54 protein-coding genes (1 of these 54 only partly in view) are annotated in these 57,320 nt (G+C 71.1%); 26 read left to right on the forward strand and 28 right to left on the reverse strand.

Going from position 1 to position 57,320, the window contains the following annotated elements; genetic code table 11:
- The first annotated feature begins 85 nt into the window (after positions 1–85).
- Together BMW88_RS20205 and BMW88_RS20210 are read left to right on the forward strand one after the other, a co-directional pair.
- Complete coding sequence (locus BMW88_RS20205) at positions 86–877, forward strand: hypothetical protein (protein ID WP_089952840.1); 792 nt, start codon at positions 86–88, stop codon at positions 875–877.
- A 624-nt stretch (positions 878–1,501) separates the two neighbouring features.
- Positions 1,502–1,693 (forward strand): hypothetical protein, encoded by a 192-nt coding sequence (locus BMW88_RS20210; protein ID WP_089952842.1) that lies wholly within the window; start codon positions 1,502–1,504, stop codon positions 1,691–1,693.
- A gap of 81 nt (positions 1,694–1,774) precedes the next feature.
- Here BMW88_RS20210 and BMW88_RS20215 read toward each other — a convergent pair whose 3' ends face one another.
- From BMW88_RS20215 to BMW88_RS20275, 13 genes are all read right to left on the reverse strand, one after another.
- Positions 1,775–2,740: a hypothetical protein gene (locus BMW88_RS20215; protein WP_245777926.1), complete on the reverse strand. Its 966-nt coding sequence runs from the start codon at positions 2,738–2,740 to the stop codon at positions 1,775–1,777.
- Between the two features lie 373 nt (positions 2,741–3,113).
- Positions 3,114–3,806 carry a Crp/Fnr family transcriptional regulator gene (locus BMW88_RS20220; RefSeq protein WP_089952843.1) on the reverse strand — a complete coding sequence of 231 codons (693 nt, stop codon included), beginning with the start codon at positions 3,804–3,806 and terminating at the stop codon, positions 3,114–3,116.
- 13 nt (positions 3,807–3,819) lie between these two features.
- Positions 3,820–4,359 (reverse strand): hypothetical protein, encoded by a 540-nt coding sequence (locus BMW88_RS20225; protein WP_089952845.1) that lies wholly within the window; start codon positions 4,357–4,359, stop codon positions 3,820–3,822.
- On the reverse strand, positions 4,346–5,443 hold the full coding sequence (locus BMW88_RS20230) for an SPFH domain-containing protein (protein ID WP_089952848.1): 1,098 nt from the start codon (positions 5,441–5,443) through the stop codon (positions 4,346–4,348). The genes BMW88_RS20225 and BMW88_RS20230 overlap by 14 nt, the downstream gene beginning before the upstream one ends.
- Positions 5,440–7,701 carry a hypothetical protein gene (locus tag BMW88_RS20235; protein WP_089952850.1) on the reverse strand — a complete coding sequence of 754 codons (2,262 nt, stop codon included), beginning with the start codon at positions 7,699–7,701 and terminating at the stop codon, positions 5,440–5,442. The genes BMW88_RS20230 and BMW88_RS20235 overlap by 4 nt, the downstream gene beginning before the upstream one ends.
- Positions 7,694–8,416: a hypothetical protein gene (locus BMW88_RS20240; protein ID WP_089952852.1), complete on the reverse strand. Its 723-nt coding sequence runs from the start codon at positions 8,414–8,416 to the stop codon at positions 7,694–7,696. The genes BMW88_RS20235 and BMW88_RS20240 overlap by 8 nt, the downstream gene beginning before the upstream one ends.
- Before the next feature lie 11 nt (positions 8,417–8,427).
- Entirely contained in the window at positions 8,428–9,132 is a 705-nt protein-coding gene (locus BMW88_RS20245) for a protein DA1 (RefSeq protein WP_089952854.1), read from the reverse strand.
- On the reverse strand, positions 9,129–10,088 hold the full coding sequence (locus BMW88_RS20250) for a protein kinase family protein (RefSeq protein WP_143116165.1): 960 nt from the start codon (positions 10,086–10,088) through the stop codon (positions 9,129–9,131). Before BMW88_RS20250 ends, BMW88_RS20245 begins: the two co-directional genes overlap by 4 nt.
- On the reverse strand, positions 10,085–11,059 hold the full coding sequence (locus tag BMW88_RS20255; protein ID WP_089952858.1) for a protein phosphatase 2C domain-containing protein: 975 nt from the start codon (positions 11,057–11,059) through the stop codon (positions 10,085–10,087). The genes BMW88_RS20250 and BMW88_RS20255 overlap by 4 nt, the downstream gene beginning before the upstream one ends.
- Positions 11,059–11,772 (reverse strand): vWA domain-containing protein, encoded by a 714-nt coding sequence (locus BMW88_RS20260; protein WP_089952860.1) that lies wholly within the window; start codon positions 11,770–11,772, stop codon positions 11,059–11,061. The genes BMW88_RS20255 and BMW88_RS20260 overlap by 1 nt, the downstream gene beginning before the upstream one ends.
- Positions 11,773–11,787: 15 nt before the next feature.
- Positions 11,788–13,254 (reverse strand): DUF4407 domain-containing protein, encoded by a 1,467-nt coding sequence (locus BMW88_RS20265; protein ID WP_089952861.1) that lies wholly within the window; start codon positions 13,252–13,254, stop codon positions 11,788–11,790.
- Positions 13,251–14,645, reverse strand: coding sequence for a hypothetical protein (locus tag BMW88_RS20270; RefSeq protein WP_089952863.1), 1,395 nt, complete (start codon positions 14,643–14,645; stop codon positions 13,251–13,253). The genes BMW88_RS20265 and BMW88_RS20270 overlap by 4 nt, the downstream gene beginning before the upstream one ends.
- A 491-nt stretch (positions 14,646–15,136) precedes the next feature.
- Complete coding sequence (locus tag BMW88_RS20275; RefSeq protein WP_245777927.1) at positions 15,137–15,619, reverse strand: MarR family winged helix-turn-helix transcriptional regulator; 483 nt, start codon at positions 15,617–15,619, stop codon at positions 15,137–15,139.
- A gap of 78 nt (positions 15,620–15,697) precedes the next feature.
- Here BMW88_RS20275 and BMW88_RS20280 point away from each other — a divergent pair, with 78 nt between their 5' ends.
- Complete coding sequence (locus BMW88_RS20280) at positions 15,698–17,149, forward strand: LLM class flavin-dependent oxidoreductase (protein ID WP_089952865.1); 1,452 nt, start codon at positions 15,698–15,700, stop codon at positions 17,147–17,149.
- 46 nt (positions 17,150–17,195) lie between these two features.
- Here the strand turns inward: BMW88_RS20280 and BMW88_RS20285 are convergent, their stop codons facing one another.
- The 3 genes from BMW88_RS20285 to BMW88_RS20290 form a co-directional block, all read right to left on the reverse strand.
- Positions 17,196–19,283, reverse strand: a complete 2,088-nt coding sequence (locus BMW88_RS20285; protein WP_089952867.1) for a M6 family metalloprotease domain-containing protein — start codon at positions 19,281–19,283, stop codon at positions 17,196–17,198.
- Positions 19,284–19,448: 165 nt separating this feature from the next.
- Positions 19,449–19,589 (reverse strand): hypothetical protein, encoded by a 141-nt coding sequence (locus tag BMW88_RS41955; RefSeq protein WP_177221205.1) that lies wholly within the window; start codon positions 19,587–19,589, stop codon positions 19,449–19,451.
- A gap of 10 nt (positions 19,590–19,599) precedes the next feature.
- Entirely contained in the window at positions 19,600–22,446 is a 2,847-nt protein-coding gene (locus tag BMW88_RS20290; protein ID WP_143116166.1) for an SdrD B-like domain-containing protein, read from the reverse strand.
- 164 nt (positions 22,447–22,610) lie between these two features.
- Here BMW88_RS20290 and BMW88_RS20295 point away from each other — a divergent pair, with 164 nt between their 5' ends.
- The 4 genes from BMW88_RS20295 to BMW88_RS20310 are packed head-to-tail and all read left to right on the forward strand — an operon-like array spanning position 22,611 to position 26,324.
- Positions 22,611–23,924, forward strand: a complete 1,314-nt coding sequence (locus BMW88_RS20295) for a DUF2252 domain-containing protein (RefSeq protein WP_089952872.1) — start codon at positions 22,611–22,613, stop codon at positions 23,922–23,924.
- Positions 23,925–23,939: 15 nt separating this feature from the next.
- A complete protein-coding gene (locus BMW88_RS20300) occupies positions 23,940–25,079 on the forward strand; it encodes a glycosyltransferase (RefSeq protein WP_245777928.1) in 1,140 nt (379 codons plus the stop codon).
- Complete coding sequence (locus BMW88_RS20305) at positions 25,076–25,681, forward strand: TetR/AcrR family transcriptional regulator (protein ID WP_089952876.1); 606 nt, start codon at positions 25,076–25,078, stop codon at positions 25,679–25,681. The genes BMW88_RS20300 and BMW88_RS20305 overlap by 4 nt, the downstream gene beginning before the upstream one ends.
- 40 nt (positions 25,682–25,721) lie before the next feature.
- A complete protein-coding gene (locus BMW88_RS20310) occupies positions 25,722–26,324 on the forward strand; it encodes a DsbA family protein (protein WP_089952877.1) in 603 nt (200 codons plus the stop codon).
- Between the two features lie 5 nt (positions 26,325–26,329).
- On the opposite strand, the gene BMW88_RS20315 is transcribed toward BMW88_RS20310, so the two are convergent.
- Positions 26,330–27,211 (reverse strand): GGDEF domain-containing protein, encoded by an 882-nt coding sequence (locus BMW88_RS20315; protein ID WP_177221206.1) that lies wholly within the window; start codon positions 27,209–27,211, stop codon positions 26,330–26,332.
- 247 nt (positions 27,212–27,458) lie between these two features.
- On the opposite strand from BMW88_RS20315, the gene BMW88_RS20320 reads away from it, so the two are divergent.
- The 4 genes from BMW88_RS20320 (at position 27,459) to BMW88_RS20335 (ending at position 31,369) form a co-directional block, all read left to right on the forward strand.
- The gene (locus BMW88_RS20320) at positions 27,459–28,166 is read left to right on the forward strand and encodes a hypothetical protein (protein WP_089952882.1); all 708 of its coding nucleotides are present in this window, start codon (positions 27,459–27,461) and stop codon (positions 28,164–28,166) included.
- A gap of 64 nt (positions 28,167–28,230) precedes the next feature.
- The gene (locus BMW88_RS20325; RefSeq protein WP_089952884.1) at positions 28,231–28,788 is read left to right on the forward strand and encodes a hypothetical protein; all 558 of its coding nucleotides are present in this window, start codon (positions 28,231–28,233) and stop codon (positions 28,786–28,788) included.
- Positions 28,775–29,992, forward strand: coding sequence for an MAB_1171c family putative transporter (locus tag BMW88_RS20330; protein ID WP_089952886.1), 1,218 nt, complete (start codon positions 28,775–28,777; stop codon positions 29,990–29,992). Before BMW88_RS20325 ends, BMW88_RS20330 begins: the two co-directional genes overlap by 14 nt.
- Positions 29,993–31,369 carry an NAD(P)/FAD-dependent oxidoreductase gene (locus BMW88_RS20335; protein ID WP_089952888.1) on the forward strand — a complete coding sequence of 459 codons (1,377 nt, stop codon included), beginning with the start codon at positions 29,993–29,995 and terminating at the stop codon, positions 31,367–31,369.
- Here BMW88_RS20335 and BMW88_RS20340 read toward each other — a convergent pair.
- Positions 31,353–31,826, reverse strand: a complete 474-nt coding sequence (locus BMW88_RS20340) for a VOC family protein (protein ID WP_089952889.1) — start codon at positions 31,824–31,826, stop codon at positions 31,353–31,355. The two genes, BMW88_RS20335 and BMW88_RS20340, sit on opposite strands and share 17 nt — an antisense overlap.
- Before the next feature lie 80 nt (positions 31,827–31,906).
- Here BMW88_RS20340 and BMW88_RS20345 point away from each other — a divergent pair, with 80 nt between their 5' ends.
- Positions 31,907–32,860: a helix-turn-helix transcriptional regulator gene (locus BMW88_RS20345; protein WP_089952891.1), complete on the forward strand. Its 954-nt coding sequence runs from the start codon at positions 31,907–31,909 to the stop codon at positions 32,858–32,860.
- A gap of 324 nt (positions 32,861–33,184) precedes the next feature.
- Here the strand turns inward: BMW88_RS20345 and BMW88_RS20350 are convergent, their stop codons facing one another.
- The gene (locus BMW88_RS20350) at positions 33,185–33,664 is read right to left on the reverse strand and encodes a DUF4262 domain-containing protein (protein ID WP_089952893.1); all 480 of its coding nucleotides are present in this window, start codon (positions 33,662–33,664) and stop codon (positions 33,185–33,187) included.
- Between the two features lie 180 nt (positions 33,665–33,844).
- On the opposite strand from BMW88_RS20350, the gene BMW88_RS20355 reads away from it, so the two are divergent.
- The 12 genes from BMW88_RS20355 (at position 33,845) to BMW88_RS20410 (ending at position 48,268) form a co-directional block, all read left to right on the forward strand.
- The gene (locus BMW88_RS20355) at positions 33,845–36,919 is read left to right on the forward strand and encodes a TIR domain-containing protein (RefSeq protein ID WP_089952895.1); all 3,075 of its coding nucleotides are present in this window, start codon (positions 33,845–33,847) and stop codon (positions 36,917–36,919) included.
- A 181-nt stretch (positions 36,920–37,100) separates the two neighbouring features.
- Entirely contained in the window at positions 37,101–37,520 is a 420-nt protein-coding gene (locus BMW88_RS20360; RefSeq protein ID WP_281249426.1) for a sigma-70 family RNA polymerase sigma factor, read from the forward strand.
- On the forward strand, positions 37,513–38,553 hold the full coding sequence (locus BMW88_RS20365; RefSeq protein WP_089952899.1) for a tetratricopeptide repeat protein: 1,041 nt from the start codon (positions 37,513–37,515) through the stop codon (positions 38,551–38,553). Before BMW88_RS20360 ends, BMW88_RS20365 begins: the two co-directional genes overlap by 8 nt.
- 59 nt (positions 38,554–38,612) lie before the next feature.
- Entirely contained in the window at positions 38,613–39,416 is an 804-nt protein-coding gene (locus BMW88_RS20370; protein ID WP_089952900.1) for an SAM-dependent methyltransferase, read from the forward strand.
- 16 nt (positions 39,417–39,432) lie between these two features.
- Positions 39,433–39,861, forward strand: a complete 429-nt coding sequence (locus tag BMW88_RS20375) for a very short patch repair endonuclease (RefSeq protein WP_245777929.1) — start codon at positions 39,433–39,435, stop codon at positions 39,859–39,861.
- A 94-nt stretch (positions 39,862–39,955) separates the two neighbouring features.
- On the forward strand, positions 39,956–40,462 hold the full coding sequence (locus tag BMW88_RS20380; protein ID WP_089952902.1) for a SigE family RNA polymerase sigma factor: 507 nt from the start codon (positions 39,956–39,958) through the stop codon (positions 40,460–40,462).
- Entirely contained in the window at positions 40,459–41,382 is a 924-nt protein-coding gene (locus BMW88_RS20385; protein WP_177221208.1) for an LCP family protein, read from the forward strand. Before BMW88_RS20380 ends, BMW88_RS20385 begins: the two co-directional genes overlap by 4 nt.
- Before the next feature lie 86 nt (positions 41,383–41,468).
- Positions 41,469–44,228: a helix-turn-helix transcriptional regulator gene (locus BMW88_RS20390; protein WP_089952906.1), complete on the forward strand. Its 2,760-nt coding sequence runs from the start codon at positions 41,469–41,471 to the stop codon at positions 44,226–44,228.
- Positions 44,229–44,364: 136 nt separating this feature from the next.
- Entirely contained in the window at positions 44,365–45,285 is a 921-nt protein-coding gene (locus tag BMW88_RS20395) for a hypothetical protein (RefSeq protein ID WP_089952908.1), read from the forward strand.
- 60 nt (positions 45,286–45,345) lie between these two features.
- Positions 45,346–45,867, forward strand: a complete 522-nt coding sequence (locus tag BMW88_RS20400; protein WP_089952910.1) for a TetR/AcrR family transcriptional regulator — start codon at positions 45,346–45,348, stop codon at positions 45,865–45,867.
- Positions 45,868–45,991: 124 nt separating this feature from the next.
- Positions 45,992–47,077 carry a glycosyltransferase gene (locus BMW88_RS20405; RefSeq protein WP_089952912.1) on the forward strand — a complete coding sequence of 362 codons (1,086 nt, stop codon included), beginning with the start codon at positions 45,992–45,994 and terminating at the stop codon, positions 47,075–47,077.
- A 45-nt stretch (positions 47,078–47,122) separates the two neighbouring features.
- Positions 47,123–48,268, forward strand: coding sequence for a glycosyltransferase (locus BMW88_RS20410; protein ID WP_089952914.1), 1,146 nt, complete (start codon positions 47,123–47,125; stop codon positions 48,266–48,268).
- 69 nt (positions 48,269–48,337) lie between these two features.
- Here the strand turns inward: BMW88_RS20410 and BMW88_RS20415 are convergent, their stop codons facing one another.
- From BMW88_RS20415 to BMW88_RS20440, 6 genes are all read right to left on the reverse strand, one after another.
- Positions 48,338–48,712: an STAS domain-containing protein gene (locus BMW88_RS20415; protein ID WP_177221209.1), complete on the reverse strand. Its 375-nt coding sequence runs from the start codon at positions 48,710–48,712 to the stop codon at positions 48,338–48,340.
- A 75-nt stretch (positions 48,713–48,787) separates the two neighbouring features.
- Positions 48,788–49,183, reverse strand: a complete 396-nt coding sequence (locus BMW88_RS20420; RefSeq protein ID WP_245777930.1) for a response regulator — start codon at positions 49,181–49,183, stop codon at positions 48,788–48,790.
- Positions 49,180–50,205 (reverse strand): PAS domain-containing sensor histidine kinase, encoded by a 1,026-nt coding sequence (locus tag BMW88_RS20425; protein ID WP_089952918.1) that lies wholly within the window; start codon positions 50,203–50,205, stop codon positions 49,180–49,182. The genes BMW88_RS20420 and BMW88_RS20425 overlap by 4 nt, the downstream gene beginning before the upstream one ends.
- 16 nt (positions 50,206–50,221) lie before the next feature.
- Positions 50,222–50,593 carry an ATP-binding protein gene (locus BMW88_RS20430; RefSeq protein WP_089952920.1) on the reverse strand — a complete coding sequence of 124 codons (372 nt, stop codon included), beginning with the start codon at positions 50,591–50,593 and terminating at the stop codon, positions 50,222–50,224.
- Between the two features lie 70 nt (positions 50,594–50,663).
- Positions 50,664–51,284 (reverse strand): response regulator transcription factor, encoded by a 621-nt coding sequence (locus BMW88_RS20435; protein WP_089952922.1) that lies wholly within the window; start codon positions 51,282–51,284, stop codon positions 50,664–50,666.
- A 4-nt stretch (positions 51,285–51,288) separates the two neighbouring features.
- On the reverse strand, positions 51,289–52,284 hold the full coding sequence (locus tag BMW88_RS20440) for an FAD-binding oxidoreductase (RefSeq protein ID WP_089952924.1): 996 nt from the start codon (positions 52,282–52,284) through the stop codon (positions 51,289–51,291).
- A gap of 70 nt (positions 52,285–52,354) precedes the next feature.
- On the opposite strand from BMW88_RS20440, the gene BMW88_RS20445 reads away from it, so the two are divergent.
- Together BMW88_RS20445 and tuf are read left to right on the forward strand one after the other, a co-directional pair.
- Positions 52,355–53,224: a LysR family transcriptional regulator gene (locus BMW88_RS20445; protein WP_089952927.1), complete on the forward strand. Its 870-nt coding sequence runs from the start codon at positions 52,355–52,357 to the stop codon at positions 53,222–53,224.
- 203 nt (positions 53,225–53,427) lie between these two features.
- The gene (gene tuf / locus BMW88_RS20450; protein ID WP_089952928.1) at positions 53,428–54,612 is read left to right on the forward strand and encodes an elongation factor Tu; all 1,185 of its coding nucleotides are present in this window, start codon (positions 53,428–53,430) and stop codon (positions 54,610–54,612) included.
- A 91-nt stretch (positions 54,613–54,703) separates the two neighbouring features.
- Here the strand turns inward: tuf and BMW88_RS20455 are convergent, their stop codons facing one another.
- The 3 genes in view from BMW88_RS20455 to BMW88_RS20465 are tightly spaced (at most 27 nt apart) and all read right to left on the reverse strand, a layout consistent with a single transcriptional unit that may run on beyond the window.
- The gene (locus tag BMW88_RS20455; protein ID WP_089952930.1) at positions 54,704–55,369 is read right to left on the reverse strand and encodes a DUF6766 family protein; all 666 of its coding nucleotides are present in this window, start codon (positions 55,367–55,369) and stop codon (positions 54,704–54,706) included.
- Between the two features lie 27 nt (positions 55,370–55,396).
- Positions 55,397–56,347 (reverse strand): TIGR03557 family F420-dependent LLM class oxidoreductase, encoded by a 951-nt coding sequence (locus tag BMW88_RS20460; protein ID WP_089952931.1) that lies wholly within the window; start codon positions 56,345–56,347, stop codon positions 55,397–55,399.
- A protein-coding gene (locus tag BMW88_RS20465; RefSeq protein ID WP_089952933.1) for a thiamine pyrophosphate-requiring protein crosses the window boundary here: on the reverse strand, positions 56,344–57,320 show its 3' portion. 781 nt of this gene lie beyond the right edge of the window; the window shows 977 of its 1,758 coding nt (coding positions 782–1,758); its start codon lies off the right edge, out of view; the stop codon is at positions 56,344–56,346. The genes BMW88_RS20460 and BMW88_RS20465 overlap by 4 nt, the downstream gene beginning before the upstream one ends.

Here is a 57,320-nt window from a genome sequence, read left to right on the forward strand (position 1 = left end):
GTTCTCTCGGAGCTGGCAGGATGTGGCGCAGGGAGTCGCGCCTGTCGGACGCGCGTTCCCTTTACCGGCCCGAGGATTGGACGCAATGGGACGCTCGTCGGTGTTCACCTTCCAGTACATCGCGATCGACACGGAGGCTGGTGTCACGCCGGAGGAGTTCGAGACCTTCGTGCGTGCTGAAGGCGTTCACCTGCCCTTGTACCCGGGGTGGCGGTGGACTCTGCTGCGCGGGTTGCGCGGCGAGCGGACCGGGCAGTACCTGATGTTGTACGAGATCGAGAGCGCCGAGCAGCGCGACCGCTACGTCACGGCCCGGGGTGAGCAGACCGAGCTGGCCCGGCAGTTCTGGGCGCAGCACCCCGAGGCGGAGGCCGTGCTGGCGCGATGGCGGCGGCTGGGCACGTTCGGTGAGCTGCCGACGTTGTTCACCGACTACCGGCTGCTGGCCGACAATCCGCGGAGCACGGTCACGCCCGGCCCCCGCTACCGCAACCGCCCCGGGGAGGAGCCCGTCGCCCGGGTCATCGGTATCCACAACCTGGCGTTGCGCGCCGGTGTGACCGAGGAGATGTTCGACCGCTTCATCGCCGAGAACCACCACCGGATCGACGACTACCCGGACTGGCGGTTCCACGTGCTCAAGGGCGAGCGGGGCAACCGCCTCGACCAGTACGTGATGATGATGGAGATCGCGAGCCTGGACGCGCTGGACGTCTTCTACCCCGAGCCCGACATCGCGACCGGCGAGGCCGCGGAGTTCGCGGCCGCCCACCGCGACACCAAGCAGATGTACGAGGAGTGGAAGCAGCTGGCCTCGTTCTCGGGCTCGCCGCAGATCTACACGGACTACCTCGCCGTCGCGGAGAACCCGGCGTAGCCCCGCACGACCGGGGCGGGCCCGGGATCAGGTGGTGGGTGCGGAGCCGGTCGCGCATGGCGGTGGTGATCTCGGCGCGGGGTTTCGTCGATGATCTCGTGGCGGGCGTGCCGGCAGGTGACGACGGTGCAGCCGGTCCGAGCCCGCCGTGACTCACGGCCAGGAGCGGCGCGCAACAGCGAGGATTGCGTTGACGACCTCGTCCAACGGCCTGGTGCCATCGACGATCGTCGCGCCGATCCCCGGTAGGCGGACTCGACGCCCTCGTTGTGCGCAAGTGCCGCCGCCAGTTCCTCTGGGTGCTTGCCGAACGCGTTCGTCGTGCGGGTCAGGAGGCCCTGGTCGTCCTGCCGCCGCGAGGACGGGGGCGATGGCGTGCTCGTGCTCGCCCCACCGACGTGCGGAAGACCCTGTTCGCCGATCACCTGCCGGACGCGCTCGTCGAGGCGTTGGCCCGGCACAACCGCGTCCACCCGCCACAGGAGCGAATACGGCTGCGGCTCGCCCTGCACGCAGGTGAGATCAACTACGACCAGCACGGCGTGACGAGGTCCCTCGCTCACCCACGCGTTCCGGCTGCTCGACGCCGACGTCTTCCGCGACGCCCTCAAGTGCTCGACGGCCGTGCTCGCGGTCATCAGCTCGGACTGGTTCTTCGACGAGGTCATCCGGCACAGCGAACTGAGCCGCGCCAGGACCTACCGGCAGGCGGGCGTGGCGAACAAGGAGACCACGACCCTGGGGTGGGTGCGCCTGCTCAGGCCACCCGCCGGACGCCACCCGCGGCTGCGGCCGCCGAGGAGCAGCCAGAACTGACGACGACCGCTTCCACAGCACGACAAGAGCGCCTGGTCATGGATGACCAGGCGCTCTTCGTCCGCCGGTGACAGGTCCGGCTCACGGCTCGTCGTCGTACTGCCACTGCAAGCCGTAGCTCAGGCCCTGTTGCAGGTCGTGGAACTCCAGGGAGACGTCTCCCAGCCGGTCCACGGTCAACTGGTCGTCGCCGGGTACGAAGTCCTCGTAGGCTTTCGACGGCAATCCGCTGATCCGCCACACCTTTGCTGGAGCGTTGTGCGTGCCGTACCGCACGCGCACCGAAAACTCCTCACATCGGCGCAACGGCGTGAAGACGTAGTAGGGCCGCATCCACTGCCTCGGGTACGAGATGAACTGGATGCTGTAGTTGTGCGTTTGTCCCAGCGTGAGCGGGGAAGGCAGCCGCACGACGAACCTCGAGTGGGACGAGGAAACGCGTTCCTCCGCCACGATTTCGCCGCCGTAGACCATCTCGGCCCGGATCGCGTACTCGTCCCCGGCCCTGGGATCCCTCGGCGCGCTCATGGAGAGGATCAGCTCGTCGAGATCGTCCACCGCGGCGACGATGCGCCTTTCCTCGGTGAGCGTGGGCAGCTCCAAGTCCATCCGCAGGAACCCCCTGAGCGACTCCACGTACCAGCCGTCCGGCGAGTAGGAACCGGACTTCCGGTCTCTCATGCCCGCGTCGTAGAGCAGTTCCGCGAGCATCTTGAACGCGTTGTCCACGCGCCGCCGCGCGGTGCGCGGATCGCGGTCGTAGGTGTTGGCCAGCCAGGCGATGCGCTGGTCGAGGAACTCGCCGGCCGCGTCCTGGTGCAACCCGAGCGCGACCGTCGCGGCCAGGTGCAGGTCGCTCGGCAGCTTCGCGCTCAGCTTCGTCAACTGGAGGATGATCTTCCGCCTGATCAGGGCGGGGTGGTCGAGGTCGGTCACACCGCACGCTGTGCACAGCGCCAGACCAACGCGCTCGTGCAGGTCGTCCGCCCTCAGTCCGCGTCCACGGCGAATTTCCTTGAGCTCGTTGACCATCTGCTGGCCGTCCACCAACCACCACCGCCTCTCTCACCGCGGGAACCGCGGTTTCTCCTCACAGTGCCGACAACCTTGGCGTGTCAGAAGAACAACGCCAACAGCGACATCACGATCTCGACAACGACATGGCTTTCCATTTCGCACAACCTCTCCGCGAAGAACCGCAGCGTCGATCCGCCGGAGAACTCCGCCCGTCTCCAGAACAGGTGACCTACAGCGCGGCACCGATGAAGAGGCCGAGCAGGACGCCGACGACGAACGCCGAAGCGCTCATCTTGAACAAGGTCCTCACCGACATCCAAAGAGTCATCGCTTCCCCCCTCAGTGCTCGCACCACGAGAATGCCCCGGCCTGCCGGCCGGGGCATCGACGCGTGGCGTGCTCGCTACCTGCCATCTGGCGGGTAGCCGGCGAGGGCGCGCAGCACGTCGGGACGACCGATCACCACTCTCGCCCTGGTGCTGGTGACGATGCCGCGGTCGCGCAGCACGGCGAACGCCCTGGCGACGGACCGCGCGGACGCGTCCACCTGACCGGCCACGTCCTGCTGGCTGAGCCTGATGCGCAACGCGATCCCGTTCGCGACGGGCACTCCGTGCAGCTCCACCAGCCGCAGCAGGCAGGCGGCGACTCGCCGGGTCACGTCGAGCGGGGCGAAGAGCATCCTCGTCTCGCCCAGCTCGACGAGTCGCGCGGACAACTGCTTGATCATCGCCATCGAGATCGCCGGCTGGTCGCGCAACAGGTCGACGAACCGTTCCCGGCGCAGTTGCACGACGCGCACGGGTTCCAGCGCGCGAACACTCGCCGTGCGGTCCGTGCCGTGCACCGCGGCCAGATCACCGACGACCTCGCCGGGACCGCGGAACGCGAGCAGCAGGTCACGCCCGCCTTCGGTGGAGGCCGACACGCGCACCCACCCGCTCAGCAGCACGAAGACGTGGTCGGTCGGATCACCCTGGCGCAGAAGCACTTCGTTCGACGGGAACTCGCGGCGCGCACCGGCCTCCACCACGATTCTGTGGTCGACCTCGGACAAGTGGTCGAAGATCGACCCCGGCACCCATGACCGGCTCATCAGGCCCCCTGACCTACTGCTGGTCGAGCCACGAACCCGCGTCGCTCGTCCATTGGGACACAGGTGTCACGCATCCATCAAGTCCCGGCGCGCAGGTGTTCGTGTTCCACAGCAAGAAGAGCACGAACACGACCGCGATCACGAAGAGCCTCGGCTTCCGCTGGAGCCAGCCGAGCACCTGCACCAGGACGGCGGCCGAGGACTTCACCGCCGTGTTCGCGGCGTACACGGCGTCGCCGTAGAGGTAGATGACCGATGGCAGGGACAGCCGAAGCCTCGTCAACGTCCAGGTGACCGCGAGCTCCGGCAGCAACACGAGCACCATCGCGAAGTCCGCCAGCAGGTCGACCACGGGGCGCACCACGCCTTGCAGCAGCGGAAAACCCCTGCGCACCAGCAAACTCGTCGCGACGTAGAGCAGCGACGCGATCAGGAGGAACTCGCCGGTCCGTGCGAGCCAGGCGTCCACCCCCGCGTCCAGCAACGCCCTGTCGAGCAGTTCGACGAGCCAGCCGAGGAGGGGCAGCTCGACCAGCGGGCTAGTCGTCGTCATCGTCATCTCCGTAGTACGGAGGCGGGTCGAGGAGGATCTCCGCGGTGATCGGTGCCGACGCGGTGCTGTCCGGAACCGCAGCCGGGCGGGGCGGGGGCGGAGGGGCGGCGATCGGAATGCCGCCGGAGGGCAGGCCGACCGACGCCCTCGACAGCTGGCTCGCGATGACGGTGGACGCCTGGCTCATGATGCCCTGCACGTCGCTGTGGTTGACCAACCGGTTCTCCAGCAGGGAGCTGAGCAGCTCCTTCGCCGTCTCGAAGTCCATCTGGTCGCGCTGCATGAGCAAGGCGAGCACGTTGTTGACCTCTCCCGGGCTGCTGGCGAGCTGCAGCGCGATGAGCACCTCCTGCCCACCTTCGAGCGCTTGACCGTAGAAGTCCATCCGCCGTTTGGTCAGGCGCAGCTGGTGTTCGGCCTCAGCCCTTTCACGCGCGTGCCGGTTCGTTTCCTGTGCCTCTTCGAGCGCGGCGTTGCGGTGGATGGTCGTGTTCTGGCGCTCCCACTCCTTGGCGTTCCACTCGTGCTGTTTGCGCTTGCGCAGCTCTTCGAGCGCGGGCCCGTCCAGCGACAGCGACACCGAGCAGTGGACCAGGAGCACCCCCTGGGGCAGCGGCAGCGGGCCCTGGTCGGAGAAGTAGCGGATCATCGCCCGCTCGGCCGCGGGACGTTCCTCGATCGCGTACGAGGTGCTGATCTCGCGCAACGTCTGCTTCAGGTACGGCGCGAGCACCTGCCCGGCGTCGGACAGGCTCGTGCGCACCGCCTCGCAGGGGTCACCGACCCGCCACCGCGCCGAGACCTCGGCGTGGAACGGGAAGGCGTCCTCCTGGGCGGGCAGGTCCAGGGCGAGGGTGAACGGGTGGACCGCGGTGTCGACCAGGTACACCGTGCGCGGCTTGTTGATCGCGATCTCACCCGCGGTCAGCGGCCGGTCGGACTGGTAGAGCCCGCCTTTGCGGTCCAGGTACACGGTGGCGCGCTCGCCTCCGGGCATCGGGCGGTCCCGGAACAGGTCGGACCTGCTCGGCTCCAGCTTGGTGATGAGCGAGGCGGCGGCGGGGCGCTGGTGTGGCTGGTTCACGGTTGGTAGTCCTCACGGTCGAGTACGGCGACCAGCTCGGCGACGGCGTCGACGGGACCGCGACGGCCCTCCGCCCAGCGGGTCAGGTTGTGTCGCAGGGTTCTCCGCCTGCTGGGGTTCCTGCTGGCGTCGGCGAGCAACGCCCCCAACGGCTCGCGTTGCGCCGCATCGCGTTGCGCGATGAGCACCCAGCGCCGGATGACCTCGTAGGTCTCCGGCATGAAGAACGGGGCCTCCATCGCACGGGCGAGCAGCGTCACGACGGCGTCGCGGTGCTCGCCCTCGGCGACCCACAACAAGCCGGGCCACGGTTCCGCGCTGCCCTCGACGCCGGCTTCGAGGAACGAGCACAGCTGCAGCACGCAGGTGAGCCCGACCGCGCGCACACCGATCGGCCGGGCCCGCGTCCAGCGCTCCAACGCCTCCAGCACCAGCCCGAGCCGATCCGGGTCGAGGGCCAGGTTCGTGATCGAGTCGGAGATCGCGATGACCATCGCGTCCTCGTCGGTGTCGGCCGCCTTGCGCAGCAGCTTGAGCACCCGCGCCGGTTCCACGATCGGCAACGTGCCCAGGATGGCGACCGCGGCGATCCGGCGACCGGTGGCCGTCTTGCCGCGCAGCCACGACGTGACCATCCGGTTGATCAACGGCTGGAGCTCCGGCTGCATCGTCGGCAACCGCAGCGCGCCGATCACCGCCTGGCGCTCCCAGTCGTGCCGCACGTCTGCCCACGGTTCGAGCACGTGCCGGCGCACGTGGTCGAACTCCGCGAGGCTCAGCAGGCCGGCGGCGACCCCCGCACGGGCCCGCACCTGCCGATCCGGTGAGCTGCCGAGGTCGCGCAGCCAGGTGCGCACCACCTGGTGCGCCTCGGGGTACTCGCACCAGACGTGCTCCAGCACCCGGCGGGGCCTGCGCCGGTCCCGGTACCGCACGACCTGCACCGTCAGGCTGCCGAAATCGCTGTCCTCCACCGATGTGGTGAGCTCGGCGTGCACCCGCTCGACGAGGCTGAGCCTGCGCACCGCGAAGACCTCGCGCACGCGCGCTCGGCGATCGGGGATCTCGGCTGCCTGGATGGCTTTCGCCAGCTCGGTCGCGGCCTCGGACACGACCTGCACCGGCATGCCGTCGAACACCGCCAACGCGATCGCGAAGGCCCGCTGCTCGTTGTCTCCGAGGCCGTCGAACCACTCGCGGAACCCCGAGTCGGCTGTGCGCGTGTAGCTCTGCCGCAGGTCCTCGATGTCCCGCTGTCCCAGGACGATCTGCGACAGGCCCCGGCCGAACTCGGCGAGGTCCTGTGCGCGCGGGGTGGTGGCGACGACCTCGTCCACCAGCTCACCGAACTCGGGGTGGTCGTCGAGCTGCTGATCCGTCCTCCCGGCGAGCTTCAGCTGCACCTGGAAGTGGCTCGCCACCACCGCCTTGCCGTCCGCGAGCTGTGCGGTGTCCACGAGGTAGTGGGCGAGCTCGCTCTCCCGCATCGCGGTACCGGCGTCGACCAGGACGATCATCCGGGCGCGCGCGCTCTCGAGCTGCCGCTGCCACAGGCCGAGGCTGTACTCGGTCAGCGACGCCGCCTGGTCCAGCTCCAGCGACTCCAGCAGGTAACCGCGGTCGTCGCGCAACGCCAAGGCGTCCGACGGCGACCGCAGGCTCGTGTCCGGGTTGAGCTTGTCGATCCCCTCGGCGCACTCGCTGCTCAAGAGGTTCAGCGCGGTCGCCGTCCGGCCCGAGCCGGCAGGTCCGCGCAGCAGCACGATCCACTGCTCGCGCAACCGCTCCCGCAGCGCCACGTAGCTGGCCGGAGCCACGAAGGTCGCGGTCACCGACCGGATCACCTCCGCGGAGATCGGCCCGCTCGGCACGGCGCGGTAGGACCCGGCGCCGGACTGGCCGATCACGCCCGCGTCGACGAGGCCGATCGAGCTGTTCATGAAGATGGTGCCGATCGACCGTTCGCCGAGCATGGCCGCCACGGCGTTCTCCACCGCGCGGGCGTCCTGGCCGAGCTTGCGGGCGTTCCGCGGGTCGGAGGCGTTCCTCTTCGCGTCCGGTGGCTCCTCCTCGCCACGGGCCTTGTTCGGCTGCTCCTCCTTGGTCTTCTCGGGCTCCTGCTGGGGTTTGGCGTCCCCGCCAGCGCCGGGTGAGCCGGACGGAGGCGGCTGCTGCGCCGGTTCGGGCGCGGCCGGCGGCGCGGCGGCCGGTGCCGGGTCCACCGGGTCCGCGAGCTTGGCCTGGCCCGCGTCACTCATGGCGTTTGCCGCCGAACCGGCTGCGCGCGTCGACCCGGTCGATCGAGCTGCCGCTGATGAGGGTGCCCACGGTGGCCTGGCTGAGGTCCAGGTTCCCGCCGGAGACGCCCGGTGGCGACGACGGCGGCGGTCCGGGCTCCGCGGGTGGCTGCGGCACCGGCGGGCTGCTGTAGCCGGGCACCCGTGCCCACGCGAAGCCGCTCCTGATCTCGCGGAAGCTGTCCCGCGGCAGCCCGCGGTAGCGGTGCTTCACCACGGTCTCGTAGACGTGGTCGGAGACGATCACGACCGCTTGCCCCCGCTGCGCCGCCTCCAGCGTCAGCTTCGCCTCGGGAGCATCGCAGATGCGGAACGTCCGGGTCAGCTCCTCACCGCTCCAGCCGCGGAAGTCGCGGTGCACCAGTCCGGAGTGGACCGCGATGCGCAGCCGCAACCAGTCCGTGGGAACGACCGTCGCGTTGTACCGGGTCAGCTCGTCGACCAACGTGTCCGTCAGCGATACCAGAACGTCCAGCACGCTCGCGTCCGCGACGACGAGGAACCCGTCGCCCCTGTCCTCGACGGCGGCCTTGCCACCCATCAGCTCGGCGGCGCTCATCGCCTTGTTCAGCATGGAGTAGAGCTGACGGCGCAGCAGCGCCAGCTCCTCGTTCCCCCGGTCGCTCGACTTCTCCACGTCCACCACCAAGAACGTCCTGGTGACCGGTTCGCTCATGTCATCTCCTCTCACGGCAGGTCTCCTCGGGTGCACACGTGGTCGAGCACAGCGGCGATCCCGTGGCGCACAACGGCTTCGCGCACGAGGCGATATCCACCGCCGTACACCGGATCAGGGTTTTCCAGCGCGGACCGGCGGAGCTCGTCGGCGAACGGCGTGCCCTGGCGCTTGAGCCAAGCACCGGCGAACAACTCGCACACGCCCTCTTCCAGGGTGTGGTCGAGGCCGACCGCGCCGCGCTGTGCGAGCCAGGCGTGGCCGATCTCGTGCACGACCGTCGCGCAGAACTGGGTTTCGGTGAGGCCGCCGGCGACCTCGATGCCGAGGACGTCCGTCACCGAGGTCTCCACCCAGACGCGTTGCAGGGTCCGGCCGAGGCACAAGGTCCGGCTGCCGAGGTTGATGGCGTCGGGGTCGACCAGGGTGACCCGGACCCGTTGTGCCAGAGCGATGCCGAGCGCCGCCATGTCGGCGCGCACTCGCGGGATGTGCCTTCTGGCGTGTTCCTGGGTCTCCACCGCGGCGCGCACGCAGGTGGGGCAGCGAACGGTCGTCGCGGTGAAACGGGCCCAGCTCCGCTCTCCGGAGTGCCGCGGCCGCACGCACAACGCGCACCTGTCCGCGACCTGGTGCGTGACGCAGGTCGCCTCTCCGTGCAACGAGATCTCGTAGGTGTTCGCCGGCGGCCGTCCGCAGACCGTGCAGGAGATCATGTGGCCTGCACCCACCTCTTGGTCCTCGGGTCGCGCTTCCAGCCCGGGGTGGACGTGGCCGCGGGCGGGGGAGGCGGCGGAGTGCTCTGCCGCCGGGGTGCGATCAGCAGGCCGTCGAGGTAGCGGCCCCAGTCCTGGGCGGTCGGCCGGTCGGCCGGACGCCGGCTCAACGAGGCCCGCAACAGCTTGCGGCCTTCCGGCGCGAGCACCGCGTCGGCCCTGGCCGGGTCACGGGACACCGAGGCCATCGGGCCGGGGCCGAGGCACCGCAGCACGAACAGCCCGAACTTGTAGAGGTCGGTCGCCTGGCTCAGCGTGTCCTCCGGAGGCTCCCAGTCTGGGGCGTTGAGCTGCCGGACGACCGCGGCCGCTCCCTTGATCCGGATGGCGTCGCAGTCGACGATCACCACGCATGGCCGGGCGTCGAGCCGGAACACCGCGTTCTTCGCGTTGATGTCACCGATGACCAGCTCGTTGCGGTGCAACAGGTGCAGCGCGGCGGCGAAGTCCCGGCACACGGTCAGCCGCTCGGCGTCCGTCGGTGCCGGCATGCCGAGCCGGGCGGCGCGGCCGGGATCGATGAACAGGTGCTGCACCTCGCGCAGCGTCCGCTTGGGCTGCCCGCTGGGCAGCACCCGGTTCTCGAAGAACCCGCTGGGGATGAGCGGCATCAGCACACCGCTCACCGCCCCGCCCTGCTCCACGATCCGCACCGGCCACGCGGCGAGCCGATCGAGCCGCGACCGCGTCATGACGTCCATCCGCAGCCGTCGCGCCACGACGGCGCTCAACCCGTGCGGCGGCTCGTGGCCGGGCTTGTACTGCTTGTACACCAACGGTCCTGCCACGTCGTCGAGCGTGATGGCCGGCGCCAGGAAGACCTTGGCCTGACCACCAGCGCCGATCTGCCCGCCGAGCGGGCCGACCTCGTGCAGTCCGATGGTGTGGGACCTCACCGACCGTTCACCGGCCACACCGCCACCACCGTGCGATCGTCGTCGAAGCTCTTGCGCGCGAAGCCGATCTGCCCCGCGAACTCCAGCCCGGACGCGGGCGGGCGTTCCCAGACGTCGGCGAGGAACCGGCCGACCGGACCCGTGCCCTGCCCGAGCGGGTCGCCGATGCCGTCGGTCATCAGCACCAGCGCCTCACCGGCGCGCACGGTCGTCCGCACCGGCACCGGTTCGGTGGCGGGTGGCAGCGGAAGGGCGTGCACGGTCGGCGAGAACACCTCGGCCCCGTCGTTCTTGACCGCCTCCTGCGGTTCCCACCGGCCGCCCTCGCGCAGCACCCACGCCGAGGTGTCGCCCACCGTCACCACGTGCACGGCGTGCGTGCCGTCCACGGCGTGCAAGTCGATGACGGCGTACAGCACGGTGGTCGCGAGGCGCTGCGCCACCTCGCGGACGTCGCACTTCTCCGCGTCCAGGTCGTCTCTGCCGCGCAGCAGCTTCCGGCCGTTGCGCTCGATCATGACGGCGACTCCCCTGATGAACTGCCCCCAGGGCAGGTCAGCCGGTTCGGTGCGGTCCAGGAGGCCGGCGAGCCACCTCGCGCCGCCCTTCGCGGCGATCATGGCCGCCTTGTGGGACAGCTCGCCCGAGGAGACCCCGTCCGCGACGCAGACCACCAGGTACCGCCCGTTCGCGGTCCGGCGGAACCCGTACTCGTCCTGCCGCACCTTCCCGTAGGCCCGGTGCGCCAAGCCGCGCACGCTGGCGGCCCGCACCTCGACGATCCGCGCCCGCCCTTCGCGCAACGCGAACGCGTCCAGCACGGTGTCCTTGCGGTCCCACGCGGACTCGTCGGGCAGGGGCACCACGCCCGCGGCGGCGCGGCCGGGGTCGCCCACCACGAACGGCTCGACGTACCCCTGCCACTTCCCCTCCGGCACCGGTCGCACCGGGCCCTCTTCCGGCGCCGCCATCAGACGAAGTCGTCGGACGAGTGGGCGCTGATCCCCGCGGGCAGGTCCTGCTTGGCCGGGAGGATCATGCCCGAGCTGCCCTGCGCCATGCTCTGCCCCGAGGCCAGCATGCTGGAGATGAGGATCTCCGCGATGGCCGCGATCGCGTCCGCCGGGTTCTGCCCCTTCTCCATCAGGTACATCTGCATCTGCTTCGGCCCGGAGGCCGGGTGGATCAGCGTCGCGAGCGTCCTCGGGTTCGCCGAGTCGACGCCGCAGGGCACGAAGTTCGGGTAGGTGGGGAAACCCGCCGTCAGGTCCTGGAACGCCGTGCGCCACTCGTGCTCGGGGTCGGTCGGCTCGCCGTCGCTGATGAAGAACACCGCCGGCCGGTGCACGAGGTACCCGTCGGCCTTCAGCTGCTTGACGTTGACCTCGATCTCCGACCGCAGCAGGCGGAACGCCGCCGCGTACGACGTGGCACCGCGAATCGTGAGCGACGGCAACGAGCTGTGCTGGTCGAGCACGTCGCACAACGGCAGGCGCACCTGCGCGTCGGAGCCGAAGTCGATCACGCAGAACCGCACCTTGTCCGCGAGGATCGGCGCCTCGGCGAGGGCGTCGACGACCTGCGGCATGATCCTGTTCGCTTGGTCGAGCTTGTCCCCCGACATCGACGCCGAGACGTCGATGAGGACGTAGAACGGGAGGATCTTGGCTTTCTCGCTCTCCATGGGGAGCTTCTCCTGTCAGGGGTTGGGGGTGGGGGTCGAACCGTTGACACGCCGGACGATCGGCATGGTGGCGTTGGGGTCGGCACCGGCGGGGACGTGGAAGGTCGCGCCGTTGGGGTGCGCCGCGTGCCTCGGCCGGCCGATGCCGTGCCCGGTGCTCACCGGCCCCTGGTGACCGACGTTCGCCTTGTACCAGTCGTCGAGCTCCTCGTCCGCCCGCAGCTTGGCGAGGTCGCTCCACACCTTGATCGCGTTCATCGCGATCTTGAGCTGTTCGTCGGCGACCGCCCGCGACGTCTGCGCGCGCATCGCCGCCTGGCCGGCCAGCCGTTGCTGCTCCTCGTCGAACCGGTACTTCGCCTGCAGCAGCGCGATGTCGCGGTCCCTATCGGCCCACGCCTCGTCGTCGACGTCGGCGCCCTCGTCGGCGCGGCGAGCGAGGCTGTCGTAGAGCGACTCCTTGCCGAACAGGCTGAGCAGCTTGACGATCACCGGGAGCAGCTCGATGCTCAGGAACAGCAGGAACAACATGAAGTCGGCCTTGCCGCCGCTGTCGCGGTTCGCGGTGATGCGGTCGAGCGCCTCGAGCCGGGCGAGCAGCCCCGTGTCCCCCGCGGCGGCCTTGAAGCCCTGGTCGGTCAGGTTCTCGGCCTGCTCGCGCAGCACCGCCAGCTCGCCCTGCACGCCCGGCAACCGCCGGCTGGCGGCGTCGGTGGCGGTCGACGCTCCGTCGGCGATGCGCTTGTTGACGCGGGCGGTCGTCTCGTCGAGGTCCTTGACGGCCTTGTCCAGCTTGGCCTTCGCCTCGTCCGCGACGGCCTTCTTCTGCCGGTAGGCCTCGCCGTCGCCTTCCTTGCGGGTACCGCAGCTGCCGTCGTACTCGCACTGGGCCAGCCGGGCCGCCTCCGTGTAGGTCTTCTCGGCGTTGTCCCGCACGACCTGCGCGGCCTTGACGTCCGGGTCCTCGGCGGCGGTGGTGACGGCACGGCCGGAGAGGACCTCGAGCAGCCCGCGCTCCTCGTCCTCCAGCTCCTTGATCTTCTTCAGCGCCTCCTCGGTCCTGGCCTGGTTGCGCTGGACCGACTCGACCTGCATCACGACGAGCTCGTTGCGGATCTCCGGTTCGAAGATCTTCAGCACCAGGGGCACCGAGATCACCGTGCCGATGACGACCGCGAGCGCGACGCGCGGCAGTGCGACGAAGAAGTTGAGCCACTTGCTGTTGTTGCGCGTCATCGTCACGACGAGCATGCGGTCGAGGTTGAAGACGACGAGGCCCCAGCCGATCGCGACGGCGACCGCGACCGCGATCGGCAGCTCGAGCTGGGAGGTCATCGCGAAGTACGCCGACAGCGCGCCGACGGCGGCGGTGCTCAGCAGCACACCGCCCATGGCGGCGTGCTTGCCGAGATCGCCCGGCGCCTTCTGGAGGATGTCCGCTCGTGCACCTGACAGCCGCGCGAGCCAGCGCATCACGCTCATCGTCCTGACTCCTCATCGAACTCGTACGTGGGGACGTCGGCGAAGAAGCCGCCGAAGTCGATCGGGAACCGCGCCGCGCCGACTCCCGGCAGCGACGGCCACTCGAACGCCTTCCGGTCCGCCGACGGCACCAGGTCGGCGCGCGGCGGGGGGATCCCGAGGACCGGCATGCTCACGAGGTCGAGGCCCTGTGGGGCGGGAACGTCGACCAGCAACGGCGGCAGCTCCGGCATCGGCACCGGCAGCGGGTGGTGCACCGGCGGTTCGACCACGTCCACTGGTCCCGCCGAACGGTGGTCGACGCCGAGTGCGTTGACCGCCGACACCTCGATGACCGCGGTCTCCCGAGGTGCGATGGAGGTCGAGCCGCGGTCGTGGGCACCGTTGGCCTTGACGACCTCCACACAACCGGGTCCCGCGGAGATCCTGACCTCCGTGGCCTCGAACGCCTCCCAGTCGACGACCACCGGCTGTCCTTTGAGGACGATCGGTCGATCGACGGCGACCGCTCCCACCTTCGGTGGAGCGATCGGCTCGCCGAGCGCGCGGCGCAGGTAGACCTCCCACTCCGCGGCGAGCGGGCGGCGCTCGGGGACCGCGCCCAGCGCACGGCGCAGCATCGCGACGCCCTGCGAGTCCAGTGCTCCGCCGATCGCGTCGGGGTTGGTGCGCACGGACGCCAGAGGTCCGGGGGTGAGGCAGCGCAGGATGAACAACCCGAGCTTGTACAGGTCGGAGGCCCGGCTCAGCAGCCCACCGTCCGGTGACACCCAGTCCGGGGCGTCGAGCTGCGTCACCGTGGCCTTCACGCCCTTGGGCCGCACGCCGTCGCAGTCCAGGAACATCACCATCGGGGTGTCGTCGAGCCGGAAGACCTCGTTCATCGCGTTGATGTCCCCGAACACGACGCCGAGGGTGTCGTGGAGGAAGGCCAGCACGCCCGCGAAGTCGCGGCAGATCCGCAGGCGTTGCTCGCCGTCGGGCGTCGGCCTGCCCAGGCCGGCGGCGCGATCGGGCGGGATGAAGAGGTTCTGCACCTCGCGCAGCACGAGCTTCGTCCCGCCGGTGCCGAGCAGCGTCACCCGGTCGAAGTACGCGTCCGGGATCTTGGGCATCACCACGCCCAGTGCGTGACCGCTCTCCTCGACCACCCGGACCGGCCACACGGTGACAGCGTCGAGCCGGCGCCGTGCGGGCAGGTCGAGGTCGTTGCGGGTGGCCACGACCCGGCGCAGGCTCCCGAACTCGCTGTGCGGCTGGTGGTACTTCTTGTAGACCAGCTCACCCGTCACGTCCGGCAGCTCCAGCCCCGGCAGCTCGATCACCGTCGCCTGACCGCCCTTGCCCAGCTGGCGGCCGTGTTTGCCGAGGTCACCAGGCGCAATGGACATGGTGGTGCCAGACGAGGATTTCTCCACGTTTGCCTCTCCTTGTATGCGGATGACGACATTCGGCGGTCGGCAATAAACATGGGGAAGGTAAACTGGCGACACCACGAACGCAGGCAGGCATCGCAGTTTGACCATCATCTGTCAACCGCCGGTCGTCCTCCTCAGCCGTCGCGCCCCCGAACTGCCCAGTCCAGAGGCACTATGCGTGGTCAATCGACGATCAAGGGCGGACCGTTACGACCCGAACCAACTATTTTCGGCGCGGGGTCCGGGCGGAGTTGACAAAAAGTGGACACAATCCACGCGCGCACAAAGAGAACCCGTCCGTTCCGATGTGACGGCTCGCCGGCTCTCACCAAAGGTGCGTCAGAGCTGGTCAGTGCATGAATTCCAACAATTGGACGGCAGCACCCGCACCGAGGCGAACAGCGGCGTTTTTCGAGGAGCCGACGGCTTCCGCGCCGGCGCGTCGCACACGGGCTGACGGCCGGCTAAGGCGTGCTCGCGGCGATGTCCTGCACGGCCTGGCAAGCGCTTGGCACCGGATCCAGCTCGTCCACGTGACCCGCCAGGCGGCGGAGCAGCGCCTTGAACGTCGCCCGGTCGACCGCCGGCAGACCGGAGAGCACGTGCGCCTCCGCGTGGCCGAGCCGCTCGTCCAGCTCGCTCAGGCGGGCGCGGCCCACGTCGGTCGCCACGACGAGGCGGGTGCGGCGGTCGGTGGGCGCCGGGCGGCGGACCACCAGGGAGGCGCGTTCCAGGTCGTCGAGCAGGTAGGTCATGACCGTGCGGTCGATGCCGAGCTGCTGGCAGAGCGCGGACTGGCTCTCCGGCTGGTCTCGGGTGGCGGCGGTGAGGACCTGGTAGCCGCGGTGGCCGCCGGGGAGGTCGCCCACGGCCGCGTTCGTCGCCTTGACGTAGGCGCGGAAGACCACGCCCAGGGTCCAGCCGAAGTCGTCTTCCAGAGCGGTCACCTGGCAATGGTAGCTCGAACAGAACGTCTCGTCGCAGAATCTCTGTAGAACAGAACATATTTATGGCATACTTTCGGCATGACAGATTACGGCCACCCGCTCGAGTTCGGGGTGTTCCTGCCTCCCGCAGCGGAGCAGTTCGGGGAGACGTTGCGGCTCGCACAGGCCGCTGACGTGCTTGGACTCGAGTTCGTCAGCCTTCAGGACCACCCGTACAACGCGACGCACCTCGACACGTGGACGTCGTTGTCGGTCATCGGGGCGTCTACCAGCAACGTTCGTGTGTTTCCCAACGTTGCCAACTTGCCGTTGCGGCCGCCTGCGGTGCTTGCGCGCGCGGCGGCGAGTCTGGACGTCATCACCGGTGGGCGGGTTGAGCTGGGGCTGGGGGCCGGGGCGTTCTGGGACGCCATTGCCGCCATGGGCGGGCCTCGGCGCACGGCCGGTGAGTCGGTTCAGGCGCTCGAAGAGGCCATCGCGGTCATCCGGGCGTTGTGGACGCCGGGGCGCGGGGTTCGGCTGCAGGGCGCTCACTACTCGCTCGACGGGGCGCGGCCCGGACCGTTCCCGGCGCACGACATCGGGATTTGGCTCGGTGCCTACAAGAAGCGGATGCTCCAGCTCACCGGGCGCGCGGCGGACGGGTGGTTGCCGTCCAGCCCGTACGCGCCGCCCGAGCAGCTCAGGAGCATGAACACGATCATCGACGAGGCGGCCGAGGAGGCCGGCCGTTCGCCGAAGGACGTCAAGAGGCTCTACAACATCACGCCCGGCTTCACGGCCGAGCAGCTCGCCCGGCTCGCGCTCGACGAGGGGGTCAGCGGGTTCATCCTGATGGTCAACACCGACGACGAGCTGCGCGTGTTCGCCGAGGAGATCGCGCCGGCCGTGCGGGAGCTCGTCGCGAAGGAGCGCACTGCCGTCCCAGAAGCGCTGGGCGTGACTCCCACGCCTGACGACGGCACGCGGCTCTCCGCCACCCGCCTCTGGGACGAGGCGCAGCGCCCAAAAGGCCCGGCGCCTGACTCGGACGCCGTCTACACCGCGTCGGGCCGGGCGCTCAGCCGGCAGCTCATCGGTGTGCACAACCACCTGCGCGAGGAGCTGGCCAAGGTCCGCGAGATGGTGCGCCAGGTCGCGGACGGGGTCATCGACGTCGGCCAGGCGCGGTCCGCGATCAACACGATGACCATGCGCCAGAACAACTGGACGATGGGCGCCTACTGCGAGAGCTACTGCCGGCTCGTCACCATCCACCACACCCTCGAAGACCGGAGCCTCTACCCGCAGCTCCGGGACGGCGACGCGCGCCTCGGGCCGGTGCTGGACCGGCTGACCGAGGAGCACCACGTCATCCACGACGTGCTGGAACGGCTCGACGCGGCGCTGGTGGCGACGGTCGCGGAGCCGAAGCGCATCGGAGAGGTGCAGGACGCGGTCGACCTGCTCACGGACACGTTGCTGTCACATCTGTCCTATGAGGAGCATGAGCTGGTGGAACCGATGGCACGGATTCCGTACCACCACTGATGCTTGCCGCTCCGGGCCGGCGACCGCCGGCCCGGAGCGGTCGTCGCTAGCGTCCCACCACCGTGCAGGTCGCGGTCGCGGACTTGCCGGGGTTGCTCTCGGACACCGCCGTGAGGGTCACCTTCGACACGAGCGGTCCGCCGTCACGCCGCGCGTGCACCGGGACGTCGACGCGGTTGCCGAACCCGGCCGTGGCCAACGCGTTCGGCACCGACACGGACCAGCCGTTCTCCGCCTTCGCCGTCACGCGGTACACGTCACCGCCGAGGTACTGGTCCACCGGCTCCGGGTGCTGCCCCGCGGGCGCGGCCGCACGACCGGTGTTGTGCAACGGGAACTTGCACGTCGCCACGCCGTTGGAACCGGCGCGTGCGGCGGTCGGCGTGACCCGCACGCCACGTTGCTGCGGTCCGGCGCCGTCCAGCGATCGGATCGCCACGGTGTAGGACAGCACACCGCTGGAATCGCGCTGCACGTCGAGAACGTAGAAGTGCAGCCTGTTGGCCTCGTCGACGAACTCGTACTCGCTGCCCGAGTTCGTGCCCGCGTGGAACAGGGCGTCGGAGAGCTGGCGGTAGTCGCCGACCGTGATCGGGACCTTGGTGCCGTCGGGCAGGACGTAGTCGGTCATGCCGATGTCCTGCGGGTTGGCGTCGATCACCCACGTGAACGGTGCCGCGTCGACGTACTTGGTCTTGGCCAGCAGCACGCCCGCGTCCGGCGTGAACGAGTCGGCGCCCATCCGGTCGACGACCTCCAGCGTGTAGTTGTGGTAGCCGCCGCCGTCGCAGAACGGGTTGGTGGCGACGTCGCACGCGGGCGTCTGGTCGCCCGTGCCCAGAGCGAGGTTGATGCCGGTCAGGCCGGAGGCGCCGGGGTTGACCTCGCGGGCGGTGATCTTCGCGACGACCGTCCCCGAACCGGCCAGCGCCTCGCGCGACAGGCGCAGCACGTTCCGCTCGTCGACGATCCCGAGCTTGATCTTGTTGCGCAACGTCTGCTGGGCGCCGAGCGAGCCGCCGCCGGTCGCGGGGATCGTCCAGCGGGAGTGCGGGCCGCCGGGACCGTTGAACGAACCGCGCGAGAGCATGTCCCACGGACCGCTGTAGTCGCGGCGCGGCGGGTTGCCGTACGGGTTGTTGTAGTTGTCGCCGATGCCCAGGATGTGGCTCAGCTCGTGCGCGTACACGCCCTGGCCGGAGCTCTCGGCCTGGGTGGACGAGCCGCCGCCCGCGTTGGGCCAGATCGCCGAGCCCGCCGCCCACGACGTCCAGTCGACGTACCGGGTGCGCGAGAAGTTCGGCAGGGCGGGGTCGGGCGGGCCGAAGTCGTCGGTCACGTCCTCCTTGGTCCGGAACTTCATCATCCCGAACTCCTGCCACGTGCCGGACTCGTCCTGGCCCGCGGACAGGTAGTAGATGAAGTCGTAGCCTGTTGGCACCTCCGCGCCGACGTCGGCCACCCACGCGGCACGGCCGTCGGTGCGGATGTTGCGGTTGCACGTGTCGCCCGCGGGACAACCGGTTCCGCCCTGGAACTCCATGGCGTACTCGTGGTCCTTGCCCGGCATCGTGTACGGGCCGAACGCCTTCAGCTCGACGCCGTAGCGCCCGCCGGAGGTCTCCATCCAGTACTCGTGCACGGTGTGACCGCGGTTGAGGGCGTTCGGCTTGTTGAGGAAGTCCTGGTAGAACTGGCCGACCCGGTCGCGCGGGACGCCGCTCGCCTCGGCGCTCGGGTTGCCGAAGACCGTCGAGCGCTCGGGCTGCGTCACGACGAACGGCTGGTTCGGGTAGTCCAGCAGGACCAGCGCGCCCTTGAAGGTGCGCACCGAGCCCTTGACCGCCGGGTCGGCCCAGTCGGTGCCGGGGATCTTCTTGTAGTCCCGCTCCCACGTCATGTGGTCGGGGTTGACCCAGTTCTGCGGGTCGACGGGGCCGGGGAAGCCGGACTGCGCCAGCACGCGCGCGGAGTCCCTGGACTGCTGCCACGGCTGTTGCTGGGGCCAGTGGTCGTACTGCCAGTGGGGTGACGACGGCTCGTCGGGGGCGGCGGCCGAGTTGCCGGCGGTGAACATCGCGACCGAGAGCAGCGCGGTGATCAGCAGGGCAGGGCGCCGATGTGTGCGGTCCATCCCACCACCGTGGTGCAGAGCCGCCCTCGCGAACCACCGTCGATCGTCTGCCGGTCACCGCATTTCCGGCAGCGTTCGGCGCAGTCACTCCTGGAGTGCCGCGCGTGAACCTGCGCCGAAGTCCGTTCCTGCCCGGCAGCTCCCTGCCGGGCAGGAACGCGATCCTCAGGCCCGCGGCCGGTCTCCGGCCGCGGGAACGCTGACCGGCGTCTCCTCGACACCGCTCACCTCGTCGTGCCTCGCCTCGTCGAGGAGCCCGAGCACGCGACGCACGTGGTCCCTGTCGGCACCGAACATGAAGCACATGCCGTTGACGCTAGGCGCGCCCGCGGTCCTGGGCTTCTCGATTCCTGCTCGCCAGCCGCGCGCCGATGCCGAACGCCACGAGCAACGCGCCGAGCACGCCCAGGCCGAGCACCGAGGCACCCGTCTTGGCCAGCACGGCCCCGGCGGACGGCTGCGGCGCCGGGCCCCCGGGAGCGGCGGGGCTGCCGGGAGCGGCCGGGTTCCCCGGAACGGGCGGGCTACCGGGACCGTGCGGCCGACCGGGCACCTCCGGTGCCGGCGGCCACGGCTGTTTCGTGTCGTCCGGCACGAGGAGGATCTCCCGGAACATCTCCTGATCCCCGAGGACCTTGATGTTCGCCTGGCTCTCGTAGCGGATCTTCCACCGCCCCTCGACCGAGGCCTTGTACGGGCCGGCGGGCACGCGGGGCATCGTCACCACGCCGTTCGCGTCCGGCACCGCCTCGGCGACCTTCGCGTCGCCGAACCAGCTGCGCAGCACGAACTTGACGTCCGTGACGCCCTTGCGGCCACCGGCCTCCGTGTCGTGGAAGAGCGGGACGCGCACCGAGCCGAACGCACCGGGCACGCTCGCCCAGGCCCGCGCCTCGGCGTCGTCCTCCCTCCGCGGTCCCGGGCCGAAGTGGCAGAGCGCCTGGAACTCGCCGATCTGCCGCGCCTGCTGCGGCACCTCCGCGACGACCGTGAACGTCCTGGTCTCGCCGGCGGCCATCGTGACGCCGCGGGCGTTCGGGGCGAGGTCGCCCCACGCCGGTCCGTCGTCGAGGTAGCTCTGGTCGTACCCGGTGCAGTCGGCCGTGACGCCGACGATCGGGCGGTCACCCGCGTTGGTCAGCGTGACCGCGAGCGAGGCGGACTCGTCCGGCTGGTAGGAGGCCCTGTCGAAGGTCATCGTGGGCTGGAGCACCGCGGAGGTCGCGCGCTCGGCGCGGACCGAGAGGTCGAGCCCCTCCGGTGTCACGAGGATGTCGTAGGTCGCGGGGTGGCCGGGCAGCGTCCACCCGTCGATCTCGGCGCGCAGGTTCCAGCCCCCGGCCGGCGCGTCCTCGAACAGGAACCGGCCCTCGGCGTCCGTCGTGCGCGTCGCCGAGTACCGCGGCCGGCCTCGGGCGATCGTGACCTCGGCCCCCGCCAGCGCCTCACCCGGGTCTTGCACGCCGTTGTGGTTCTTGTCGCCGTACAGGACACCCCGCACGTCGCCCTCGACGAACGTGATCACGGTGCTGGCGCTGAACCAGTCCTCCTTGTTGTCCTTGCGCCCCGTGTAGTCGAGGAACTGGGACACCGTCAGCGTGACCGGCTCTTGCTGCCAGTCGCTGATCGGGCTCACGGCGACCACGGTCTTCGTCTCACCCGGTGCGATGGTGAGACCGGCGGCACTCGGGCCGATGGGGCCGTAGTCCGTCGGGTCGGTCCTCGGGTTGCCGATCATCTCCAGCGGAAGGCGCACCTTCTGCGCCGTCTCCTCGCCGACGTTCGTGATCGTGAACGTCATCCGCATGGTCTCGTAGGAGAGGTAGTTCGGCTTGTCGAACGCGACGGTCGTCCTGAGCGCCGCCTTGGACGCCGGCGCGGGCACCATCGTGTAGGTCGAGGTCGACCCCGGGTTGAAGACGTAGACGTCCTGCGGGGAACCTCCCCTGTTGAACGCCCACGGCGGTGAGGCCACGGCCTTGTAGTCGCCCGGCTGCACGTCCGTGAACGCCACCTTGCCGGCGGCGTCGCTCTCGGCGACGGCCACCTCGGCACCGCTCGCGCCGTCCAGCAGGGTGATCTTCACGCCGTTGATCGGCTTGCCGCCGCCGTCGACGAGGAGCATCGTCTTCGTGCCCTTGCCACCGGTGACCTTCACGCGCTGGAGGACCGACACGCCGTAGTTGTCGGCGACGTTCGGCGCGAAGACGCACGAGAGCACCGCTTCACCCCTGTCGCGGGATGCCTCCGGCAGGGCTTCGTCGATCACGATCGTCCGCTGTTCGCCGGCGGCGAGCGTCACCCCGGCACCGCGCAGGACGTCCCACCCCGGCCCGGCACCGAGGTGCTCACCGCTGGTGGTGCCGCTGTCGCAGCCGGCCTGGAGGTTGGCGATCGGGTAGGCCCCGGTGTTGGTCAGCGTGACGGTGATCCGGGCGGTGGCCGGGTAGGCGTAGGTCTGCCGGTCGAAGGCGACGGCCGCGGTCAGGCGCTCGTGGAACGGGCGTTCGGCGGCGGCCGTCAGCGTCAGCGTCTTGTTCGCCTCGACGGTGACCTGGTTCCCGCCGGGCGGGAAGTAGACGGTCCAGCCGGCGGGCGGTTGGAAGTGCAACCCGTACCGGCCGACCGGGATGCCGGTGAACAGGACGCGGCCGGAGGCGTCGGTGAACTTGCGGTGGTCGTCGGGAGTGCTCCTCCTCCAGAGGGAGACCAGCGAGTCCCCCAACCCCTCGCCCAGGTCGACCACGCCGTTGCGGTTCGCGTCGACGAAGACCGTGACGCTGACGTTGCCGGTCTCGGCCGCCTGTCCCGCCGCGCTCGGCGTTTCCGCCGGTGCGGGTGCCTCGCTCGTCGCCCGCGGCTGCGCGGGGGCCGGTGGTTCGGTGGTGGCCGGTGGTTCGCTGGTCACCGGTGGCTCGGTGGTGGCCGGTGGCTCGCTGGTGGCCGGTGCGGACGGGTCCGGGACCGGTGGGTCCGCCGACACCGGTGGTGGCGCGCTGGTGGTGGTCTCCACCGGTGGCGGTGACGCCGATGCCGACACGGATGCCGGCGGATCGGCCTCCTGGGCCGCGGCGGTCGTGGCGACGCCGCCGAACGCGAGCATCGCGGCCGTGGTGAGCACCCCGAATCTGCGCAGGGCGAGGCCGAGAGGTCTGGGCAACACGGTGCTTCCCCCATAGGTCAGTCTTCTCGTGCACCCTCAACGCACCTTCCGGCCGGTTTGTTGAGCTCCGCGGGCAACTCGTGCCGAAATTTGCACGCGCACCAAGCGGCACGGGGTCTCTCGTGCTGGGATTTGCGTCCGCAGGTGGAACCAGGAGGTGCGCGATGGCCGATCGCAGCGACCGGATCGTGGGTGTGCTCGAGGACGCGTTCTCGGGGTTGATGTCGGCCGACCCGGCCGCGTTCCGGCACAAGTTCCGCAAGATGGCGGCCGAGCCGTTCGCGTTCTACCGGGGCAGCGCGTGCCTGTTCTACGCCGACATGGCCGAGCTGCCCGACGAGTGGGTGGACGAGCGCACCAGCCGCATCTGGATCCAGGGCGACCTGCACGCGCAGAACTTCGGCACCTACATGGACTCCGAGGGCACGCTGGTGTTCGACGTCAACGACTTCGACGAGGCCTACCTCGGCGCGTACACGTGGGACGTTCGCCGGCTCGCCGCCTCCATGGCACTGCTGGGATGGCGCAAGGCGTTGCCGGACAGCGTGATCACCGACCTGATCCGCGCCTACGCCTCGGCCTACGTCCACCAGGTCCGCAGGTTCGCAGAGCACCCGGAGGACGAGCTGTTCAGCCTGCGCCTCGACAACACCGAGGGCGCCCTGCACCGGGTGCTGCAACGGGCGCGCCTGGCCACCCGGATCGGCCTGCTGGAGGAGAGGTCCGTCGTCGTGGACTACGACCGCAGGTTCCGCCGCGACCGCGACGGCATCCACGAACTGCGGCCGGAGGTGCGCGCGAGGGTCGAGGAGGCGTTCGAGTCCTACCTGGACACGATCCCCACCGGCAAGCGCGCGAACAGCCGCACCTACACCGTCAAGGACGTGGTGGGACGCAGCGGCTTCGGCATCGGCTCCGCCGGCCTGCACGCCTACAACATCCTGGTGGAGGGCCGCACGCAGGCGCTGGAGAACGACGTGGTGCTGTCGATGAAGCAGGCCAACGTCGCCGCGCCGAGCCGGATCGTCCACGACGAGGGCATCCGCGAGTACTTCACCGACCACGGCCACCGCACGGCCGTCTCGCAGCGGGCCCTCCAGGCCCACGCCGACCCGTGGCTCGGGCACACGCGGATCGACGGCGTCGGCTACGTCGTGTCCGAGCTTTCGCCCTACGAGGCCGACCTCGACTGGTCCGACCTCACCGAGCCCGCGGACATGCTGCCGGTGCTCGGCCAGCTGGGCCGGGCCACCGCGAAGATGCACTGCGTCGCCGACGAGGACTCCGCGCAGACCCTCGTCGACTTCCAGTGCGAGGAGGCCATCGCGGCGGTGATCGGCGACCGCGAGGAGGCCTTCGCCGACTCGGTCGTGGCCTTCGCGCTCGACTACGCGCGGCAGACCCGCGAGGACCACCGGCTGTTCGTGGACGCGTTCCGGGAGGGGCGGATGAGGGGCGTCGGCGCCACCGCGTCGTGATCACAGATTCGTTAGATGAGTACTCTGATGAATATGCGCATCCTCTTCTCCAGCGTTCCCCAACACGGCCACCTGCTGCCGCTGTTCCCCCTCGCCCGCGCGTTCCGGGACCGCGGGCACGAGGTGGCGGTGCTGACCGCCGTCGGCATGGCACCGGTTCTCGCCGCTCAGGGCCTTGCCCACCTTCCCGCCGGGCCGATGCCGGACGTGCTGTTCGAGGAGATCACCCGCCGCACCGGCACCGATCCGGCGCACTCGCCGACGCCCGGCTCGGTCGCCGAGTTCTTCGCGGGCACTCGGGTCGACCTCACGGCGGACGAGGCCTTCGAAGCAGCCGGGAGCTTCGAGCCGGATCTCGTGGTGGCCGAGCTGTGCGACTACGTGGGGCCGCTGGTGGCGGCCGCGTCGGGGACGCCGGTCGCGACCCTGGCGTTCGGGCCTCCGTATCCCCCCGCGTTCACCGAGGCCATGGACGCCAAGGCGCGCACGCAGCACGAGGCGCGCGGCCTGCCGTGGGAGCCGCGGCGGTGGCTGCTCGACACCTGGCCCGCGTCGATGCGCGCCGACGGGTGGCAGCAGCCGGAAGGCTGGTTGCCGTTGCGGCCGGAGGCCTTCCGCGAGCCCGGCGCCGTCGCGGCGGAGCTGCCGGCGCCGGAACGGCCGCGGGTGCTCGTGACGTTCGGGACGTTCTTCGGCGAGCCCGCGAAGCTCAGCCCGTTGCTGCGCGCGCTGTCCACTCTGGATGCGGAGGTCGTGGTGACGCTGGGGCTCGCGTCGCGTCGCGAGGAGTTCGACGTCGACCACGAGCGGATCACCTTCGTCGAGTTCACGCCGATGGACGACCTGCTCGACGGCGTTGACGTGGTGGTGACGCACGGCGGTGCGGGCACGACGGCGGCCGCGTTGATGAAGGGGGTGCCGCTGGTGGTGCTGCCCCAGGGCGCCGACCAGTTCTTCCAGGCCGAACGGGTGGCCGCGGCACGGGCGGGCGTCGCGCTCGACCCGCCGGCGCAGACCCCGGAGGCCCTGGTCACCGCGGTCAGGGCGGTGTTGCAGGATGTGGGCATCCGGGAGAACGTCGCCACCATCGCCGGGGAGATCGCCGCGATGCCGGACGCGAACGAGGTGGCCGCAACACTGGAAGCTGGTCGATGACGAGGTCCTACCACTCTCCCCGCCGCGCGCAGGACGCCGCCACCACCCGGCGGGACATCCTGCGCGCGGCCGTGGAGTTGTTCTCCGCCAACGGGTACGCGCGCGTCACGGTGGCGGACATCGCCAAGCGCGCCGGCGTCGCGCCGCAGACCGTCTACTCGAGCGCGGGCAGCAAGTCCGAGATCCTGCACCGGATCATCGGCGAGGCGGTCGCGCACAGCGACTCGGCCACGACGACGGAGGCGGTCCGGCAGACCCACGACCTGGCCGAGGCGTTGAGGTTGCTGGCCAAGGGCACCCGCCAGGGCAACGAGGGCGGGCAGCAGGTCGTCGAGGTGCTCTTCGCGTCGATCCCGGTGCACGAGGACGGAGCCGCGCTCTGGGAGCAGAGCACCGGCGCCTACCGGGAGGCCCTCCGGGAGGTCGCGCACCACCTGCGGGACGAGGGCCTGCTCGGCATGGACGTCGAACGGGCCACCGACGTGCTGTGGTTCTGCTTCGGCTTCGGCGCCTGGCGGACCCTGGTGAAGGAGTGCGGCTGGAGCTGGGACGACGCCGAGCGCTGGCTGGCGGCGCAGGCCATCACGATGTTCAGCCGCTGAACCGGGAAATATCCGCCGGGCCGGATGCTTTGTACCGGGCGTGAAGCTCCTCTACGTCTTCGACGCCTACTGCGGCTGGTCGCACGCCTTCTCCGGCACGCTCCAGGCGGTCACCGCCCGCCACCCCGAGCTGCCGGTCGAGGTGGTCTCCGGCGGCCTGTTCACCGGCGACCGCCGGGTGCCGATCCGCGAGTTCGGGTTCATCAAGGACGCCAACGTGCAGGTCACCGCGCGGACCGGGGCGAGGTTCGGGGAGGCGTTCACCGCGCTGCTGGACGAGGGCACGTTCGTGATGGACTCCGAGGCCGCCGCCCGCGGCCTGATCGCGCTGCGCCAGGCCGCCCCGGAGCGGGCGGCCGAGCTGGCCGTCGCGATGCAGAGCGCGTTCTTCCACGACGGGGCGAGCCTGTCCGACCCGCGGACCTACCGGACGATCGCCGAGGACTTCGGCCTCGACGCCGACGCCGTCGTGGCGGCGTTCGAGACCGCGACACCCGAGGCGGACTTCCAGCTCGCCGCGCGGCTCGGTGTGACCGGGTTCCCGACGTTGATCGCCGTCCGGGGGTCCGAGAGGTACGCGCTCGCCCGCGGGCACGCCTCCGCCGACGAGGTCGAGCAGCGCCTGGCCGCCCTCGGCCGGTAGCCGCTCTAGTGGATCACGCCGTGGTGGCGGTTCGTCCACGCGGCCACGGCCGGCAGCACGTCGGTGATCCACTCGCGGGCCGCGGCGGTGAGTTCGTAGCGCGCGGCCCGGCGGAGCACGAATCCGTTGTCCTGCAAGCGTTCCAGCGTCAGCACGACCTTCGGGCCGATCGTGCCGACGAGCTCCTCCATCGCCTTGGCCCCCTCCGACAGCGCGACCAGGACCTGCGGTAGCTGATCGCTGCTCATCAGCTCCTGCAACGCGATCAGGTGGTGCAGGGCCGCGGCGTCGGTCTTCCGCTCGGTGGCGAACGCGCTCGGGTCGTGCACCTGGACGCGGGCGCGTCCGTTGCGCTTCGCCCGTTGCAGCGCCGCGTCGGTGTCGCGGACGAGGTCGATGAGCGTGTCCTCGACGCCGGGCACGTGCGATGCGACGCCGATGGACGCGGTCTGGTTGTGCAGCGTCAGGTGGTGGCCGTCGTTCGTGGTGACTTCGCTTTGCAACGCGCGGATGCCGCGCAGGATCCGTTCCGCGACAAGGGCCGCCTCACCGCTCGTGGTGCGCGGCAGCAGCACGAGGAACTCATCGCCGCCGTAGCGGCACACGAGATCTGTCGGGCGTGTGTGCGCGGCCAGGACGTCGGCGACATCGCTCAGCACCACGTCGCCGGCGGGGTGGCCGTAGTCGTCGTTGATCTTCTTGAAGCGGTCCAGGTCGACCATGAGCAGCGCGACCCGCTCCCACCGGCGCTGCGCCCGCCGGTACGCCGCGGGCGCCTGGTCGTCCCAGCCCCAGCGGCCGAGCAGGCCCGTGAGGCGGTCCGTCGCCCAGGCGCCGACCGGTTGCGCGCACGAACCGCATCGAGTTGGAGCGCTCTCATCGTGCAAGCGCAGCGAAACCTGGTCCACCGGAAGCCCCATGAGTCCCCCCAGACTTCAGCTCTGACCGGCCCGATCTGCCTCTTTCAACTGAAGTGACGTCGTTCGGATCAAACGCGACACATCAGTGCAAGCGGCGGAGTGTGATCATAGGACTACGGGCAGGTGGATTCAACCCCTGTGATGTCATATGCTCTCTTGGTTCCACAACAGTGGAATGATCGCTGGCCAGGAGTCGCTCCAGCGGAGGTGTGGCGTGAGGCCATTCGCCGAGGTCCTCAACGAGCTGTGCAACAACCCGCCCGACGGCCGTGGCAAGGTCACCAACGTAGCGCTCGCCGCCGCGGTCAAGGCGCGGGGTGGGGACATCGGGCACGGCTACATCTCGCAACTGCGGCTCGGCGTGAAGGACAACCCGACGTGCCAGGCCATCGTCGACCTCGCGGGCGCGCTCGGCGTGCACCCGGCGGCGTTCCTCGGCGGCCGCGCCGACCTGCACCCCGGTGAGCGGCCCGGATGGAGGGCCGGTGCGCTGGCCACCCTCTTCGAGGCCGTCCACCCGCCCGATCGCGGGCCGTGGTCGCCGGAGGAGGTCGCGGCGGCGATCAGCTCGTCCGGCCGGTTCGGCAGCATCTCGCCGAGCTACATCCGCGAGCTGCTCAGCTCGGCGAGCGACAACCCGCGGCTCAAGCACATCCTCGGCCTGGCCGACCACTTCGGCGCCGATCCCGCCTACTTCTTCGACGACGACCTCGCCGCGCGGGTCGACGCGGAGCTGACCGACTTCCTGGCGCTGCGCGAGCTCGGCGTCGTCGAGTTCGTCACCCGGCTGGCCGAACGTACCGGCGAACTGTCCCCACAGGCCCGTGCCGCTGCGGTAGAAGGGTTCCGGCAGGCGCTCGAGGTCGGCGAGGGCTGGTCGTTCCCGCTCAACAGCCGCCGGGCCGCTCCGGACCGCACCTGATGACGACACCGGCGTGAAGTTCTCCGCGTGGGCCGCTGCAGACGACATCGAGAGGAGGCGACGGGTGAACCGCAGGAAACTGCGCAGGCTGGTCGACGAGGTCGCGCGCGACCTGGACCTGCCGCCCGACGCCACGCACCGGGACGCGAGCCGCCGGGTCTGCGAGCTGATGAGCGAACGCCTGGGACGCCGGGTCGACGTGCGCTTCGCCGCCATCACGAACGCGGTGTGCCTCAGCGGCGCGACCGCGTTGCTCGAGAACGGCACGTACCTCGTGATCTGCGCGGACTCCCCGTCCTGGTACCACCGCCTGCACGTGCTGCTGCACGAGTTCGCGCACGTGCTGCTCGCCCACCAGCCCGTCGCGCTGAGCCGCGACGAGGGCATGCGCAGGCTCGCGCCGCACCTGCTGCCGCGCATGGCGAAGATCATCGCCGGCCGGACGACGCTCACCGAGGACGAGGAGCGCGAGGCGGAGAACCTCGCCGACCACCTGCTCGAACGCCTGACCGAACACCGGGTGTGGGCCGACACGGCCGCTTCCGAGGAGCCCGCGCACGTGCGGCGGGTCGCCGAGTCCCTCGAAGGAAGATCCCGCTGGGTGCGTCGTGGCGATCTTTAACCTGATCTACCTCTCGTGCGGTGTGGTCGGCCTGCTCCTGCTCGCGTACAAGATCCGCGCCCTGCGGGCCGGCTGGGGCAGCCCGCGAGTGGTCGCGTTGATCTCCACCGTGTTCTTCTCGGCGTTCGCCGTGCTCCTCGCCGCGCCCGCGAACGTCACCTGGATCAACTGGGTCAGCGGCATCCCGAACTTCGCCGCGTTGCTCGTCTACAGCCTGGTGGTGTGCTTCGCGGGTGCGTCGTTCGCGCTGGTGCTGTACTGGCGCTACCCGGCCGCCCAGGCGTGGCAGCGGGTCCGGCTGATCCTCGTCGGCTACGGGTCGATCGTCGCGGCGATGGTCGTGCTGTTCTTCAAGTCCGAGGTCGGGGAAGAGCGGCAGGTCGACTTCGACACGTTCTACGCCACGCAGCCGACGGTGGCGGTGTTCCTGTTCGTCTACCTCGTGGCGACCGGCGTCGGCTGCGGTGGCCAGGCGTACCACTGCTGGCAGGGCGCGCGCGACGAGGCGATCTCCGCACGGCCGTGGCTCGCGCGCGGCCTGCGCTGGTACTGCTTCGCCGGGCTCTTCCCGGTGGCGTTCGCGGTCATCAAGCTCTTCGTGCTGTTGATGGACTGGGCTGGCGAGCGCAGCTTCGACGTGCTGAGCCTGACCGCGCCCCTGATGGCGTCGCTGTCGATCTTCCCGCTGGTGATCGCGATGGCGCTGCCGGTGTTCGGGCCGCGCCGACCGTCGCCCTCGCTGTGGCTGCGGCGCTGGCGGACCTACTTCGCGTTGCGGCCGCTGCACAGGGCGCTGGTGCACGTGAACCCCGGCATCGTCCTGGTGGCGCCCGGCAAGTTCCTCAACCCGCACCACCGGGTGCGCCGGCAGATCATCGAGCTGAACGACTGGCGCTGGGCGCTCACGCCGTACTTCGACCTGAGCGTGGGCGAGGCCGCGACGTCACTGGCGCGCCAGGCGGCGCTGCCCCAGGACGAGGTGGCCGCGGTCGTGGAGGCCGCGCAACTGCGGGCGGCGGGCACCTCCGGCGGGCGGTCGCGGCCCGCCCAGCGCCGGCCGGCCGCGGAGATCGTCGACGGCACGGACCTCACCGCCGAGCACGACAGGTGGGTGCGGATCTCCCGCGCGTACCGGCACTCGCCGATCGTGGACGCCGCCGTCGCCGACGCGGCCCGCGCCGAAGCAGCAGGGGGAATCGACTAGATGGCACCCACACACGCCGTTGTCCTGGGCGGAGGGCTCTCGGGCATGCTCACGGCGTCCGTCCTCGTCCGGCACTTCGACGAGGTCACGGTGGTGGAGCGGGACAAGCTGCCGGACGGGCCGGCACCCCGGTCCGGCGTGCCCCAGGCCCGGCACGCGCACCTGCTGATGTCCGGTGGCGCGCGGGCGATCGACGCGCTGCTGCCCGGCACGCTGGACGCGCTGGTCGCCGCCGGCGCGCACCGGATCGGGGTGCCGAACGACCTGGTGTCGCTGAGCGCCCAGGGATGGGTGCCGCGGTTCCCGGAGATGCAGTTCATCGTCTCGTGCAGCCGCACGCTGCTGGACTGGGTGGTGCGCAGCCAGGCGTTGCGGGACAACAAGATTTCGGTGCTGACCGGGACGGAGCCGGTGTCGTTGCCCGGTGACCGGCAGGCGGTGACCGGGGTGCTGGTCGAGGACCGGATCTCGCGCGAGCGGATCACGCTGGAGGCGAACCTCGTCGTGGACGCGACCGGGCGGGGCTCGCGGCTGCCGTCCTGGCTGGCCGAGCTCGGCCTGCCCCCGGTCCACTCCGAGTCGGTCGACTCCGGACTCGCCTACGCCACGCGGATCTTCCGCGCGCCGCCGTCGGCCGCCTCGGGTTTTCCGATCGTCAACGTGCAGGCGAACCCGCGTGACCCGCATCCGGGGTGCACGGCGACGCTGCTGCCGATCGAGGACGGCCGCTGGCTGGTCACGCTGTCCGGGACGCGCGGCGGTGAGCCGTCGACCGACGAGTCGGAGTTCGTGGCCTTCGCGCGGTCCGTGCGCAATCCCGTGGTGGGTGACCTGATCTCCTCGGCGGAGGCGCTCTCACCGGTGTACGGCTCGCACAGCACCGCGAACCGGCGGAACTTCTTCGAGCGCGCGAAGTCCTGGCCCTCCGGGCTGCTGGCGCTGGGCGACTCGGTGGCGACCTACAACCCCGTGTACGGGCACGGGATGTCGATCGCGGCGCAGAGCGCGCAGGCGCTGGACGCCGGTCTCGCGGCGGGCCACGGCGCGCAGCGGATCCAGCGCGACATCGGCAGGGTGGTCGACGGGGCGTGGGCGATGGCCACGAACCAGGACATCCTCTACCCCGGCGCGGTCGGCAAGCCGCTGCCGTTGCTGGGCAGGGTGTTGCAGCGCTACGTGGACCGGCTGGTGCGCACGGCGACGACGGAGGCCCCGGTGACGCGGGCGTTCATCGACGCGTTCACGCTGTCCGCGCCGATGGCGAACCTGATGAGCCCGAAGGTGGTGTGGGCGACCATGCGCGGGCCCCGGAGGTCAGCGCCGCCGGAGCCGACGCTGACCGCGGCCGAGCGCGAGCGGGTCACCTCCGCGGAGTGAAGTCCACGCTCTGCACGTAGTTCATGGCTTCCTGGAACGCCGGATCCCCCATCCTGGCGTTCATCTCCTCGCCCGTCGGCTCGGCGACGCGCTGGTGCAGCCACCACAGGTTGCCGAACGGGTCGGCGAACCGGCTGACCCGGTCACCCCAGAACAGCTCGGTCGGCTCGGTGACCGTGGTGGCGCCTCTGGCCGTGGCTCTGGCGAGCGTCGCCGCGTCGTCCTCGACGTACAGGCGCAGGAACGCCGGGGTGGCCGGCCAGTCGGGCTGGTCGAACAACATCACCACCGAGTCGCCGATGCGCACCTCGGCGTGGCCGATCCGCGGCGCCTCGCCGACGCGCCCGATCTCGGTCGCGTCGAAGACGCCGACGATGAAGTCGATCAGTTCGGCCGTGTGGCCGCGGGTGATCAGCCACGGCGTCACGGTGTGGTAGCCCTCGGGTACAACGTTCATCGGTCTCTCCTCTTCTCCTGGCGAGACCGTAGGACCGATGTAGGACGGCTCCGGTCCTACATCGGGCCTAGGTTGGTGCCATGAGTGATGCGGCCCGGTTGTTGCGCCTGCTGTCGTTGCTCCAGACGTCCCGGGAGTGGCCCGGCAGCGAGCTGGCCGACCGGCTGGGCGTCACCTCGCGCACCGTGCGCCGCGACGTCGACCGCCTGCGCGACCTCGGCTACCCCGTCGAGGCCTCGATGGGCGCGCTCGGTGGCTACCGGCTCGTCGCGGGCACGGCGATGCCCCCGCTGCTGCTCGACGACGAGGAGACCGTCGCCGTCGCGGTCGGCCTGCGCACGGCAGCCAGGCAACCGGTGGCGGGCATCGCCGAGGCGTCCCTGCGGGCGCTCGCGAAGCTCCAGCAGGTGCTGCCGCCCCGGCTGGCCCGGCGGGTCTCGTCGCTGACGTCGGCCACCGCCACCTCCGCGGCCTCGTTCGCCGCGCTGGTCGACCCGGCGCAGCTCGCGGTGATCGCCGCCGCCGTGTCAGCCCGCGAACGGGTGCGGTTCGCCTACGTGACGAACGAGAACGTGGTCGCGAAGCGGCACGTCGAACCCGTGCGACTGGTAGCGCTCGGCCGGCGCTGGTACCTCCTCGCCCATGACGTGGACCGTGATGACTGGCGCATCTTCCGGCTGGACCGCATCTCCTCGGCCCTGGCCACCGGGACGCGGTTCCCACCCCGCGTGCCGCCGGGCGGGGACGCGACGGAGTACGTGACGCAGAAGATGTACGACACGGCCCCGACCTACCGGGCCCGCGCGACCCTGCGCCTGCCCGTGGAGCTGGCACGGGCACGACTGGCGGACTTCGTCGGCGACCTGACCGCCCTCGACGACGGCTCCTGCTCGTGGCACAGCGTCGAGGACACCATCGAGTACCTCGCGTTCCGGCTCACCCTGCTGGGGTGCGAGTTCACCGTGCACGGGCCGGTCGAGCTGGTGGACCACCTCCGGGAGCTCGGGCAGCGGATCGGGCGGTCGGTGGGATAGGGACGGCTTCTCGGCGGTTCAGCGGGGGCCTGGGCACGGAAGGTGCCGGGTGGTGCGAGGGTGGCCGGCCAACGGTGAGCGGGCCGGTTCGACGAGGTGCCAGAGCCGATCGGCACCCACTCGCGAGGCAACTCCTCAACGCAGCAGCAGAGCCGATGTGCCCGCGACCCGACCAACCAGGACACCGCTCACCCGCACCGCGCCGACATCCCGTCTCCCGTGGGAGCACCCGGCCGCGCCCTGGCCCGCAAGCCGATGCCGCCCATGAGCCGACCGCAGAGGCGAGGCCCCTCCCGATGTGACCAAACCCCGCCCCGGCGCCCCTCACCCGCCCCGCCGCCCAGCCCTCACGCCCAGCACCGGCTGCCCGCCCGGCACTCCGGCGTAGTCGCGGTCCCAGGGCCACCGCCCGCCCTCATCGGCGTGCACGAGCTGCAAGGCGTCGATCCCTTCCCCGTACAACCGCGCGGACACCAGCAGGTGCGCCCACGGTCGCGCCACCCGCACGACCTCCAGCAACGGCCCGCCCGGCAGGCTGAAGCGCTGTCCCGCGGACGGCACGCAGGTGTGGACGAGGTGTTCGGCCGTGTCGTCGAGGAGGCGGCCCGCCGCGAGAACGGCCATGCCCGTCACGACCAGCTCGGGCAGGCCGCGCGGGGTGAGGCCCACGGTGTAGGCCCAGGGCGGGTGGGCGCGGTCTCGTTCCACGGCTTGGACGGCCCAGCCCCGCGCGTCGATGCAGCGGCGCAGCGTGGCCAGGTGTTCTTCCACGCGGCTGGCGGGGTGGTCGCAGTCTGAGCACATGGTGGTCTCCTCGGATCGGTGGTGGACCCAGTGTGCCGACGAGCACCGACAAGATCGTTCGGGCGATTCGTTGACAGAAAGTGGACAAACGATTTGTGGGCCGTCTGGATCGTTAACCTGCGACGCACGGAGGAGTGTCCATGCGCCGATCGAGCACCGCCGAGCGCATTCCGCGCCACCGTGACACACCTGTCCACGCTGGAGATTCGCGACGTGACGGCGGACCGGATGGAAATCGGGCCAGGCACGCCCCTGGCGAAAGCGATCAAGGCGGCTCGGTCGGCTGCCCTGCGCGGCAACGTGCTCGGGGTCGACCTCGCCTACGCGAGGGCCGCGAAGATCAGCCCGGCCGTCGCCCACGACCACTGCGCCGCCCTGCTCGCGCTCGGCGCGCTCGGCAGAGCCGCCCAGCGCTGCGACGAGTACCTGATCAGCAGCGACGACACCGAGCTCAGGATCCTCAGGGCCCGGATCCGCAGTGCCGCGACCGACCACGCCGCGGCGGCGCAGGAGGTTCGCGAGCTGCGCAAGCGCCGGCTCACCGAGCTCCAGCAGGCGGTGCTCGCACGGGTGGCCGCCCTGGCCGCCGCGGACCGCTGCGACCACCCGACGGCGGAGAGCGAGCTGGACGCCGCGGAACGGCACTTCCGCCGGGCCGGGCGCCGCGAGCACCTCGAAGACGTCGGCAGGGACCGGCTCCTGCTGGACGTGCGCAGGGGCACGCGGGTGCCCCAGATCGAGGGCCGGTCCCCGCGCACCCCCGCCGAGTACCTGCACCGGGCGGCGGCGCTGCGGCGGGAGATCCGGTACGACGAGGCGCTGGCGCTGATGACCAGGTGCGCCACCGCCTACCAGGTCGAGCCCGCGCTGCGGTTCCCCGTCCTGCACGAGCTGACCGTCCTGCTGGTGCTGACCCGGCAGGCGGGCGCGGCGCGCAAGCTCTTCCCGCTGCTCGTGGCCACGGCGGGACCGGAGGTGATCTCGAAGCTCCCGGACGGCACCCGCGCGCTCGGCCTCGAACGCCGCCTGCTGCACGTCCGCCGGTTGGTCGCCGACGGCGAGCTGCTCAAGGCGGAAGGCCTGCTGGGTGAGGGGAACTCCGCCCTCTGGCACCTCACCGCGGCCGAGCTCGCGTACGCCGCGGGCCTGCTCGACCGGGCCGTCCACCACTTCCGCACCGCCGCGAGCCGCGCGGACCACGCCGAGCTGAAAGCGCTGGCGCTGCGCAAACTCGGTGACGCGCACGCCGACATCGGCGACGAAGACCAAGCCGTGCGGCACTGGATCGAGGCCTACGACCTGGAGAAGGACATCGCCGGTCAGCAGCACGGCCCGAGCGCCAGGCTGCGGATGCTGCGCGCCGCGCCGGACGAGGACGACGGCCGCGTGCTCGCCGCGGTGCGCCGATTACGGCGTGACGGCCGGAAAGCGTTGGCGGGGCTGGTGGTCGCGATCGAGGCCGCACGTGGCGGATCCGAGGACCTCCCGCGGTTCACCGACCTGCGCGCGGCCAGGCGGTGGCTCGGCAAGACGACCAGGCACCTGCCCCGCGACCAGGCCGTGTGGATGGTGCACGCGACACCCGGCCAGCTCCACCACGTGATCATCAGCCGCCGGACGACGACTCACGTCACGACCGACGTCCACATCAGCGACCTCACCGCCACGATCCGCCGCCTCAGGACCTGGAAACCCCGGTACGACCAGGCGGTCCTCGGCGCGCTGGTGATCGAGCTGACCGCGTTGATCGCGGTGGAGGACGTCGTCGCGGCCCTGCCGCCGAAGACCACCCGGATCGCCGTGGTGGTGGGCGAGCTCCTCGCCGGCCTCCCGCTCGCCGGCCTGCCGGTTCCCGGCACCGACCACTTCCTGGGCGTCACGCACGCGCTGTCGACCTTGCCGCGGCTGTCCGCGCTGCCGGTGCTGAAACGCCGCTCCCGCAAGCAGAGGGGCGACGAGTCGGCGACCTTCGCCGAGGCCGCGGACCTGGCACGGGCCTTGAGCGAACACCGCTTCCACCGCGTCCGCATCAACGCCCGCAGCGCGCACGACCACATCAACCGCGATCAGTCGTGGCTGGAGTTCGGTGACACGCGGGTGTCCGAAGAAGCGTTGGCGGACATGGACTTCAGCACTTGCGGCACGGTGGTGCTCGGCGCGTGCGAGGCCGGCTTCGCCCGCGCGGCCATCACCGCGGGCGCGGGAGCGGTGCTCTCGGCGCGCTGGGCCGCCGATGACGACGCGGCGGGGAAGGTGCTCGCCGCGTTCGACCGGCACCTGGCCGCACTGCCCCGCGACCAGGCCCTGCAACGCGCCCTGGGCGAGGTCTCCGACCGGCACCCGGCCGACTGGGCGTGCTGGTCCCTGCACGGCGACGCGGGCGTTCAGACAGCAGCGGGCCCGCTCCGCAGAAGACTCAGGAAGATCGGAGAACCCGTGCCGCTCGAAACCCGTCCCAAGGTGTTCCTGTCGTTCGCGGGCGAGGATCGCGCGCACGCCGAGAAGCTGCGCGCCGACCTGGAGGCCCGCAACGTCAACGCCTACCTCGACGAGGACGGGACAGCACCCGGCGACATGGCGGCCGCCACCGTCGCCGAAGCCTTGGCGCCCTCCGACTACCACGTCCTGCTGTGGTCGGCGAACACCGCGCACCGCAGGTTCGTCACGGAGGAGTGGACCACGGCCTTCGCGCTCGAGCTGACCCGGCGGCGGGCCTTCCCGTTCATCGTGCGGCTCGACGAGGAACCGCTGCCGCCGCTCCTCGTGCCGCGCAAGCACTTCGACCTCTTCGACGCGGCCGAGCGGCTCGTCGCGACCTGGCGCGCGGACCGCAAGTCGGAGCTACCGGTGTTCCCGCAGCCAGTGCCGCCCGCGCCGCACGGCCCGGCCGTCGCGATCTCGGTGCGCAGCCACGACCTCGGCGTCACCCACATCGTCATGACGCCGCTGCACGTGACGGGCGCCGAGCTGTACCGGACGGTGTTCGACGCGTTGCGGCTGCCGACCGAGCAGGCCACGTTCGACGGCACCACCGGGATGCGCTTCTCCTACGAGCTCTACCGGCAGAACGAGTCGATCCCGGCTGACGAGTCCGTTGTGGAGCTGCCATCCGGCGTGGTCGACATCGCCGTCCGCGTCGAGCCGCTCGGCCACACCGGCGAGGAGCCGCACCCGGACGACGAGGACGGCGAGGGGTTCGACGTCGACCGGCAACGCATGTTGCTCGTCGCCGCGTTCCGGCACCTCCTCCCCTGATAGCGCCGATCGGGTGAACGTGCGTGTCGGACTCAGCCTTTCGCGGCTTCAGCGCCTGTCACCGGTGAAGGTCGCCTGAGGGCGGTGAAGGACACCGGCGGACGTTGAAGGGGAAGGCCGTTGAGCGCATCGGAGCCGGACCAGGGCTTCGCCGAGTTCTTCCGCCGCCTGCCTGCCCGTCCTGACCAGGACGTTGACGGCGCTGACCGGTGACACCCGCGCGGTGGACGACGTGGCGCAGGACGCGCTGGTGATCGCACGGCACCGTTGGGCCGACATCAGCACGTACGACAAGCCCGAGGCGTGGGTGCTGAAGGTCGCCATCCGGCTGATGCGCCGCTGGCAACAGCGGTACGAGCGCGAAACACCGCTGGTCGCGATGCCCGACGTCGCCGAACCCGTGCATAACTTGGAGGCGCTGCACTCCGCCCTGCGCGAGCTCTCCCCGAGGCACCGCGAGGTGGTGGCCCTGCACCACCTGCTCGGCTACTCCGTCAGCGAGATCGCCTCGGTGCTCGTGGTCGGCGAGTCGACCGTGCGGACGCACCTCACCCGCGGCCGGGCCGAGCTGCGGCGGATTCTCGGAGGCAGTGATGAGTGACCTGCTGGCCCGGTTCGAGCTCGACGAGGCCGTCGAGCGGATCTACCGCCTCGGTGAGGCCGCGGAGGGCGCCGGGAACCCGCGCGAGGCCGCCCTGCACTTCCGCGTCGCCGCCGACCAGCACCTCGGTGACGCCGCCGTGCGGCTCGCGCGGGCGCTGTTCGCGCTCGGCGAGGTCGCCGAAGCCGAGCACTGGTGCTCGGTCGCCGTGGCCGACGGCTTCCCCGAGGCCGCGGAGCTGGTGCAGGAGAACGCCTCCGCGCGGCAACGGTTCCTCGAGCACGCGGCCCGGATCACGGTGGGCGCACCCACGTTCGACTGGCTGCCCGCCGGGATGCCGGCGAGCCGCATCGAGCCGTCGGCCATAGCGGCACGCACACGAGCGCTGCGCGCGCTGGACCAGCAGTACGGCGGGGTCGCCTGCCACGGCTCCGTTCTGGAGCACCTCGCCCTGGTGGAACCGATGATCGTCATCGGTGACGAGGAGATGTGGACGGCCGTCGCCGAGGTGCACGAGCTGGCGGGCTGGACCGCGTTCGACAGCGGCCTGCCCGGCACGGCGCTGCCGCACTTCGAGCGCGCGCTGACCCTGGCGCGGCAGGCGGAGAACGAGGCGCTGATCGCCTCCGTGCTCACGCGCGCGGGCCGGATGTTCCTGCACCACAACGCACCCGACGACGCGGTGAAGGCGTTCCAGCTCGGACTGGTGGCCGCGCACAACTCGTGGGCCGACCGGCGCGACCTGAGCGAGCCCGAGCGGGCCATCGCCTCGCTCACGACGAAGGTGAGCACGTACGGCGAAAACCGCGTCCGGGCCCGCACGATGACGTTGACCGCGTTGGCCCGCAACCACCTCGCCGTCGGGAACACGGCCGCTGCCAGGGCATTCGCCGAAAGCGCGCTGGCCGGTGCGGTGCACCTGCGTTCGGTGCGCGCCGACGACCAGCTCCGGTGGCTCGCGGACGAAGCGCGGGTCGCGGGCGCCTCGGTCCTGGTGGAACAGATCTCGGCCCGTTTCGCACGATCCGGCTGACGCACATCACCCGATCCGAGGCGCCACACGCCTGCGCGCACACGGGTAGGTTCTCCCCCATGTCCGAGCCTTTCTCTTGGGTACCCGCCGGGATCAACACGGACGTGCCGAGCGCGGCACGGGTCTACGACTTCCTCCTGGGAGGTGGCCACAACTTCGCGTCGGACCGCGCGGTCGGCGAGAAGGTGCTGCAGATCCTGCGCGACGGCCGCGCCATCGCCTCGTCGAACCGCTCGTTCATGCGCCGTGCGGTCCTGCTGATGCTCGAGCAGGGCATCACCCAGTTCCTGGACCTGGGTTCGGGCATCCCCACGGTCGGCAACGTCCACGAGATCGTGCAGCAGGAGAACCCGGACGCACGGGTCGTCTACGTCGACCACGACGAGGTGGCGGTCTCGCACAGCCAGCTCATCCTGGAGGGCAACGACAACGCGGGCGTCGTGCAGGCGGACATGTGCCGGCCGCAGGACGTGCTGGCCGACCCGGTCGTGAAGGACCTGATCGACCTCTCCCGGCCCGTCGGCCTGCTCATCGTCGCGGTGCTGCACTTCGTGCCGGACGCCAAGGGCCCCGCCGGGATCGTCGCCCGCTACCTCGACGCCATGCCGTCCGGCAGCCTGGTCGCGCTCTCGCACCTCACCGCCGACTTCAAGCCCGAGGAGATGGGCGGCGTCGTCGAGGCCATGAAGCACAGCAGCGACCCCATGTACTTCCGTTCGTTCGCGGAGTTCGAACCGATGTTCGCGGGCATGGAGGTGCTCCAGCCGGGCATCGTCCCGGCGCCGAAGTGGCACCCGGAGCTCGGCCCGGCGGGAGAGGGCGGTCCCGAGGACGTCTACGTCGGGCTCGGCCGCAAGCTCTGAGCTCGGCCGAGGGAGAATGCCCGGCGTGGAGCCGCTCGAGACCGCGCCGGGCGTGCGGGCCCGGATGAGCAAGCAGAAGACCCGCGACACGCGGATCGAGGTCGAACTGCGCCGGGCGCTGTTCGCCGGCGGGCTGCGCTACCGGGTGCACCGCAGACCGGTGCAGGGCGTGCGGCGGGAAGCCGACATCGTCTTCACCTCGGCGAAGGTCGCGGTGTTCGTCGACGGCTGCTTCTGGCACGGGTGCCCCGAGCACGCGACGTGGCCCAAGAACAACGCCGAGTTCTGGCGGACGAAGATCGAGACCAACCGCCGGCGCGACCTCGACACGGACCGGAAGCTGGCAGACGCCGGCTGGCTGGCCGTGCGCGTGTGGGAGCACGAGAGCCCCGCGGTTGCGGCCGCTCGCGTGCACGAGATCGTGCTGAGCAGGCGGACGACATAACCAGTGTGACCCAGGCCACAGAAGTCGATGCAGCGAACCGAGGCAGCGAGGTGGTTTCCCGAACCGCACACGACCACGAGAAGAAGGGGGCGGCGTGGGGTTCGACCAGTTCGTCGCTGATCGGCTGGACCGGCTGCTGAGGTACGCCACCGCGATCACCTGCGACAAGCACCTGGCACAGGACATCGTGCAGAACGTACTCATGCGCGCGCAGAGCAAGTGGGAGCGCATCGGAGCGATGGATGCTCCCTACCTCTACGTGAAGCGCATGGTGACCAACGACTACCTGTCGTGGCGTCACCGCAAGGCCGCGCGTGAGATCGCCGTGGAACGCGCTGAGCTGGCCAGGCACGTGCCGTCGATGGCCGATCCGGCTGACGCGCACGTTGAACGCGAGGCCATGCGCGCACGGATCGCCGTGCTGCCGCGCAAACAACGTGCCGCGTTGGTGCTGCGGTTCTACGAGGACTGCGGTGACGCGGAGATCGCGCAGGTGCTCGGGTGCACGGAGTCCACTGTGCGCAGTCAGCTGTCCCGGGCGCTGCAGACGTTGCGCGCCCACGAACTCGCCCGGTCCACCACCCTGGGGGTGCACTCGTGAACGACCTGATCCGCCAGGCCATCGCCGCCGAGGCCGAGGAGCGCGCCGACGCCGGGACCGTGCTGGCCGGGCTGCGCGAGCGCCGGAAGAGCCGCAAGCCGTTCGGGCTGATCGTCGGCGTCGCGACGTTGACGGTGGCCGCGGCGGCCGCGGCCGTCATCGTGCCCACGACGCTCAGGAAGACCGATGCCGCGCCGGCGGGGCCGCCTCCGGCCGGTCCGCAGAACGTGCTGCTCATCGGCACCGATGACCACGACAACACCGACGCGCTCGTGCTCGCGCGCTTCGGCGGTGACGGGTCTGTCAGCGCCGTGTCGCTGCCACGCGACATCCAGGTCGGCGACGGCAAGCTCAACTCGCTGTTCCGGCAGGACCCGCGGCGGCTCACCGCGGAGGTCGAGCGGCTGACGTCGGTGCGCGTCGACCACTACGCCGCGGTCAGGATGGCCGAGTTCGGCCGGATCTCCGAGCTCGTCGGCGGTGTCGACGTCTGCCTGCACGCCGCGACGGAGGACCCGCTGACCGGCGCCTCCTTCCCCGCGGGGCGGCAGACGCTCTCGGGTGAGCACGCGCTCGCGTTCCTGCGCCAGCGCATGGGCCTCCACCAGGGCGACCTCGACCGGGTCCGGCGGCACCAGGCGTTCCTGATCGGGCTGGCGGCCAGGATCAGCAAGGACAACGCGCTGGCCCTCGCGGCCGAGGTGGGGAAGTCCGTCCGGGTCGACGAGGGGTGGGACGTGCTCGCCTTCGCGCAGCGGTTCCAGGGGCCGGTCGAGATCCGCACGGCGACGCTGCCGGTCGGCGACCCCGTCGACACCACGAGCGGTCAGGGGCTGTCGGCCGATCCGGCGCAGGCGAGGCAGTTCGTCGAGAAGCAGTTCGGCGGCGAGGGGAGCACCCAGACCGGGTGCGTGGCCTGATCTTCACCCCGATGCAGCATCAAGTCGCCCGGTTGCACCGTCGATGACCAGCTTGAAGGCCGCCGGATGGCCGCTACGATCACTCCGTGCGCGAACCGCTGGAACGAGACGACGAGATCGCGCACATCCGCGAAGCTCTCGACGCCGCCACCCGTGGTGAGGGCCGCGTCGTCGTCATCGAGGGCCGTGCGGGCATCGGCAAGACCAGGCTCGTGCACGAGTGCCGCGAGCTCGCCAAGCAGCGGGGTTTCGGCCGGTTGCAGGCTGTCGGCGACGCCCTGGAGAGCGCGATGGCGTGGGGCGTCGTCCGGCAGATGGTCGAACGGTCGGTGTCGCGGTACTCCGGCGAGATCCGCGAGAAGATCCTGGCCGGGCCGTCCGGGGCGGCGCTCAAGGCCCTGGACGACGCGGCGCTCGACCAGAGCGAGGCCGAGCTGGCCCGCACGCTGCACTCGCTGTGGTGGGTCGCGGTCGACCTCTCCTCCACCCGCCCGTTGCTGATCACGGTGGACGACGCGCACTGGGCGGACCACTCGTCGCTGCAGTTCCTCGTCTACCTGTCCCGCCGGATCGCCGACCTGCCGATCGCGCTGGTCGTCGCGACCAGGCCACCCGCGGACAACTCCGGGCCGCTCGCGGCGCTCAGCGTGGCCGCGGACCGGCTGCTGCCGCGCCCGCTCACCGCGGCGGCGCTCGGCGCGCTGGTGGGCGGGCACCCCGAGGTGATCACCGCGCTGCACGCGGCCAGCGGCGGCAACCCGTTCCTGTCCGGCGTGCTGGTCGACGAGCTGGCGGCGCTGGGGCTGCCGCTCGACGACGCCTCGACGGCGCGGAAGGTCGGCAAGCTCGGTCCCAGCACCGTTTTCCGCGCCACGCTCGGGCGGTTGCCCGCCCAGGCCGTCGCGCTCGCGGGCGCCGTCGCCGTCCTCGGCACCCACGCGGACCCGTGGCAGGCGGCGGAACTGGCGGAGGTCGGCGATCTCCCGGCCGCGGTGGAGGCGTTGACCGCGGCGAACGTGCTCGTCACCGGTGAGCACCTGGAGTTCGTCCACCCCGTTGTGCGCGAAGCGGTGCTGACCGGTCTCGGACCGATCGCGCGCGCCTCGCTGCACGCGCGTGCGGCGAAAGCGCTGTGGGAGTCGCACGCGCCGGCCGACCGGGTGGCGGCGCACCTCATGCACGCTCCCAAAAGGACACTGCCGAACGCGGCCGAGGTGCTGAGGAAGGCCGCGGCGCGGTTGCTCGCGGCCGGCGACGCGCGGACCGCCGCGGCGCACCTGGGCAGAGCGGTGGACGAGAAGCCGAACGACGCCGGGCTGCGCGCCGAGCTGGGCCGGGCGTTGCTGCGCACCGGCGACGCGGTGAACGCCCACCGGCACCTCAAGGCGGCGGCGCGGGGGCTGCCGGACGCGGAGCTGGTGGCGGCGGCCGCGTCGGCGACGGCCGCGCTGGAGGGCCCGGCGGCGGCGATCGCGGAGCTGACCGAGGCCATCGCCGCCCGGCCGGACGGCGAGTCGCGGCTGCACCTGGAGGCACGCCTGGCGGTCTTCCGCTCCTTCCTGCCCGACCAGCGCCAGGTCGCGTCCGCGCACCTCAGCGGTTACGCCGGACTGTCGGGCAGCACTCCGGACGAACGCACGTTGCTCGGCCTCCTCGCGCAGATGGGGCGCTACGAGGTGTGGCCGCACCACGAGGTGGCGGCCACGGCGACACGGGCGTTGGCGAACGGTGCCTACCTCGACGACGCCACGGGCAGCACGGACGCGATGGTGGCGTGGCTGGTGGCGTTGCTCGCGCTGATGGCGGCGGACGGCGTGGACACGGCGCGGCACGAGATCGAGCGGGCCCGGCTGAAGGTGCGGGCGCACGGCTCGCCGATCGAGTTCGCGATGGTGGCCAACGCGTCGCTCTTCCTGAACTGGCGCGTCGGCGACATGCGGGCGGTCGAGGCGGAGGCCGAGGGCGCGCTGGCCGCCGTCGCGCACGAGGACCCGGTGTCCGAGGTGATCAGCCTGCGGGCGACCTCGACGCACTTCGCGGTCTACGCGGCGCTCGAACGGGGCGACGTCGCCGCCGCCGCCGGGTTCGTGTCGGCGTTCGACGGAGCACACGCCCATGCCCGGCCGACGATGCCGACGATCTGGCTGCACCAGGTGCGGGCGCTGATCGCGCTGGCGGAGGGCGACCCCCGGCGCGCGATGGCCGAGGCGTACCGGCAGCGCGATGCCATGCACCACGTGCACGTGGACCCGCCGACGGTGCCGTGGCGGGCGCCGGCGGTGACGGCGGCGTTGCAGCTCGGCGAGCACGAACTCGCGCTGGAGCTGGCGGCCGAGCAGCTCGAGGTGGCGCGCAGGTGGGGAGCGGCGACGGAGGTCGGCGCGGCGCTGCGGTTGCTCGCGCACGCGAGCCCCGAGTCGAGGGTGGACCTGCTCACCGAGTCGGTGTCGGTGCTGGAGGGCTCCCCCGCACGGCTGGAGCTGGCCCGCTCGCTGACCGACCTGGGCGAGGCGCTGCGGGTGGCACGGCGGCGGACGGACGCGCGCGAGCCGTTGCACCGGGCCATCGACCTGGCCGGGGAGTACGGCTCGGCGGCGCTGGGCACGCGGGCGGCCGAGGCGGTGGAGGCACTCGGCGACCGGCCGAGGCGGCAGGTCGTGCTGGGCGCGGAGGCGCTCACGGCGTCCGAGCGGCGGGTGGCCGACCTCGCGGCGACGGGCAGGGCGAACCGGGAGATCGCGCAGGAGCTGTTCGTGACGCCGAAGACGGTCGAGAACCACCTCGGCCGGATCTACACGAAGCTCGGGATCGCCGGTCGCCGGGACCTGGCCCGCGTTCTCGCCTGATGCGGAGCGACGTGGGGGTGTCCCTGATACACCCAACTTCCCCGCGGGAGGGTTGAGGGTCCGTCCCTCATGCCCTTGGGGGTCCGCCCCGGCGAACCTGGTGTCACCACAGGGAAAGCCAGGAGGGGACACCGAAATGATCCGCAACGCACTGATCGCCGCCGTCGCTCTGACCGCCGTCGTCGCTCCCGCCGCCGCGGCGGCGGACCCGGTCATCGGAGCGCCCGCCCCGTGCGTCGGCGCCGCTGACCTGACCGGTCCGGAGTTCAACGTCAAGAAGTGCGGCGTCAGCGACGTGGACCAGCACCGGGCCGGTCTCGAGAGCAACGGCGGCGCGTACTGCGGCCCCGCGTCGCTCTACAACGTCCTGCACTACTGGGGCCACCAGAAGGCCGCCCCGGTCGGCTGGCTCACCACCAGGGTCGGCAACCTCGACCCGAAGGACCCCGCCGACTACAGCGTCGTCGGCAACTCGATCTGGCGGATCGGCGTCGACGCGAAGTACGACGGCGGCACCAACCTCACGAACCTGCGCACCGCGTGGAACATCGCGACCAAGCCCGCCCGCGATGCCGGCTGGACCACCTCCACGGGCGTGGTGAGCACCAACAACGTGCCCGACTTCGCCGGTGAGCTCGCGAAGAAGCTCAACGAGGGCCCGCTTCAGCTCGTGTACGGCCGCTACAAGGCCGGCCCGGCGGCCGGTTCGCTGCAGCGCGGCGGTGGCCACATCGTCACGGTGGTGTCCGCGACCGGCTCGTTCAACGGGTCGACGATCCAGCTCAAGCTCGCCGACCCCGGCCGCGCGGCCGACAGCGGCCAGGGCGACTACCTCTACACGCAGTCGCAGTACGAGTCGCTCGACGTCACGCTGACCAAGAAGGTCCTCAACGAGTACGTCCCGGTCAAGGACGACGAGAACACCCGCGAGGACGAGTCGCAGCAGCCGGGGACCTACCGGACCGTGACGCGCTGGGAGCTGACCGGCCCGCGCTACGTCAGCGACACCACCCGTCAGATGGTCGAGGGCTTCAACTGGTTCGACATGGCCAAGTGACTACTCCTTCCGGGGGCCGCACTCTTCAGGGGTGCGGCCCCTTCGCCATAGCCTGGCCGCATGCCCAGCCGCGATCGGGAACGCACCCGCCGCCGCTTGCTGGACGCCGCGTTCGTCGAGTTCGCGGCCTACGGGATCGCCGGCGCGCGGATGGAGCGGATCGCCCGGATCGCCGGGTGCTCCGCGGGACTGGCCTACACCTACTACGGCGGCAAGGACGAGCTGTTCGACGCCGTGCAGTCGGAGGTGGTGGACGCGGCGGCGGTGGAGTTCGACGCCCTCGACCTGCCGGGCTACGCGGCCCGGCTGTACGAGCTGCACCACCGGCACCCCGAGTTCGCCCGGCTCGCCACCTGGCGGCGGCTGGAGCGGCGCGGGACGGTCAACCGGGCGGGAGACGTCGAGGCGATCCGCGAGGCGCAGTCGCGCGGGCTGGTGGCGGCGCGGTTCTCCCCGGAGCACGTGCTGCAACTGGTGCTGGCGGTGGCGTCGATGTGGTCGAGCGCGCCGGCCACCGGATCGGACCACGTGGTGCGGCGGCGGACCGTCGAGGACGCCGTGCGGCGGCTGGTCGAGCCGTAGCCCGGTCGGTTCCGCGTCAGTGCTCGACGGCGGCCGCGGTGAGCAGTCGATCTCGTTCCACGGGCGCGGCGCAGCGGGAGTCCGGCGCCCGCTGTGCCCGCGCGCATGTGGTTAACCTGGTCGTATGCGTGTTCTCGTGGTTGCCGCGCCTTTGCTGGGTCACGTCTTCCCGTTGGTGCCGCTGGCCCTGGCGTTGCGCGACTCGGGACACGACGTGGTGGTCGCGACCGGCGGCGAGGCGCTGCGGGTCCGCGACTCCGGGCTGGCCGTCGAGGACGTCGTGCCGTCCGACGTCCGGTTCGGACGGATCGCGCTGCGCATCATGCTCGCGCACCCGGTGGTGGCCAGGAGGGAGCTGCGCGGCAGCGGCAGGCTGGACTTCGTGTCGCGGATGTTCGGCGCGGTCGGCAACGCGATGACCGGACCGCTGCGGGCGCTCGCCGAGAGGTGGTGCCCGGACGTCGTGGTGCACGAACCGCTGGCCGCCGCCGGGTCTGCGCTCGGCGTCCCCTCGGTCATCCACGACGTGTCGCTGTTCGACGGGGTGGAGCTGACGGCCGCGGTCGGCGCCCGGATGAGAGCCGCGGTGCGTTCTCCCGCGACGGTCCTGCGCACGGCGCCACCGTCGGTCGCGGAGTTCCTGGGTGGCCGGCCGATGCGGTTCGTCCCCTACAGCGGCGACGGCGAGGTGCCCCGGTGGCTCGCCGAACCCGCGGGCAAGCCGCGCATCCTCGTCAGCCGCAGCACCGCGCCCGGTCCCGGTGCCGGCCGGATGATGGCGGCGGTGACCGAGGCCGCGCGGGAGGTCGACGCCGAGTTCGTGCTGGTGCGGCCGGAGAGGGCGGACGGCCTGCCGGACAACGTGCGCACGGTCGGGTGGGTGCCGCTGCCGCGCGTGCTGCCGTTCTGCGACGGGATCGTGCACCACGGCGGTGCCGGGACGGTGCTCGGCGCGCTGGCGGCCGGGGTGCCGCAGCTCGTCGAGCCGGGGCCCGGCGACCGCACGGCCCACGCGACCGCGATCACCGCACGCGGGGCCGGGCTGAGCGCCGCGCCGCGGGAGGTGACACCGGAGCTGCTCACGCGGCTGATCGAGGACCCGAAGCTGCAGCGGGCGGCCGGCGAGGTGAGCGAGGAGATCGCCGGGATGCCCTCGCCGGCGGAGGTCGCCGAGCGGCTGGAGCGCTTCGCGGGCTGGGGCCGGGATTGAGAGGATCGCCTCCCGGCGTATTGGAAAAGCACCTAATGTGATCGCGTGCGCATTCTCTTCTCGAGCTTAGGCTCGCACGGACACGTTTATCCGATACTCCCGCTCGCGATCGCCGCCCGCGAGCAGGGGCACGACGTCCTCTACGCCGTCGACTCGGGATTCCACGCCACCGTGGAAAAGCTGGGGCTCACGGTGGTCGACGCGGGCGTGAGCATCTGGGACGCGTTCCGCCAGGCCAACGAATTGCACGGCACGTCGCAGTTCCGGCGGGACATGTTGCGGCAGACCGCCGTCGACGCCTTCGGATCTGTGCTGCCCAGGGCTTTCGTCGCCGACCTGGAGCCGGTGCTGGAACGGGACAAGCCCGACCTCGTGGTCTTCGAGCTGATCAATCCCGGCGCCGGGCTCGCCGCCATGCGCGCCGGCATTCCCGCCGTCTGCCACGGGTTCGGCAAGATGGACGGCACCCTCGTCCCGGAAGCGATGAGCGACCTCTTCCTGGAGTACGTCGCCGAACTGGGCATCACGTTGCCGAATGGGCATCATTACGGACTCGGATCGCCTTATGTCGACGTCTTTCCGCCCTCTTTGCAGGACCTCGGGTTCCTCTCCGACGTCGAGCGGATTCCGATGCGGCCGGTCCCGTTCGCCGAACCGGGCGAATTGCCCGGATGGGTCACCGAGCACGCGAGGCCGCTGGTCTACCTGACCTTCGGCACCGCGTTCTCGAACCCGGACCTGCTGCGGACCGCGATCGCCGGGCTGTCCGGCGTGGACGCCGAGGTGCTGGTGGCGACCGGGCCGCAGGTGGAGCCGTCCGCGCTGACCGACGTGCCGGGCAACGTGCACGTGCTGCCGTGGGTGCCCCAGGCGGATCTGCTCGCGCACGCAGATCTCGTCGTGCACCACGGTGGCGCGGGCACGACGGTGAGCGCGATGACGCACGGCCTGCCGCAGCTCGTCCTGCCGCAGGGGGCCGACCAGTTCCGCAACGGCGAGATCGTCGCGGACACCGGACTGGGCGCACACCTCGTCGCCGACCAGTTCACCGCCGACGCCGTGCGGGAGACCGCGGGAAAGCTGCTGCGCGACCCCGGCGTGCGAGAGGCGAACGCCCGGATCGCGGCCGAGATCGCCGCCATGCCGCACCCGCACGACGTGGTGCCGAAGCTCGTAGAACTGGCGGGGTGAGTCGCGCGCGGGTGTGGCCGCGAGGCGGCCACACCCGGTTTTCGCGAACAGGAACTCGCGCCGCGGGCCTCAGGCCTTCGCCAGCGCGGACAACGCCTCGTCGACGGAGTCGTACAACGACAGCACGTCCGCCACGCCCGTGACCTGAAGCGGTCTTTTCACGGCGCGATGCGGTGCGACGACGTGGAAGTCCTTGCCGTACTCCTCAGCGAGCTCGTGGGCTGTGATCAACGTCGAGATACCGGTCGAGCCGAAGAAGCTGACCTCTGTGAGGTCGGCCACCACGGCGGGGCCGTCGGAGGCGAAGCCGAGGCGCAACGCGTCGAGCACGACATCCGCCGTGTCCACGTCTATCTCGCCTTCCACCGTCACGACCGCCACACCGGCGACGTCGGAGGCACGCACTGCGAGCAGCGGTGACTCATCGAACAGATCTTCGTTCACCAGTACTCCCCGGTGGCCGAAGCAAGTGAAACCCGGACTCCGAGCACGCTGTTGAACCCGGTTACCGTGTCGACGTTACGGGCGTTGCTTCCTCACCACAACCTGTCGCGCTCCCAAGCGCCGGACGGCCGCGACCAGTTCGGTGTTGCGGACGCCCTTGGCGAGGTAGTCGCTCACCCCCGCCCGGCGCATGTCGTCGACGGTGCCGGGGTCGGTGTGGGCGGAGAACGCCAGGATCCGCGTGGCCGGCGCCCGGCGCAGGATCGCGCTCGCCGCGTGCGGGCCACCTCCCCACGGCATCCGCACGTCCAGCACGACCACCGCGGGCGCGTGCTGCCCGGCCAGCTCGACGGCCTCGCGGGCGTCGGTGGCGACGGCCACCACCCGCAGGTCCGGCTCGTCGTCGAGGACGTCGCGCAGGACGTCCCTGATCAGGGGATCGTCGTCGGCGATCAGCACCCGGACGATCACGGCCGCACGTCCGGCAGCCAGAGCTCGACCACCGTGCCCCGGCCGGCGCCCGCGGACACCGCGCACCAGCCGCCCGCGGCCTCCGCGCGTTCGCGCATCTCGGCCAGGCCGAAGTGGCCGGCGTCCGGGTCGAGGCCGGCGAGTCCCACGCCGTCGTCGGTCACCGTCACGAGGAAACCCCGGTCCGCGGTGGACATCTCGACCACGACCGAGGACGCCCGCGCGTGCCGCCGGACGTTGGTCATCGCCTCCTGGCAGATGCGGAAGATCGTGACGGCCGCGTCGTCCGGCGGCTCGCGTTCGAGCGTGCTGCGGACCTCGCCCGCCAGGCCGGTCTCGGCGAGGTGGCCCCGCAGCGCCTCGGCCAGGCCCAGGCGGTCGATGCCCGGCGGACGCACGCGGAAGACCAGGTCGCGCAGCCGGCCGATGGCGTCGCGCACGGTGTCGCCGAGCTGCTCGACGTCCGCCTGGCGTTCCGGCGGCAGCCTGCGGGCGAGCAGCTGCAACCGCATGTCGACGGCGACCATGGCCTGGATGGTGTCGTCGTGGACGTCCCACGCGATGCGCCGGCGCTCCTCCTCCTGCGCCGCGACCAGGCGGGCGAGCAGCCGGCGCCGGTCGGTGAGCTGCTGCTCGGCGCGCCGCCGTCCGGTCATGTCGCGCGTGACCTCGCCGTACCCGCGCAGCTCGCCGGCGTCGTCGCGGAGTGAGGTGATGATCACGTCGGCCCAGAACCGGGTGCCGTCCTCGCGCACCCGCCAGCCCTCGTCCTCCACCGAGCCCTCGGCCCTGGCGGCGCGGAGCTGCCGCTCCGGCTTGCCGGACCTGACGTCCTCCGGCGGGTAGAACGCCGAGAAGTGGCGCCCGATGACGTCCCCGGCGGTGCAGCCCTTGATCCGCTCGGCGCCCGCGTTCCAGCTCACGACGTGCCCGCCGGGGTCGAGCACGACGATGCCGCAGTCGCGCACCCCGCGCACCAGCAGGCGGAGGAGGTCGCTGTCCCACCCCGAGTCCGGCTGCACGGCCCCATCATGGTGGTCAGACCGTCAGCTCACACCAGGCGACGTTCTGACCAGCCCGTTCGACGACGCCCCAGCTCTGGCTGAGCCGGGCGACGAGCTGGACTCCCCACCGGTCGGCGCACTGGCCGAGGGGGGTGGCGGCGTCGTCGGCGACCTCGACCCACATCCGGTCCTGGCTGGCGACGAGTCGCACGATCGGATGACCGCTGCCGTGGCGGACGGCGTTGGTGGTGAGCTCGTTGACGACCAGGACGACGTCTTCGAGGCTGCCGAGGTAGCCGCAGCTCAGCGCGGTGTGGCGGGCGAAGTCGCGGGCGAGCGCCACGCCGCCGCGCCGGTCCGTCTCCGGTAGTGAGAACACCGCTTCGGTGAGTGAGGTCGTGGCCACTGCCCCACAGTGCACCAAGCGACGGCGAGCGCGCAGACGCAACCAACCCAACTCGACTGGTGCGGTTGCATCAGTCGAGCAGTCCTTCGCGGCGCGCGATGGACACCGCTTCCAGCTTGGAGCTGGCCCCGAGCTTGTCGAGCACGCGCTGCACGTGGTTGCGGGCGGTGTTGCGGGCGACGCCGAGCCTGCTCGAGATCTGGGCGGTGCCCGCACCGTCCGCGAGCAGCAACAACGTCTCCTGCTCGCGTGCGGTGAGCGTGGCGCCCGCGACCCTGATCCGGCCGGTCAGCCGGTCCAGCACGCCCGGCAGCATCTTGGGGTCGAAGACGACCTCACCGTCGGCGACCCTGCGGACCGCCTCGACGAGCTCGTCGAGGCGCGCCGACTTGAGGATGAGGCCCGAACCGCCGGACTCGGCGACGCGGGCGGCGATCGACGCGGTGGCCTCGCCGGTCAGCACCAGGACCCTGGCGCCGCCCGCGACCAGCTCCCCGATCACCGCGGTGCCGTCGCCGTCGGGCAGCCTGCGGTCGAGGAGGACGACGTCGGGATCGGCGCCGAGGCCCTCCGCGAGGGCCGCCGCGACGGTGGCGGCGCGGCCGACCACCTCGATCCCGGCGCGTTCCAGCGCCATGGCTATCGCCTCGGCGACCATGTCGTGGTCCTCCACGAGAACCACTCGGGTCATACCGTCAGCGTACGGCGTACCTGAAGTTCCGCGACCGTCCCGCCGCGAACGACCGCACCTCGTCGAACACCCGCGCGTGCTGGTCCTCGACGCCGACCAGCGGCGAGATCACCTTGAGCAGGTGGGTCGCCGCACCACCGAGCGCGCCACCGAGCGGGAGGAGACCCAGGAAGATCGGCACCTCCGCGGCGGCGGCCTTCTCGCGGACGCGGTGCAGCACCTCCAGGGGAAGGCCGTTCAGCAGCACGTTGTCGCCCTGGTAGGCGTGCGGCGGCAGTGATCCGCCGACGGCTCGCGCGAACGGCTTCACGCCGGCCTCGTCGCTCAGCCGCGGAGCGACCCGGAGGGGGCCGGCGTCGAACGGCCTGGTGCTCGCGCAGGTGACGCGCACGACGTCGCCGAGGGTGGTGAGGGCCGGCGTGACGTGCTCGGGCAAGTTCCACGCGTGGAAAGCGCCGAACACCGCCTCCGCGTGCACGGCGTCGAAGTGCAGCTCGGCGACGTGCACGTGCGAGACCTCGACCAGGTCGAACTCCAGCGCGGTGACGACGTCGCCGACGGCCTCCACCTCGCGCACCCGGTCGCTCGCCAGCCCGAACTCGCGGGCCAGCAAGCCGTGGCCACCACCGAGCGTGTAGCCCACGACACCGACGTCGCTCGCGTCGCCGCTCAGCGGAGCCAGGCCGTGCGGTGCGGCTTTCTCGATCACCTGCTGCCACACCGCGCCCGCCTCCGCCCTCGCGGTCCTGGTCCGCGGGTCGACCGTGACCTCGTTCATGCGCCCGGTGGAGATGAGGACGCCGGTCGTGGTGCTCGTCAGGCCGTGCCCGGTGGCCTGGACCGCGTAGTCCAGGCCGTGGGTTTCCGCGTGGCGCACGGCTTCCTCGACGTCCCGGGCGGTCTCCACGGCGAAGATCACCTGGGGTTCGTGGCGCAGCCCGGTCTGGAAGCCGCTGCGTTCGTCGTCGTAACCGGCGTCGCCGGGGTGGAGAATGCGCATGTCTTCAGCCTGGTTGAGCTGCTTTTATATGTCCAAGAGATGTTCATGCTCGCTCCTATAATCACCGGTTATGGAACTTCGGCAGCTCGAGTACTTCGTCGCGGTCGCGGAGGAGTCCTCCTTCACGCGCGCGGCGGAACGGGTGCACGTCGCGCAGCCCGGCGTCAGCGCGCAGATCCGGCGGCTGGAGCGGGAGCTCGGGCACGACCTGCTGGACCGGTCCGGCCGGACCGTCACGCTGACCGAGGTGGGGGCGGCGGTGCTGCCGCTGGCACGGACCGCCCTGGCCTCGGTGGAGGCGGCCCGGCGCACCGTCGAGGAGATGGCCGGGCTCGTGCGGGGCGTGGTGCGCGTCGGGATGGTCGTGTCCTGCGGGATCATGGACCTGCCCGAGCTGCTGTCCTCGTTCCACTCGCGACACCCCGGTGTCGAGATCACGTTGGTGGAGGCCAACTCCGACGCGCTGATCTCGTCCCTTGTGGACGGTGGGCTGGACTTCGCGCTCATCGGGTACGCCGGTGCGGCACCGGACGGGCTGGCCACCCTGGTGCTCGCCGACGAGCCGCTCGTGGCCGCGGTCGCCGCGTCGGATCCCTGGTGCGGCAGGGAGTCCGTGTCCGTGGCCGAGCTGCTGGAGCGCGGGCTGATCAGCCTGCCGCCCGGCACGGGGTTGCGCGGTGCGCTGGACGAGGCCTGCGGCGCACGCCGGCCGCGCATCGCGTTCGAGGCGTCCGCGCCGCCGATGGTGATCACCCTGGCGCGGCGCGGGCTCGGACCGGCGGTCTTGGCGTCGTCGATGGCGGAGGAGTTGCACGCCGTGCGGATCACCGACCCGGTGCCGCGCAGCCGGCTCGCCTTCGCCTGGCGCGCGGCGGGTCCGCGCAGCCCGGCCGCGCGTGCGCTGGTGGAGCTCGCGAAAAACCAGGTGACAGCGCAGTAGTGCGCTGTCACGATCATCGGCATGTTCCTGACGGCTGAGCACAACACGTTCGCGGGTGTTCCCGCGGGCGCGCTCGCCGTCGCCTCGGCACAGCAGGCCGGCGCCCGACTCTGACCCTTCCCCAGTCCTTCCCCCAGGACCGCTGGGGAGGGGTGGTGGCAGTACCCGGTTCTGGCCCCAGCCGCTCCCCGAGGAACAGGAAGATGAAGCAGGAGTTCGTGCGCGCCAAGCCGCACCTCAACATCGGCACCATGGGTCACGTCGACCACGGCAAGACGACGCTCACCGCGGCCATCACCAAGGTGCTGTCCGAAATGGACCCCGCGGCCACCACCTTCACGGCGTTCGACCGCATCGACCGCGCGCCGGAGGAGCTGGCCCGCGGAATCACGATCAACATCGCGCACGTCGAGTACGAGACGCCCACGCGTCACTACGCGCACGTCGACATGCCCGGCCACGCCGACTACGTGAAGAACATGATCACGGGGGCGGCGCAGCTCGACGGCGCGATCCTCGTGGTGTCCGCGGAGGACGGCACGATGCCGCAGACGCGCGAGCACGTGGTGCTGGCGCGCCGCGTCGGGGTGCCGCACGTCGTCGTGGCGCTGAACAAGGCCGACGCGGTGAGCGACCCGGAGCTGCTCGACCTGGTGGAGCTGGAGATCCGCGACCTGCTCTCCCGGTACGGCTTCGACGGCGACGCCACGCCGGTGGTGCGGGTGTCCGGCCTGCGCGCGTTGCAGGGCGACCCGGTGTGGGTGCGGTCGGTGGTGGCGTTGCTCGACGCCGTCGACGCGCACGTCCCGGAGCCGTCGCGCGACCTGTCGGGGCCGTTCCTGATGCCGATCGAGAACGTCATGACCATCACCGGCCGCGGCACCGTCGTGACCGGCGCGGTGGAGCGCGGCGTGCTCGGCCTCGGCGACGCGGTCGAGGTGATCGGCCTCGGCGACGCCGTGTCGTCCGTGGCCACCGGCATCGAGACGTTCGGCAAGCCGATGCGGCAGGCCAGGGCGGGGGACAACGCGGCGGTCCTGCTGCGCGGCGTCCGGCGCGATGAGGTCCGGCGCGGCCAGGTCCTGGCCCTGCCGGGCAGCGTCGCGCCGCACACCCGGTTCCGCGCGTCGGTGTACCTGCTGTCGCACGCCGAGGGCGGCCGGCACACGCCGATCGCGTCGAACTACCGCCCGCAGTTCCACTTCCGCACCGGCGATGTCGTCGGCGTGGTGGAGCTGCCGGGGAACGCCCCGGCGATGCCGGGTGACACCGTCGAGGTGACGGTGGAGCTCGGCAAGGCGGTGGCGATGGACACCGGCCTGGGCTTCGCGATCCGCGAGGGCGGCAAGACCGTGGGCGCCGGCACGGTCGGCGAGATCCTCGCCTAGGCGGCGGTGACGGCCCGAGAAGGTGGTCGCGCCGCCTGTGCGGGAGGCGTGGCGGACGAGCGTCCCGCCACGCCTCTCCGTGCTGCGGGGACTAGCCGGACTCGTCGCTGACCGAGTGCGCCGTCCCCACCGGCTTCGACTCGGGCGAGCCCCGCTGGCGCAGGTAGACGCTGAGGAACGCCATCGACGCGATGGCGAGGAACTCGGACTGCCAGTTCTGCAGCGACCGGTTCCAGAAGTCGGCGCTCAGGAAGTACTGGAAGAGACCCATCTGCTCGGCCAGCGGATCGGAGTTGTTGGCGTACCAGCCCGCGACCCACTGCATCGACCAGGAGAGCAGGAACAGCACCAGCATCGCGAGCCCCAGCGACCTCGAGAACAACGCGGTGCGCCAGCCGCCGGTGCTCGCCCACTTCGGTGAAGACTCGTCCGCGTACCGGCCGACCTGCTGGTCCTCGTCGGTGCCGCGGCCGGCCTCACCCGCCGGCTTGGACTCGGGCGAGCCCTTCTGGATCAGCCAGACGGTGGCGGTGACGTACAGGAAGAACTGGAGGTACTCCGACTGCCAGTTCTCGACGACGTCGACCAGGAAGTCGGCGGAGAACAGGTACGAGCCCAGCGGGAGCACCGGTTGACCGAGCGCGGCCTGACGCTCGTTGTGGTCGGCGTGCCCGGCGAACAGCTGGCCGACCAGCGCCGCGAGGAACAATCCGGCGAAAACGAGCGTCAGGCTGTGCTCGCGCAGGAATCTCCTCATAGGAGCGGATGCCCTGCGCCTTCCGGCTCAAACATCGAGCAGCGGCACGACCTCCTTGGCCCAGAACTCGAAGAACTCCTGCTGGTTGGTGCCGATCTGCTGCACGTGGACCTCGTCGAAACCGGCCTCGGCGAACTCCCTGACCTTCTCGGCGTACCGCTCGGGGTCCGGCCCGCACGGCATGGAGTCCCTGATCATCTCCGGCGTGACGAGCTGGGAGGCCTGCTCGAAGTGCTTCGGGCTCGGCAGCACCTGGGCCAGCTCACCGGGCAGGCCGTCGTTGGGCCACAACCGGTGCGCGGTCGCCACGGCGGCCTCCTCGGTCCGGTCGTAGCAGACCTTGAGACCGCTCTGGGCCGGTCCGCGACCGCCCTCGGCGCGGTACTTCTCCACCAGCTCACCGGTCGGGCCCACGCTGATGTAGCCGTCGCCGCAGCGGGCCGCGAGCTTGACGGCCTTGGGGCCGAACGCGGACACGTAGATCGGCACCGGGCGCTCGGGCACGGTGTAGACGCGGGCGTTCTCCACGGTGTAGTGCTTGCCGTGGTGGGTCACCTCGTCGCCCTGGTGCAGCGTGCGGATGAGGCCGATGGCCTCCTCCAGCATCTCGAGCCGCACGTCGGCGGAGGGCCAGTGCGTGCCGAGGATGTGCTCGTTCAGCGCCTCACCGCTGCCGACACCGAGCACGAACCGGCCCTCGCACTGCACCGCGGCCGTGGCCGCCGCCTGGGCGATGACCGCCGGGTGGATGCGCAGGGTCGGGCACGTCACGGCCGTGGTGATCGGCAGCGACACCCTCTCCGACAGCGCGCCGATCGTGCCCCAGACGAACGAGGACTGGCCCTGCTCGTCGTTCCACGGGTGGTAGTGGTCGGAGATCCACAGCGACTCGAAGCCGTGGTCTTCGGCCATCTTCGCGTGGCGGACCAGCTCGCGGGGCCCGTGTTCTTCCGAGGAAAGGAAATAGCCCAGCTTCACGGCAGCAACTCCTGGATCTTGGTCTGCAGGCCGCGGCGCAGGACGCCCCACGCGTCGGGATCGCCCCGCAGCACGGCCTCGGTCATGTCCTTGATCTGGTCGAACGTCGCGTGCGGCGGGATCGGCGGCACATCCGGGTCGCAGCGCACGTCGAGGACGGTCGAGCCGTCGAACGCGAGCGCGGTCTCCCAAGCCGTGCCGAGCTGGTTCGGGTCGTTGACCTCGATGCCCTGCAAGCCGATCGAGCGCGCGTACGACGCGTACGACACATCCGGGAGCGACTGCGACTCCTCGAACTTCGGCGCGCCGCCCATCGCCCGCAGCTCCCACGTGACCTGGTTGAGGTCGTTGTTGTGGAAGACGCAGACCACGCACCGGACGCCGTAACGCCGCAGCGTCAGCAGTTCCGCCATGCCGTTCATCTGCATGGCGCCGTCGCCGACCAGCGCGATCAGCGGGCGGTTCGGCTGGGCGAACGAGGCGCCCAGCGCGTACGGCACGGCGCAGCCCATCGTGGCCAGCGTGCCGGACAGCGACGACCGCACCCCACCGCGGATCTTGAGCAGTCGCGCGTACCAGTTCGTCGCCGAACCCGAGTCCGCGGTGACGATCGCGTTGGCGGGCAGGCGCTTCGACAGCTCGGAGACGATCCGCATCGGGTTGACGGGGTCGGCGGGCACCTGCGCCTGCCGTTCCACGAGGTCCCACCAGCGCTCGACGTCCGACTCGATCTTCTCGCGCCACGAGCGGCCGGTCTTGCGCTCCAGCAACGGGATCAGCGAACGCAGCGTCTCCCGCGCGTCGCCGACCAGGTTGACCTCCGTCGGGTAGCGCATGCCGATCGCGCGGCCGTCGACGTCGATCTGCACACCGCGCGCCTTGCCGTACTGCGGCAGGTACTGCGAGTACGGGAAGTTCGAGCCGACGATGAGCAGCCGGTCGCAGTCGCGCATCATCTCGTACGAGGGCCGCG

The sequence above is a fragment of the Lentzea xinjiangensis genome (genome assembly GCF_900110955.1).
Classification (GTDB): domain Bacteria; phylum Actinomycetota; class Actinomycetes; order Mycobacteriales; family Pseudonocardiaceae; genus Lentzea; species Lentzea xinjiangensis.

Coding starts and splice junctions, on each gene's coding strand:
- BMW88_RS20435 (WP_089952922.1), bottom strand. CDS start 51,284: ATGACCCGAGTGGTTCTCGTGGAGGACCACGACATGGTCGCCGAGGCG.
- BMW88_RS20440 (WP_089952924.1), bottom strand. CDS start 52,284: ATGCGCATTCTCCACCCCGGCGACGCCGGTTACGACGACGAACGCAGC.
- BMW88_RS20375 (WP_245777929.1), top strand. CDS start 39,433: ATGCCCGGCGTGGAGCCGCTCGAGACCGCGCCGGGCGTGCGGGCCCGG.
- BMW88_RS20405 (WP_089952912.1), top strand. CDS start 45,992: ATGCGTGTTCTCGTGGTTGCCGCGCCTTTGCTGGGTCACGTCTTCCCG.
- BMW88_RS20220 (WP_089952843.1), bottom strand. CDS start 3,806: ATGAGCCGGTCATGGGTGCCGGGGTCGATCTTCGACCACTTGTCCGAG.
- BMW88_RS20285 (WP_089952867.1), bottom strand. CDS start 19,283: ATGGACCGCACACATCGGCGCCCTGCCCTGCTGATCACCGCGCTGCTC.
- BMW88_RS20240 (WP_089952852.1), bottom strand. CDS start 8,416: ATGAGCGAACCGGTCACCAGGACGTTCTTGGTGGTGGACGTGGAGAAG.
- BMW88_RS20225 (WP_089952845.1), bottom strand. CDS start 4,359: ATGACGACGACTAGCCCGCTGGTCGAGCTGCCCCTCCTCGGCTGGCTC.
- BMW88_RS20255 (WP_089952858.1), bottom strand. CDS start 11,059: ATGGCGGCGCCGGAAGAGGGCCCGGTGCGACCGGTGCCGGAGGGGAAG.
- tuf (WP_089952928.1), top strand. CDS start 53,428: ATGAAGCAGGAGTTCGTGCGCGCCAAGCCGCACCTCAACATCGGCACC.
- BMW88_RS20345 (WP_089952891.1), top strand. CDS start 31,907: ATGAGTGATGCGGCCCGGTTGTTGCGCCTGCTGTCGTTGCTCCAGACG.
- BMW88_RS20270 (WP_089952863.1), bottom strand. CDS start 14,645: ATGTCCATTGCGCCTGGTGACCTCGGCAAACACGGCCGCCAGCTGGGC.
- BMW88_RS20295 (WP_089952872.1), top strand. CDS start 22,611: ATGGCCGATCGCAGCGACCGGATCGTGGGTGTGCTCGAGGACGCGTTC.
- BMW88_RS20365 (WP_089952899.1), top strand. CDS start 37,513: ATGAGTGACCTGCTGGCCCGGTTCGAGCTCGACGAGGCCGTCGAGCGG.
- BMW88_RS20350 (WP_089952893.1), bottom strand. CDS start 33,664: ATGTGCTCAGACTGCGACCACCCCGCCAGCCGCGTGGAAGAACACCTG.
- BMW88_RS20395 (WP_089952908.1), top strand. CDS start 44,365: ATGATCCGCAACGCACTGATCGCCGCCGTCGCTCTGACCGCCGTCGTC.
- BMW88_RS20300 (WP_245777928.1), top strand. CDS start 23,940: ATGAGTACTCTGATGAATATGCGCATCCTCTTCTCCAGCGTTCCCCAA.
- BMW88_RS20340 (WP_089952889.1), bottom strand. CDS start 31,826: ATGAACGTTGTACCCGAGGGCTACCACACCGTGACGCCGTGGCTGATC.
- BMW88_RS20445 (WP_089952927.1), top strand. CDS start 52,355: ATGGAACTTCGGCAGCTCGAGTACTTCGTCGCGGTCGCGGAGGAGTCC.
- BMW88_RS20245 (WP_089952854.1), bottom strand. CDS start 9,132: ATGATCTCCTGCACGGTCTGCGGACGGCCGCCGGCGAACACCTACGAG.
- BMW88_RS20235 (WP_089952850.1), bottom strand. CDS start 7,701: ATGAGTGACGCGGGCCAGGCCAAGCTCGCGGACCCGGTGGACCCGGCA.
- BMW88_RS20305 (WP_089952876.1), top strand. CDS start 25,076: ATGACGAGGTCCTACCACTCTCCCCGCCGCGCGCAGGACGCCGCCACC.
- BMW88_RS20265 (WP_089952861.1), bottom strand. CDS start 13,254: ATGAGCGTGATGCGCTGGCTCGCGCGGCTGTCAGGTGCACGAGCGGAC.
- BMW88_RS20370 (WP_089952900.1), top strand. CDS start 38,613: ATGTCCGAGCCTTTCTCTTGGGTACCCGCCGGGATCAACACGGACGTG.
- BMW88_RS41955 (WP_177221205.1), bottom strand. CDS start 19,589: ATGTGCTTCATGTTCGGTGCCGACAGGGACCACGTGCGTCGCGTGCTC.
- BMW88_RS20205 (WP_089952840.1), top strand. CDS start 86: ATGGGACGCTCGTCGGTGTTCACCTTCCAGTACATCGCGATCGACACG.
- BMW88_RS20335 (WP_089952888.1), top strand. CDS start 29,993: ATGGCACCCACACACGCCGTTGTCCTGGGCGGAGGGCTCTCGGGCATG.
- BMW88_RS20400 (WP_089952910.1), top strand. CDS start 45,346: ATGCCCAGCCGCGATCGGGAACGCACCCGCCGCCGCTTGCTGGACGCC.
- BMW88_RS20260 (WP_089952860.1), bottom strand. CDS start 11,772: ATGGAGAGCGAGAAAGCCAAGATCCTCCCGTTCTACGTCCTCATCGAC.
- BMW88_RS20280 (WP_089952865.1), top strand. CDS start 15,698: ATGACAGATTACGGCCACCCGCTCGAGTTCGGGGTGTTCCTGCCTCCC.
- BMW88_RS20455 (WP_089952930.1), bottom strand. CDS start 55,369: ATGAGGAGATTCCTGCGCGAGCACAGCCTGACGCTCGTTTTCGCCGGA.